47 protein-coding genes and 1 pseudogene (1 of these 48 running past the window's edge) are annotated in these 57,671 nt (G+C 56.4%); 17 read left to right on the forward strand and 31 right to left on the reverse strand.

All coding sequences use genetic code 11. The annotated features are described in order from the left end of the window. Positions 1 to 236: 236 nt before the first annotated feature. From QQL28_RS38745 to QQL28_RS38805, 13 genes are all read right to left on the reverse strand, one after another. The gene (locus QQL28_RS38745; protein ID WP_284274126.1) at positions 237 to 1,523 is read right to left on the reverse strand and encodes an NHL repeat-containing protein; all 1,287 of its coding nucleotides are present in this window, start codon (positions 1,521 to 1,523) and stop codon (positions 237 to 239) included. Positions 1,524 to 1,723: 200 nt separating this feature from the next. After that, a complete protein-coding gene (locus QQL28_RS38750) occupies positions 1,724 to 2,464 on the reverse strand; it encodes a hypothetical protein (RefSeq protein WP_284274127.1) in 741 nt (246 codons plus the stop codon). An 11-nt stretch (positions 2,465 to 2,475) separates the two neighbouring features. Beyond that, positions 2,476 to 4,890, reverse strand: a complete 2,415-nt coding sequence (locus tag QQL28_RS38755) for a polysaccharide biosynthesis tyrosine autokinase (protein WP_284274128.1) — start codon at positions 4,888 to 4,890, stop codon at positions 2,476 to 2,478. A gap of 117 nt (positions 4,891 to 5,007) precedes the next feature. Then, on the reverse strand, positions 5,008 to 5,694 hold the full coding sequence (locus QQL28_RS38760; protein ID WP_284274130.1) for a hypothetical protein: 687 nt from the start codon (positions 5,692 to 5,694) through the stop codon (positions 5,008 to 5,010). A gap of 101 nt (positions 5,695 to 5,795) precedes the next feature. Continuing rightward, entirely contained in the window at positions 5,796 to 7,259 is a 1,464-nt protein-coding gene (locus QQL28_RS38765; protein ID WP_284274132.1) for an O-antigen ligase family protein, read from the reverse strand. Next, positions 7,259 to 8,242, reverse strand: coding sequence for an NAD-dependent epimerase/dehydratase family protein (locus QQL28_RS38770; protein WP_284274134.1), 984 nt, complete (start codon positions 8,240 to 8,242; stop codon positions 7,259 to 7,261). Before QQL28_RS38770 ends, QQL28_RS38765 begins: the two co-directional genes overlap by 1 nt. A 3-nt stretch (positions 8,243 to 8,245) precedes the next feature. Continuing rightward, complete coding sequence (locus tag QQL28_RS38775) at positions 8,246 to 9,319, reverse strand: ABC transporter substrate-binding protein (RefSeq protein WP_284274136.1); 1,074 nt, start codon at positions 9,317 to 9,319, stop codon at positions 8,246 to 8,248. 109 nt (positions 9,320 to 9,428) lie between these two features. Then, a complete protein-coding gene (locus QQL28_RS38780) occupies positions 9,429 to 9,890 on the reverse strand; it encodes a hypothetical protein (protein WP_284274138.1) in 462 nt (153 codons plus the stop codon). Positions 9,891 to 9,909: 19 nt separating this feature from the next. Then, the gene (locus tag QQL28_RS38785) at positions 9,910 to 10,368 is read right to left on the reverse strand and encodes a VOC family protein (RefSeq protein ID WP_284274139.1); all 459 of its coding nucleotides are present in this window, start codon (positions 10,366 to 10,368) and stop codon (positions 9,910 to 9,912) included. Positions 10,369 to 10,377: 9 nt separating this feature from the next. Next, a complete protein-coding gene (locus QQL28_RS38790) occupies positions 10,378 to 10,623 on the reverse strand; it encodes an acyl carrier protein (RefSeq protein WP_284274142.1) in 246 nt (81 codons plus the stop codon). A gap of 39 nt (positions 10,624 to 10,662) precedes the next feature. Beyond that, complete coding sequence (locus QQL28_RS38795; RefSeq protein ID WP_284274144.1) at positions 10,663 to 11,793, reverse strand: hypothetical protein; 1,131 nt, start codon at positions 11,791 to 11,793, stop codon at positions 10,663 to 10,665. Between the two features lies 1 nt (position 11,794). Further along, the gene (locus QQL28_RS38800; protein ID WP_284274146.1) at positions 11,795 to 13,234 is read right to left on the reverse strand and encodes an MBOAT family O-acyltransferase; all 1,440 of its coding nucleotides are present in this window, start codon (positions 13,232 to 13,234) and stop codon (positions 11,795 to 11,797) included. A 45-nt stretch (positions 13,235 to 13,279) separates the two neighbouring features. Then, positions 13,280 to 15,199: an HAD-IIIC family phosphatase gene (locus tag QQL28_RS38805; protein WP_284274148.1), complete on the reverse strand. Its 1,920-nt coding sequence runs from the start codon at positions 15,197 to 15,199 to the stop codon at positions 13,280 to 13,282. A gap of 223 nt (positions 15,200 to 15,422) precedes the next feature. Here QQL28_RS38805 and QQL28_RS38810 point away from each other — a divergent pair, with 223 nt between their 5' ends. Then, entirely contained in the window at positions 15,423 to 16,478 is a 1,056-nt protein-coding gene (locus QQL28_RS38810; protein ID WP_284274150.1) for a glycosyltransferase family 2 protein, read from the forward strand. Here the strand turns inward: QQL28_RS38810 and QQL28_RS38815 are convergent. After that, positions 16,475 to 17,641 carry an acyltransferase family protein gene (locus QQL28_RS38815; RefSeq protein WP_284274152.1) on the reverse strand — a complete coding sequence of 389 codons (1,167 nt, stop codon included), beginning with the start codon at positions 17,639 to 17,641 and terminating at the stop codon, positions 16,475 to 16,477. The genes QQL28_RS38810 and QQL28_RS38815 overlap by 4 nt on opposite strands. A gap of 319 nt (positions 17,642 to 17,960) precedes the next feature. Between QQL28_RS38815 and QQL28_RS38820 the strand changes: the two genes are divergently transcribed. Continuing rightward, positions 17,961 to 19,073, forward strand: coding sequence for an acyltransferase family protein (locus QQL28_RS38820; RefSeq protein ID WP_284274154.1), 1,113 nt, complete (start codon positions 17,961 to 17,963; stop codon positions 19,071 to 19,073). On the opposite strand, the gene QQL28_RS38825 is transcribed toward QQL28_RS38820, so the two are convergent. The 4 genes from QQL28_RS38825 to QQL28_RS38840 form a co-directional block, all read right to left on the reverse strand. After that, positions 19,061 to 20,389: a hypothetical protein gene (locus QQL28_RS38825; protein ID WP_284274156.1), complete on the reverse strand. Its 1,329-nt coding sequence runs from the start codon at positions 20,387 to 20,389 to the stop codon at positions 19,061 to 19,063. The two genes, QQL28_RS38820 and QQL28_RS38825, sit on opposite strands and share 13 nt — an antisense overlap. Before the next feature lie 83 nt (positions 20,390 to 20,472). After that, the gene (locus tag QQL28_RS38830; RefSeq protein WP_284274158.1) at positions 20,473 to 21,372 is read right to left on the reverse strand and encodes a hypothetical protein; all 900 of its coding nucleotides are present in this window, start codon (positions 21,370 to 21,372) and stop codon (positions 20,473 to 20,475) included. 110 nt (positions 21,373 to 21,482) lie between these two features. Further along, on the reverse strand, positions 21,483 to 22,652 hold the full coding sequence (locus QQL28_RS38835; protein WP_284274160.1) for a glycosyltransferase: 1,170 nt from the start codon (positions 22,650 to 22,652) through the stop codon (positions 21,483 to 21,485). A 99-nt stretch (positions 22,653 to 22,751) separates the two neighbouring features. Continuing rightward, the gene (locus QQL28_RS38840) at positions 22,752 to 24,089 is read right to left on the reverse strand and encodes a glycoside hydrolase family 16 protein (RefSeq protein ID WP_284274162.1); all 1,338 of its coding nucleotides are present in this window, start codon (positions 24,087 to 24,089) and stop codon (positions 22,752 to 22,754) included. Positions 24,090 to 24,300: 211 nt separating this feature from the next. Between QQL28_RS38840 and QQL28_RS38845 the strand changes: the two genes are divergently transcribed. The 3 genes from QQL28_RS38845 to QQL28_RS38855 all read left to right on the forward strand — a co-directional run bounded on the left by QQL28_RS38845 (position 24,301) and on the right by QQL28_RS38855 (position 27,787). Next, positions 24,301 to 25,173 (forward strand): glycosyltransferase family 2 protein, encoded by an 873-nt coding sequence (locus QQL28_RS38845; RefSeq protein WP_284274164.1) that lies wholly within the window; start codon positions 24,301 to 24,303, stop codon positions 25,171 to 25,173. Positions 25,174 to 25,537: 364 nt separating this feature from the next. Then, positions 25,538 to 26,983 carry an MOP flippase family protein gene (locus QQL28_RS38850; RefSeq protein ID WP_284274165.1) on the forward strand — a complete coding sequence of 482 codons (1,446 nt, stop codon included), beginning with the start codon at positions 25,538 to 25,540 and terminating at the stop codon, positions 26,981 to 26,983. Between the two features lie 60 nt (positions 26,984 to 27,043). Beyond that, the gene (locus QQL28_RS38855) at positions 27,044 to 27,787 is read left to right on the forward strand and encodes a class I SAM-dependent methyltransferase (RefSeq protein ID WP_284274166.1); all 744 of its coding nucleotides are present in this window, start codon (positions 27,044 to 27,046) and stop codon (positions 27,785 to 27,787) included. Positions 27,788 to 27,832: 45 nt separating this feature from the next. Here the strand turns inward: QQL28_RS38855 and QQL28_RS38860 are convergent, their stop codons facing one another. Beyond that, positions 27,833 to 28,534, reverse strand: coding sequence for a class I SAM-dependent methyltransferase (locus QQL28_RS38860; RefSeq protein ID WP_284274168.1), 702 nt, complete (start codon positions 28,532 to 28,534; stop codon positions 27,833 to 27,835). 1 nt (position 28,535) lies between these two features. Further along, on the reverse strand, positions 28,536 to 29,717 hold the full coding sequence (locus tag QQL28_RS38865) for a glycosyltransferase (RefSeq protein WP_284274170.1): 1,182 nt from the start codon (positions 29,715 to 29,717) through the stop codon (positions 28,536 to 28,538). 439 nt (positions 29,718 to 30,156) lie between these two features. Between QQL28_RS38865 and QQL28_RS38870 the strand changes: the two genes are divergently transcribed. Further along, positions 30,157 to 30,798, forward strand: a complete 642-nt coding sequence (locus QQL28_RS38870) for a hypothetical protein (protein ID WP_284274171.1) — start codon at positions 30,157 to 30,159, stop codon at positions 30,796 to 30,798. Between the two features lie 68 nt (positions 30,799 to 30,866). On the opposite strand, the gene QQL28_RS38875 is transcribed toward QQL28_RS38870, so the two are convergent. After that, positions 30,867 to 31,850: an NAD-dependent epimerase/dehydratase family protein gene (locus QQL28_RS38875; protein ID WP_284274173.1), complete on the reverse strand. Its 984-nt coding sequence runs from the start codon at positions 31,848 to 31,850 to the stop codon at positions 30,867 to 30,869. After that, complete coding sequence (locus QQL28_RS38880) at positions 31,847 to 33,055, reverse strand: glycosyltransferase family 4 protein (protein WP_284274175.1); 1,209 nt, start codon at positions 33,053 to 33,055, stop codon at positions 31,847 to 31,849. The genes QQL28_RS38875 and QQL28_RS38880 overlap by 4 nt, the downstream gene beginning before the upstream one ends. 194 nt (positions 33,056 to 33,249) lie before the next feature. Between QQL28_RS38880 and QQL28_RS38885 the strand changes: the two genes are divergently transcribed. Together QQL28_RS38885 and QQL28_RS38890 are read left to right on the forward strand one after the other, a co-directional pair. After that, a complete protein-coding gene (locus QQL28_RS38885) occupies positions 33,250 to 34,689 on the forward strand; it encodes a mannose-1-phosphate guanylyltransferase/mannose-6-phosphate isomerase (protein WP_284274240.1) in 1,440 nt (479 codons plus the stop codon). Positions 34,690 to 34,750: 61 nt separating this feature from the next. Next, positions 34,751 to 35,446, forward strand: coding sequence for a glycosyltransferase family 32 protein (locus tag QQL28_RS38890; RefSeq protein ID WP_284274177.1), 696 nt, complete (start codon positions 34,751 to 34,753; stop codon positions 35,444 to 35,446). A 716-nt stretch (positions 35,447 to 36,162) separates the two neighbouring features. Here QQL28_RS38890 and QQL28_RS38895 read toward each other — a convergent pair. Beyond that, positions 36,163 to 37,161 (reverse strand): glycosyltransferase family 2 protein, encoded by a 999-nt coding sequence (locus tag QQL28_RS38895; RefSeq protein ID WP_284274179.1) that lies wholly within the window; start codon positions 37,159 to 37,161, stop codon positions 36,163 to 36,165. 137 nt (positions 37,162 to 37,298) lie between these two features. Between QQL28_RS38895 and QQL28_RS38900 the strand changes: the two are divergent. From QQL28_RS38900 to QQL28_RS38930, 7 genes and pseudogenes are all read left to right on the forward strand, one after another. After that, a pseudogene (locus tag QQL28_RS38900) lies at positions 37,299 to 38,132 on the forward strand (UDP-glucuronic acid decarboxylase family protein). After that, complete coding sequence (galE, locus tag QQL28_RS38905) at positions 38,129 to 39,112, forward strand: UDP-glucose 4-epimerase GalE (RefSeq protein ID WP_284274181.1); 984 nt, start codon at positions 38,129 to 38,131, stop codon at positions 39,110 to 39,112. The pseudogene QQL28_RS38900 and the gene galE (QQL28_RS38905) overlap by 4 nt, the downstream one beginning before the upstream one ends. 71 nt (positions 39,113 to 39,183) lie before the next feature. Continuing rightward, positions 39,184 to 40,350: a glycosyltransferase family 2 protein gene (locus tag QQL28_RS38910; protein WP_284274184.1), complete on the forward strand. Its 1,167-nt coding sequence runs from the start codon at positions 39,184 to 39,186 to the stop codon at positions 40,348 to 40,350. A gap of 250 nt (positions 40,351 to 40,600) precedes the next feature. Further along, positions 40,601 to 41,377: a methyltransferase domain-containing protein gene (locus QQL28_RS38915; RefSeq protein WP_284274186.1), complete on the forward strand. Its 777-nt coding sequence runs from the start codon at positions 40,601 to 40,603 to the stop codon at positions 41,375 to 41,377. Next, positions 41,374 to 42,345 carry a polysaccharide deacetylase family protein gene (locus QQL28_RS38920; protein ID WP_284274188.1) on the forward strand — a complete coding sequence of 324 codons (972 nt, stop codon included), beginning with the start codon at positions 41,374 to 41,376 and terminating at the stop codon, positions 42,343 to 42,345. The genes QQL28_RS38915 and QQL28_RS38920 overlap by 4 nt, the downstream gene beginning before the upstream one ends. Then, the gene (locus QQL28_RS38925; protein WP_284274191.1) at positions 42,342 to 43,187 is read left to right on the forward strand and encodes an ABC transporter permease; all 846 of its coding nucleotides are present in this window, start codon (positions 42,342 to 42,344) and stop codon (positions 43,185 to 43,187) included. Before QQL28_RS38920 ends, QQL28_RS38925 begins: the two co-directional genes overlap by 4 nt. A gap of 1 nt (position 43,188) precedes the next feature. After that, positions 43,189 to 44,424 carry an ABC transporter ATP-binding protein gene (locus QQL28_RS38930; RefSeq protein WP_284274193.1) on the forward strand — a complete coding sequence of 412 codons (1,236 nt, stop codon included), beginning with the start codon at positions 43,189 to 43,191 and terminating at the stop codon, positions 44,422 to 44,424. Positions 44,425 to 44,472: 48 nt separating this feature from the next. On the opposite strand, the gene QQL28_RS38935 is transcribed toward QQL28_RS38930, so the two are convergent. From QQL28_RS38935 to QQL28_RS38965, 7 genes are all read right to left on the reverse strand, one after another. Further along, positions 44,473 to 45,369, reverse strand: coding sequence for a glycosyltransferase (locus QQL28_RS38935; RefSeq protein ID WP_284274196.1), 897 nt, complete (start codon positions 45,367 to 45,369; stop codon positions 44,473 to 44,475). Between the two features lie 282 nt (positions 45,370 to 45,651). Beyond that, positions 45,652 to 46,590: a glycosyltransferase gene (locus QQL28_RS38940; protein WP_284274198.1), complete on the reverse strand. Its 939-nt coding sequence runs from the start codon at positions 46,588 to 46,590 to the stop codon at positions 45,652 to 45,654. Next, on the reverse strand, positions 46,590 to 47,486 hold the full coding sequence (locus tag QQL28_RS38945; protein WP_284274199.1) for a glycosyltransferase family 2 protein: 897 nt from the start codon (positions 47,484 to 47,486) through the stop codon (positions 46,590 to 46,592). Before QQL28_RS38945 ends, QQL28_RS38940 begins: the two co-directional genes overlap by 1 nt. 181 nt (positions 47,487 to 47,667) lie before the next feature. Further along, a complete protein-coding gene (locus QQL28_RS38950) occupies positions 47,668 to 48,759 on the reverse strand; it encodes an NAD-dependent epimerase/dehydratase family protein (protein ID WP_284274201.1) in 1,092 nt (363 codons plus the stop codon). A gap of 27 nt (positions 48,760 to 48,786) precedes the next feature. Beyond that, on the reverse strand, positions 48,787 to 49,842 hold the full coding sequence (locus QQL28_RS38955; protein WP_284274203.1) for a Gfo/Idh/MocA family protein: 1,056 nt from the start codon (positions 49,840 to 49,842) through the stop codon (positions 48,787 to 48,789). Next, entirely contained in the window at positions 49,839 to 50,906 is a 1,068-nt protein-coding gene (locus QQL28_RS38960) for a glycosyltransferase (RefSeq protein ID WP_488798573.1), read from the reverse strand. The genes QQL28_RS38955 and QQL28_RS38960 overlap by 4 nt, the downstream gene beginning before the upstream one ends. Then, positions 50,833 to 51,852, reverse strand: a complete 1,020-nt coding sequence (locus QQL28_RS38965) for a glycosyltransferase family 2 protein (RefSeq protein WP_284274208.1) — start codon at positions 51,850 to 51,852, stop codon at positions 50,833 to 50,835. Before QQL28_RS38965 ends, QQL28_RS38960 begins: the two co-directional genes overlap by 74 nt. Positions 51,853 to 52,101: 249 nt before the next feature. On the opposite strand from QQL28_RS38965, the gene galE (QQL28_RS38970) reads away from it, so the two are divergent. Next, positions 52,102 to 53,079: a UDP-glucose 4-epimerase GalE gene (gene galE, locus QQL28_RS38970; RefSeq protein ID WP_284274209.1), complete on the forward strand. Its 978-nt coding sequence runs from the start codon at positions 52,102 to 52,104 to the stop codon at positions 53,077 to 53,079. Between the two features lie 244 nt (positions 53,080 to 53,323). Here the strand turns inward: galE (QQL28_RS38970) and QQL28_RS38975 are convergent, their stop codons facing one another. Continuing rightward, entirely contained in the window at positions 53,324 to 54,442 is a 1,119-nt protein-coding gene (locus QQL28_RS38975; RefSeq protein WP_284274242.1) for an acyltransferase family protein, read from the reverse strand. 668 nt (positions 54,443 to 55,110) lie between these two features. On the opposite strand from QQL28_RS38975, the gene QQL28_RS38980 reads away from it, so the two are divergent. Next, positions 55,111 to 57,671, forward strand: the beginning of a protein-coding gene (locus QQL28_RS38980; protein WP_284274211.1) for an Ig-like domain-containing protein. The gene runs 2,701 nt beyond the window's last position; the window shows 2,561 of its 5,262 coding nt (coding positions 1–2,561); its start codon is at positions 55,111 to 55,113; its stop codon lies off the right edge, out of view.

The following is a 57,671-nucleotide window of genomic DNA, read 5'->3' on the forward strand; positions in this document are numbered from 1 at the left end:
GCTGCGCGGAGAATGCTCGGAACGCTGCGCGCGATCATTTCGGAACCCCGCGCGCCATCAACTCGGTACGGTGCGCGCGATGACCTCGGAATCGGCACGCGTGGGTCCCGTAGCGAACTCAGCGCTGCGGATCAATCTGCGGCAATAGAGGCGGGCGGTCCGCGTGACAACGCAGATCCCTTGTCCCCAACCCCTGGTCTAACGTTGCTTCGATTGGTACCGGACCGGGCCTTTGCTCAATGCTTGCTCGGTATCTCGGCCGCCGCCGCTTCCAGCCGACGAATGTCTAGGCGCGTAACGATCACATGCGCACGCGAGCTTCCATCGAAGCTAGCGAAATAGAATCGGCCTTCAGGATCCCATGCATCGTATCCTGTATGAGCGTTCAGGCTCTTAAGGGAAGGATCCAGGTCGGCGAAATCACACAGGGTTTTGGTGGTCGCTGTGCGCAGATCAAACGCGAACAGAGCGCCTGCCTTGCCATCTGATTGAAAACTGGTGCCGATGTAAGCTGTGTTTCCGTCAGGCGCGACATTGAACAACCAAACATAGGCTCGTTGTTGAAGGTCTAGTTGTCCAAGATACGACCAGGACGGACCATCGTCGTCGAACCTGTAAATGTGACCCTTGTCGTCCGAGAAGAAGCACCGCTTTTTGTCGTCGAGGCATTGCCCCATCTCGAGGGCCTGCGTGATCTGAAGGGGCCAATCCTTGCGCTCGCCGAAACCTGTTTCGGGGTCGTAGAAGAAAACGTGCGCGAAAACTGAGGGACTGTCCGGGGCGCTTGCCGTGAAATAGAGACGGCCCCGGCTATCTACCCACATGACCCGACCCGAATAGACGAAGTGCTGATCATAAGTCGCTGGCCTGCCCAAACGGGTTGTTCGGCCGCGGGACACGTCGTAGCGGAATATCTCGCCGGTGGGCACGCCTGCGGCATAAATCACGTTTCGCTGAGGGTCAGAGGCAAGCGTTACAACGTTGCCGTGGTCGACGGCTGTGCCGGCAGGTTCTGACGCGCTCAGATCGGCAAACCTGTTCTGCGCCGGATCATAGGCGTACCAGTGAAAGCCTCGTTCGTTGAGGTATCCGTCGTCGAGAGTTGAGCGGTTCATGGTGGCAACATAGATCTTGCCGTTGTGCCAGAGTGGGCGCGTGTGGAATTTCTGGGCGGTCTCGCCCGGCTGCCAGTTATTGGCTGCTTCCGATGCGGAACGGGCATCACCCACAAGCCGGAGCGCTCCCGTTTGCCAGTTGAGCTGATAAAGGGCCGAGTTCGTCTGGTGGTCCATCCCGCCTACGTAAATATCGCCGTTTAGTGCCGAGCCGGTCGCATGCCAGCTCTGGGTGGGCCTCAGTCCGTTGGGCGTGTCAGGCAAAGTCCAGAGCCAAACTCCGTCCAGTGCGCCTCGCCGGCCCGTGCTCTCGTTTGTTCCCGCTACGGAGGGCATTTGGCCGTAACCAGGAGAAGCGAAGCTGAATAGGACAGCCGCGAGGAGCGATACGAAAGATAGCTTGCCCATCGGAACTCCCGCTGTACCGTGCTGCCTCAAAGCGCATAGACCTTGTGCAGGTAAGCCCTTGCGATTGGCATTTGCCATCCAACGTCTGCCTGACGCGTGGACGCTTGGTAGAATCGATCAGCTCTACGGCAATCCAATGTCAGCGGCTGGTTCCGAGCACCCCCCTCGTTTTCAGCTGCGCAATGTCGAATGAACCAGCCTCAACGCCAAGGTCGAAATTCTGGGGTTTCCACGCCAGGAATCTGGACGGTTAAGCCTTCAGATCGCAAAGCGCGTTCCAGCTGCGAGCGGAAATCTAGTCGCACGGCGGAAAGACCTGCAACCAAATCGTCTCGATTTCTCCAGCCTGCCGACCTGAGTATCCTTACCGCGTCTCGAATGAGGCCCGTCCGCACAATGGAAACAAATTCTTTCCGGGCACTCTCCTGCAAGTCAGATGGAAGTACGTCATAGATTGCAAGTACGTAGGGGCTGCGAAGTGCAATCCAGCCTTCGTACGGAGCGAGCTTGTAAGACATGCGCAATTCATCGAGATGGTCGCTTATCTGGCCGCCCTGATTAATGGCGCTCCAGTATTCAATGAACCACAAGAGGCCGTCGGTCGGGACGCAGTTCAAGGCTCGCTTCACCGACGAACGGAGAGAGCTTAGGCGCTCATTGGCGAGGCGCGTGTCAAGCGAATCTACCGCCATTTCATAGAGGCGAAGGCGGATGATGGTCGCGGCCCGTATTTCGCGAGGGCTACAGATTGCCCGGTTTTCGGCGGTGGACAATGCGGCTTCAGAGACAGGATTACGCTTGAACGCCGTGCCCGAGAGAATCGCGTTAGCAATACTGTCGAGCTGCACTTCCTGCGTAGGGTTACGAAGAAAGAATGCAGCCCAGCCAGCAGAAAAGAGCGCGATCAATACGAGGGTTGACTTACCAACGGTGCTAACCATTGGCTTCCAAGCTAATCCACATACCCGTATCGTGAATAGTATCGGTTGCGGTAGTAGCCTCCGCTATGCGTATCGTAACGGCTCATGGCGGCGAGGTTCACCTTGTTGAGCACCGCGCCCATCAGGTGCTCACGAACCATTGGCGTTTCTCTTATCACTCGCTCGACGATGTCGACCTTCGATTTCGCCCATTCAATAACCAAAATGTACGAGTCGGCCAACGTACCTGTCGCGCGTACGTCGATAACCGGCGCCAATGGACTGAGGTCCAGGATGATGCGGTCATACTGCTCGCGCAGATCCTGAAAGAACTTTTGCATTTGCGCGGAGGCCAAGAGGTCGCTTGAGTTCGAGAACCGTGAGGTTACCACGCAAGGCAGGAAGTGCAGACTGGTCTGCGGATCGACCCAAAGCGCATCCTTTAGGTCGACCTTCCCGAACACGACGTCGATGAGTCCAACGTCTGCCGAACGACCAAGACGGTGGGTTAGACTTGGATTACGAATGTCGCCATCGATGAGAAGCGTGCGCAGTCCGCTCTGCGCCGTGGTTTGAGCCAAGGCCTCGCTCACCGTCGATTTCCCCTCGTTGGGAAGAGCTGAGGTGATCGCGACGACCTTGTGAGGGGAACCGTAGTTACTTAGGTCGGTCGCCAATTTGATCGAACGAAACGCTTCGGCGAACCGCGAAAATGGCGAATTGATCGCGAAGCGCCCAACGCTGTTGTCGATCGTAAGCTGCCGGTCGCCTAACCGGGGCAGCTGAGCCGGTCCCGCCTCCATGGCACGGCTCATTTGGCCGGCGGCAACGGTCGAACGAGAGTCCGGCCGCGAATTGGGCCTCCAACCGCTGGGGAATGGCAACCATCCTTTGAGGCGGCTCAGTGAGCCCTTTGGGGCCTCGTCTGCTCCGAAACTAACGATCGGGACAGAGGCGAGGCAGTTGGTCTGAAGCAGCCTTTCGACCTGGTGGACGGTCCTGAAGACGCGGTCGACCAGCTCAAGGAAGATCGCGACCAGACCCGCAAGGATGCAGCCACCGACGACGCCCGCCAAGAGAACCAAAACCGCCTTCGGCGCGGTCTTTGGCGACGACAGCTCCGCAGCCTGGGTGATAACCCTTGCCTCCGTAATCGGGAAGGATTGCTGCTGCACCGAGACCATATAGAGTTGCAGGAAATTATCGGATAGGGCGCGCGCGCTCTGGGCGTTGCTTTCTAGATCCTTGAGCACGATTTGCGCTTGGCTCGTATCATTCGATAAGGCGATTGTATCGTTAAGGCTCTTCTGGCTCGCCTCCTCGCGAGCGTTGGCGATCGCTAGGTCGCTCTTGTAGGCCTCAGCAGTCCGTCGGAGCTCGTCCAGAATGGAACGCCGGATCTCGCGCATCTGATTGCGCAGATTCACCACCGCGAGATGGGTAGGGCCGTAGCGATTGGACCAGTCCGACGCTTTAGCTGCGTAATCAAGATAGGTCTGGCGTAGCTTTGTGATGACCGGATTGGCCATAGTATCGTTGACGGTTGCCAGATCAGTCAAAATGACCTGAGAGTCGCTCTCGTCAGCATTGAGGATTGAGGTGATGCGCTGCAGCTTGGCCTGGGCTTCCGCGCGCTTTGCACGGGCCTCGGTGAGACCGCTATTGATCTCAGCGAGTTGCTGCTCAGTCAGCAGGCGACCGCCAGCGTCTACTATATTGTTCTTTGCCTTATAGTCGACCACGGAGCGCTCAGCTGTTGAGGCTTGAGCGCGGAGCTCCTTTAATCGGTCCTGCAACCAGACGGCGGCGCGGCGGGAAGCCTGGTATTTCGATTCGAGAGAATCAACAATGTAATTCTCAGCTATGGCGTTCGCGATCCGCGCTGCCAATTCGCGGGACGTCGATTGGTAGGCAATTTCGATGACGTAGCTCAAGCCGATACGTTTGATCGTAAGACCAGCTTGCACACGCCCGATGGCGCCTCGCATCAACTCGAGATCGGAAGGCTTCTCTTCTGGAAAGAAACCGGAAAAAAGCTGAGACAGGCTACTCAACAGGCCGTCGTCAGCGCGCATAAATTCCGGGGAATCCAACAGGTGCAGGTCCTTGATGACCGCTGCGGCGATCGTCTCGGACTTCAGGACTTCGACCTGACTGTCGACCATTGCGGAGTCGATGGGGTTGTCGCCCGCCCCCGGTGCCCCCTGAGTCTGAAGCCCCTGCATCTTCCGGCTGTCGATCATCAGCACGGCAGTGCCGGTGTAGCGCTTGGTGGCGGACAGCAGATAGCTGCCTGCCAGGGCTAGGCAAAGCAGCACGGTGACGATCATCACCGGATACTGCCTGCTGATCAGGCCAAAGGCGTCGGCAACGGTCTGCTGCAAAGACGGCTGTTCAACGCCCTGGATCGGCGGTGCGGAAGACGATGGAATTCTTGTCTGAAGCATCCGGCCCGTCTAACTGAACTGGTTGCGCGGCGGCTATTCAAAACACAGCGATCATCCGCACGCCGACGAATCGGATGTCCTAATCAATAACGCCTCGGCCTCAAAAGCCCGAAGGCATCAGCACGAGCCGGAGACGGTGCAGACGATGGTCGTTGTCGTGGTTGATCCGCCTGTCGAGCTCGCACTACCCACGCTTGAACTGAAATAGTTCGTAGGGTTGTTGGATACGCTATTCGAGGCGAAGGTCTGGAACGAGGAAGATCCAAAGAAGCTACCGGTCGTTGCGGAGGTCTGACCGCCGACGCCTCCGGAGGACCCGGTAGCGGCGCCTGAGAGAGCTACGCTTCGGGTGGGATCATTACCGGTAATCGCTGCATATTGCGCGTTAGCGTCAGGGGAGCCCGTCGCGCCGAGGTCGCCCTGAATCTCCAACGAAAACGTGAGATCGGTCGTTTTGCATACATTAGCGGCTTTCCCCAGACCCGTGCCAATCGCCTTTTGAAGCACCGAGCTGGAAGGTCCCTTGTTAGTCAGATCCTTCAAGATGGTGAGGATTGCGGGGAGCGCCTGAGGGTAGGAAGCAACAAAGGTCTGTACGTCAGCGGCAACTTCCTCCGGGCTGCGAGGTCCGTTTGGACCCTCCAACAAAGAAGAAGGGCTTGTCGTGAAAGCCGCCGCCTTCTGAGCGGTGTCGGGATCGCTAACACAGGCGGCGAAGCTGGCCGTGGATAGGAAAATGGCGAGGGCGCAGGCCGCCGCTGAAAGCATCAGCTTCGACGATAACAGGCGTCCGGGTGTCCTCATGGGTCCTAACCTCTTCCAACGTCTAATCCGGTGTTTTTAATAGAAAATTAGGTCAATGTACAGCGGCCGAAGTAGCGGCGGACGGCTTAGGTTAACGTAGGTTAACGTCCTTTGGCGGAGAACGATTGGGCCATTCCCATGCCCAAAATGGGGCCGATTGCGAGGGCAAAACCGGGAATCTGTAGCGGAAAATCGACCTGAGAATGGGCAATGGCCAAGACGCCGATCCAAAAGGCGCTGGTTGGCAGCATCGCATCACGGTCGCGGCCCAACATTCCTCGGCCCAGTATCGCCAACATAGCGATCCACCCGATGCCCATTATGAGCATGAATGGAAGCCCCATTTCGGCGGCCAGCTCAAGGGTGGTGTTGTGTGCCTGCTCCCAGACACCGTACGACGGAACATCGCCGCTTCGGTAGGATGGGAAAATCCATCGAAACGTACCCAAACCCGACCCAAGCCAAGGATAGCTCTTAATGATTTCAACGGTCGAGGTGTAGGTTTCCCAGCGACCCACATCGAAGAAACCTTGGAGGCCAAATCGTTGATTGACGCGCGGAGCGAAAATCGAGATAGCAACTAACACAAATGCAACGGCTCCAAACGGAGAGATCCAGAGAAGCCGCCGCCTTTGCAACCTTCTCCGGAAATGAGTTCCGATAGCTCCAGCTAAGCACAACAACGCCAGCACAGAGCCGGCACGTGATCCCGTGAGCATGGTTGCGGTGAGCATCACAAAACAGGCCAGCAAATAGAAAATCTTCCGCGGCGACGCGGCGTGCAGGCGAGATCTGATCAGTTCCCACCACAGAATGGGCGCGTCATTAGAGCGATGTCCGCTGAATCGTGTTGCGAAAAGTACCCATCCTAAGGTCATCGCTCCAAAGTAGGATGCTGCAACGTTCGGATTGATAAACGTCGCCGTCAGCGAACTTAGATAGTTATATTTCTGGTGCCATAGAAAATAGTTCGGCCAGAACACGAGCGCGACAAGCCCATAGATCGCATAAGCTAAGCCCGATCCCAGGAAGCAGATTAAGAGCATCTGTGCAGCGAGCCGGTCTCGGCCGACAAGATAGCCACACAGGATCGATAAGAAGAACGCGATCTGCGATCCGGCAGAGAAAAAGGCTTGGTTGCGGGCTACGGAAACAGAGCCGTCCAGCTGTTCTGCCAGGATAGCTGAAGCCTCATCCCAAATTACAGCTGTCAAATGTCGGGACACCGGAGTTGTCCAGCCCAATTGCTCACTTATGACCACAATCCAAGCCAGCGAAATTGCCGTGAAGCCACATAGGAAAGCGATGTCCCGAGGGCCAAGCGCTTGTAGCGCAGCGAGGAAGAGAACCACCGAAAGCAGAGATACCCAAGCGGCCACGATACGCGTATCCATGGAGCCGAAGGGAAGCGGCGCCAACGCAATCAATACGCACAAACCGGATGTGGCTAGGAGCGCAGAATAGGCCGGCCGTCCTGCGCCAGGAGCGCTTACTGCATCGCTTGTAAAGCGAACATCAACTCTAGCATTGATCAGGGTGCCTCGACCGGGATCAAGACGCTCCATCAATCGAAGTCCTTTAGCCTCGATTCCCGCTTCCATTCGGCAAGAGAGCTTTCCAAATCATACGAGAACCTAAACCCGCTGGCGACAAGACGCTTAGGCAGGATGTTGGTGGAAAACCACAGTTTTCGTACTCGATCTCGATTGATGCCGGTCTTCATACCGAACGTCTGCAGGACCTCAAATGGAAGCGCCGCCATATTCATTAGCCAAATCGGAATGACAAACTGTGGCTGGTGATAGCCAGCCACGCGCGAGAACGTCGAGCAGATCTCGCTGATCGTATATCTGTGCTCGAAGCTGAAATTGTAAATGGAAGTGCCTTCATTGCGGGCTGACATGAAGATCATCGATGTTACGAGGTCTCTCACGTAGCCGCACGATTTGATCGTATCCGTTCGACCGGGATAGATAAACGCTCGCCGTTCCATCATTCGTGACAGGCGCGTAAAGTTTCCTCGTTCGTAAGGGCCGTAAATCACGGCCGGACGAACGATGGTAAGCTTCCGGTCTGGAGCCTCCGCCTGCCAGAGCAAGTGTATCTTTTCGGCCGCGAGCTTGGAGCGTCCATAAGCGCTCACAGGGGCTGGCTTGGCCTCCTCGTCGAGCGCAGCTTCGCTTGGTCCATAGATCGAGATCGAGCTCGTGAAGACCAGGTTCTTGCTTCCTGTCTCGTTTGCAAATCGGCAAACATTCACAGCTCCCAAGACGTTCGTGTAGTAATAGTCGCCATCTGGATGACCAGGCGTTACATGAACTGCAGCCAGATTGAAGATGTCGGCTGGACTTCCGTTGGCGATATTCGGATCGATCGATTCGCGCACATCGTGAAATAGATATTCGACTCCGGCGATATTTGCCCTCGGCGGACCAATGTCCACCGAGACGACTCTCTCATACTTTCGAGAAGCCACGAGATCGGCAGCGAGGTGAGTTCCGACGAAGCCCGCGCCGCCGAAAATAATGACTTGGGTAGGATTAGACATCGGTCAGGGCTCTACTCGACTCAGGTTGGTTGCCTCATTGCGATAAGTCTCTTTCAGGATATTGTAATTGAATGCGCGGGTTAAATCGATTGGCTGCTGGATCGCGCGGCGCTGCGACAGTTGTGATTGCAGAGTTCGAATTCGTGTAGAATCCATTTCGCCAAATCTTGCCCCAAAGGGGCGCAAAAGGCTGCGTTGTGAATCCATGAGGCGAGCGACCAACGAAAACGGCAGCGGTGTACCTACAGAATTCGCTATAATCGGAATTGTCCGATCAAGGTCCGCGTACGCTGCGCTCCAACCGCCGGCGATGGCCATCAAGAATTTCTCAAGTCTGTTCGGTTGGGCAAGGGTTCGCTCCTGAGCGAAGAAGATCGGCCCTGGGGCGTGAACTCCAAAGGCTTCCGGACGAAGTATCTTATTTTCAACGTTCAGGCGCTCCAACTCAAGGCCGTCGACATCGTGACGACCAAGAAGAACATCTATCTTTCGATCCAAAAGATCCTGCAGCGGCGTATTGCTTTCCAACAAGAGGAGCTTGCTTTGGGCCAAAGAATTTCTGCTGACAAAATCGCTGAGAATCGCCGTGAATTCGGGATTGGGGTTGTATCCAATTCGTTTGCCTTCGAGGTCTAGCGGCGTCAGCAGCTTGGTCTCGGGCAGCGCATAGAATTCTGCGGGGTTCACTGCATAAAATCCTGCAAAAGCCACAATCGGGAGTCCTCCCGAGCGGGCTTTCAAGAATCCCGCAGTCGAGGCGATACCTATCGTGTTTTCGTCGGCCACGACCGCGGCTATCGCGTCATCGTCGTCTAAGCCTGCCACCAAGCGAACGCGCAGGCCTGCTTGTGCAAATAGGCCGTCGCAGGCTGCAATAATCATCCCGGCGGCTGAAACCGACAACGGCGTGCTTAGCTTGACTGTGTATTCAGCAAAACTTGCCTCGGGTTTTGGCCCCTGGCTTCGGGTTGGTTTCGGGCCGAAGAGGACATAGGCTATTGTACAGGCAACGAACAGCCCGGCGAGGAGGCGCAAACCATAGTGAGATTTTCGGGCGTTTCGCTGGGCTCTTGTCATCTCGGGCACTAATAAACTATTCTGGGTACCAATGAATTATGTCGGCGAACGCTCTCGAGGCGCTCGGGCAGGGCGTTGCTCGGACGAAAGAAAGCCAGGGCGCTTCGGATCAGAATAGCTCACGAAACTCGTAACGAAAATAGGTCGAGCCTGACGCGATCCCTAGTGTCCTTTGGAGCCTCTGATAACCTGCTAAAGGCACGATGATGCAATCGGAGCTTCCAGCATAGCAAACCTGGACTCGGATAGACTGGCCGCAGATGTTCTCGACAAGTACGATCTGGTCGATGATTTTCGGATTGATGGTCTGTGGACGAGCTGAGGGGTGCACAGAGATACAGAGCCTGCCGTCGGGGGTCTTGTGATTTCCTGCAAACGTACCATTCATCGGCAGGAACGGATTGGCAGGCCGACCGGATCCGCCGGTGCCGCCGTACATGGGGGCGGAGGATCTTCCATACCCGGAGACTTGAGCATGAACGGGTGGAATCCAAATGGGCACAATGACCATCAGGCAGCAAACAAAACGGTCGATTCGGGCGCTCTTCAGCGCGAGGGAGTCACGTGTCATTGCAATACCCAAATGCTGTCTAAGACCGATCAGGGAGCTCCTCGGTCTGCAATATCTCGATCAATCCAAAGCCCGAGACATGATGAAAGGAAACCCTTTGGCCGTCGAATAGCACCGCCGGAGTTGGTGGGCTGACCATTACGATATCGACGCCTGCGGCCTCCAGCTCACCAAGCGCGTCTTCAGCATTGGGACACGTATAGCATAAGTGGTAAATCATCGACCCCGTTTTGCTTATGAGCTTGTCAATCGGGGAGGGGCCGTCACCGGGCCAGATCACTTCGACATCGGGCATCGTTGGATGATGGCGCATCGCGAGATTGACCCGCTGGAGCGGGTCAAAGACCTGATTGCCAGCCGTATATCCAAGCAATGCCAGGTAGCGAAATGCCTCTTCAGGGGAGGCGACCGCAAGGCCCAGATGATGAAAGGCAAAGTTGCCGAAATCGAGTGCGGGGGGGCTTGCGGAATTGGACACTTCAATATCTCACGTCGTCTTCTTGCCGATCAGTTCGACGAATTCCCCGACGTTCTTCAGGTTGCCGATTTCGGATGCGGAGAACTTTATTCCAAAAGCCTTCGAGACCGCGAGAACGAGACGAATGTGGGAGAGGCTATCCCAACCGTCTACGTCATCGGCCGTCGTTTCAGGCTCGAGCCCAAGATCATCCTCATCGAAGACCTCGCGAAATACCGTTGAAAGCTTAGAGTAGATTTGCGCTTGATCCATCATCGCACCTCGTTTTCGTTCTCCGAATAGCTTTCCTGCTACTCACTGATGAGTTTCGGCCTTGAATTGATCGGAGCCGCGTAGAGAAACACGAGCCTGTTCGGGGCTTGTCCGACATACGAATGGATTCAAGACATTTGCCAGTCGATCCGACCAAACGTCCGCCAAATGCCGCTTGGCATGAACTTCGTCGGAATAATCTTGCTCTTTGCTCAGATCGCTCATCGACATCGAGACGAAACTCCGTTGCCCATCGAATTGGCGGGAGACATCCGTGAATGCTTGTTCATAACTCCGCTGAAATGGGCTTGCGTCCCGATGCCAGGCCGGAATGGGAAGGTCAATCAGCACGACCCGTTCTCCCGAACGAAGCAACGTTTCAATGGTGTTCTTGAGCACTTCGACCTGACCGAGGGAAATTTCGTTCCTCTTTCCCATGGCTTCATTCCAATAGTCGAGAGCTTTCTTCTTGTCTTGCTCTGACATCCCGGCGGCCTCGCGTTCAGCCTCGTTACGCTGAGCGGACTTGCGACCGGTCAGCAGCAGATTGACGCCTGCTCTGGCTTCGCGGGCCATCTTCTCGATCACCAGAATGGGACGAATTGCCAAAACGCCAGCATCCAACCAACTTGCTGGAAGGAGCGCGGCAGGGCCTTCCAGTGTGCGCCTATAAAATCCGTAGCGATACTTCTCAAGATCGATATCGGTTTCTCCGCGATTGCGATCAGGGTCGGCATACTTCACGTCCGAGTCGACGAACATTCCGAACCAAACGCCGATTACGAAGGTGTTCGAGGGTCGATCGGCTTGACTTTGGACCTCGTGCACCATGTCTATGATCTGTTTCGCTTCCGAGATGTTGGCGCCGCCAACGGCGAGATTGCTCACCTTCGCGCAGGCCAATTTTGACTGAATAGTCTTTTGTATGAAGCCAACTCCCGTGTTTGATGCGCCTACCAGAATAGCCTTTTCAGCCGGGCTATTAAGAACGCTCCGTCCCAGGAACACGTATTTGGGAACGGTCATGTAGAGTGTCTGCTCGGCATTCTGAAAATCGCGCTGCCCCTCGCTTGCTGAGTCAGGGAACATGAGGAAAGAAAGCGCGCCGAGCGTAGCGTAAAGAAAGGCAAATGACACAAAGGTCAGCGCGGCCTGTCGTAGGATGTGTTTCAAGTCAGAAGGCCTTGTAGACGAAATCGGGAGATTTGTGCAGCAGTGTCGTGATCACGACGATTGCCATCATCTTGCTCGCCAGGGAAAGGTTCCGGCCAATCAGGCTGTCACGGATCGACAATAGGAAAGTCGGCGTAGTCAGGTGCGGGACGATGCGGTCGGTGACGAACCAGAACAGCGCGAATGCGCCGCCGATGGCAAGGAACGGGCCCAGTATCCCGGTCAATCCAAGCCTTCCGATCAAGCGGTCGAAGTCCGACAGCTCAGGTACCCATAGGCAGGTCAACGCCAGCACGAAATAGGCGATGGTTATGCCGCGAGAAAAATAGATATAGGCGGTCCGGTCGGTTAGCGCCCGGTAGCGCTTCTTGCCGAGGCGCCCGGTCCAAGCAACCTGCCAGAGTTTGTTCACGCTCGCGCCTGCGCCCATCAAGAGTCCGTAGATCACAAATACCGCGGTGGTACCGTGCCAAACTCCCATGACGAGGAAGGTCACAAAGAACGCGAGCACGCCCAAATAGGCCGTTAATGCGGGCGCTGGAAACCACGACATCAGGAGCATGACAAGCGGATTGAAGAGATAGAACTTGAACCACTGCGACAATGTCATGTGCCAGCGTTGCCAAAACTCCAGGAAGGTGCGGGCGGAGAACGGCCGGTCGAAGTTTTCCGGCAGCTCCTGCCCCAGCAGAATCCCGCTGCCGATGACGATGTCCATGTAGCCGGAGAAATTGTAATAGAGATAAACGGTGTAGAGCGAGGCGGCTGCAGCATAGAGCCCGTAAAGCTTCAGCACGGGCAAATCGGCTGCCTGGAGGAGCTGGGGCTTCAGGAACGAAAAGCCGTATTCGGCCGTGGCCGCAACGATGACAAACTTCACGTAGCCCGTGATGATCCGCGCGAAGGCGTCGTAAACCTTGGCTGAATCGAGGTCGAATGCCGCCACGCCATCAGTGGCCCGAAAGTCCTGATAGCGCTGGATCGGGCCTGAGACGAAGCAGAGAAAGTTGCAGGTGTATCGGAAGAAGGCGAGCGGGCCGATTCTTTCGCTGAGGTCACCCGAGCGCACATCCACCATCATGTGCAATATCCGGAACAGGATGTAGGACAGACCGATCATCAGATAGGGAAACGGAAGATGACCCAGGTCTTCGAAGAAAGAGAAGCGCTTCAGAAAGACGTAACAAACCAGCACGCTCAAGACGCCCAGCCCCAAGGCGACCGCTGCTTTCCAGACTTCAAGAACCCTTACGCAGACATAGCCCAGGAGAAGAAACCCCAGCAGGGGCAGCGCTTGGATGATGTCAGTCAGATAGCTGCCGATGAAGAAGGCATTGGCCAGTCCGAGTACCGTTCGCCGGTAAGGAACGGACGCACTGATGTTGTAGGCAACGACTACGGCTGCGAGAAACGCAAAGAAAAGAGGGGATGTGAGACTCATTGCTTGGGGGCCCGAACTGCGTTGCCTCTTCCGGTACGCACCGGATCAGGCAAGCTCCAGATGTGGGTAATCGCGCTCGACCGTCATCGGCAGTTCGCCAAGTTCAACATCGACCCCCAATTGCCATCGTGTGCTTCCGTCGGTCTCCTCGCTGATCAGAGTGAAGCCGAGCTTGTTATAGTGCTCGCGCACCATCTCGTTTCGTTCGGTCGGAATGAAGACACCCTCCAGATTCGATATTCCTGCGGCGCGCGCAAGGAGCAGGATCTCCGCAAGCACCGTCTTTTCCACACCCCGCCCAAGCACCCGACAGCTCATGAGCCATGTATCGATGGTCCACCATTGCGGTCGGGAGGGTCGACAAACGACCACGCATATAATTCCGTTGTCGCCAAACTTGTCCAGGAGCCGCGCGTGCAACGTCATCACGCCGGGGTCGAGTTCGGCTTGCTCGACCTGGGTTTCGGTGTAGCGGTTGGTGGTCAGATTAAATTGGTTGCTCTTGTTGATCAACTGGGTGACGCGCGACCGCGTTGTACGGTCGAAGCTTCCGAAGATGATCCGCATTTCGAGCGACCGTAGATAGGACTGAAGATCGGAAGTTTGGCCTTGCAAACTGAGGCGCCGCGCGTTGGCCTGATACATGCCGGCGCGGCAGCGATCTTCTTCTGAGAAGCTGATTGCCTCGAAATAGCCGCCTGCAGCAAGCGTACGCGAGTAGCCCGCGGGATCGCTGTCGAGTTCAGGGACGGCGACCTCGGGTATCTCTCGCCGGACCAGACCTCGCTCAACGGGATTGTCATCGAGAAAGACCATCGATTCGAGGCCGAGGGCGAGTTCCTTTGCGATCGCGCGGATGTTTGTTGCCTTGTCATCCCAATTCGCCTGAAAGACTGCGATATGATCCTCCTTCAGCAACATGTCCGGGTGTTCCCTGAAGGGCCGCCGCGCCACCTCGTCGTTGTTTTTCGAGCTCACTGCAAGCACGATACCGCGAGCCCGAAGGGCGAGCGCCAATTGCTGAACCGACAGGAATGCCTCGCCCGTAGCATCGCCCTGGGCGATCTGAATTCCCTCGAGCCCGTCGTCGCCGATCACGCCACCCCAGACCGTGTTATCAAGATCGAGAATGAGGCACCGGCGACTCTTTCCTCGCATGGCGCCGATGATCCGGCAGACGTGCTCAGCATATAGCGGCACGAACGTGTCCGAAAAAGGAAGCTTCGCAAGGTTCCATTGAGCTGGTGAGTGCCAGTCGGCAAGCCCGACTGTTTCGGCGATGCCGGCAACGTCGAGAAGAAGATCGCTGGATTGAAGGACGCTCTGGGAGATCCGCCCGTTGAGTTGGTCGACGATGTTCCTGGCGGTTCCTGTCAGCGCGCGATCGAAGGATCCGAACAGTCCTTCCGGAGGAGCCGCTATGGTCTGCAGGATGCACACGGCGCCACTGTTCTGGGAGATGGCGGAACGGATCGAACCCAGGAGGTCGATTGCAGCGTTAACGGACTGAACGGCAGCCTGCTCATCGCCGGGAGTGGGCTGAAGTGCGAGGCCGCGATGGTCGAGGGCAACAAGGACGGCGTCTGGTCGCGCCCTGTTGAGCGCGGAGTCCGGATGCAACGCGTCTTGCAGAAACTGATCGTAGGCGCCCGTGATACATTCGAGCGAGAAGCCATGGCGTGCTGCCGTTGCGGTCAGGACAGGGACTATGAGGTCGAGAGTGCCATTTCCGATCAAGCCCAGCCGGAAGGGAGCCAGCGGCTGCAGGGAGTGTCCCTGCTTGCGGGCTGAAATGATGGTCCGTCCCAACCGCGAGAGCTGCTGCTCGTTGAGGGCGTGGGTCGCGAGAAACCGGATCCGCTTTCCAAGATCGAGGTCGGACGTCGCGAGACCCTTGCAGTGGGAGGAGAAATCTTCAGGTGGTCTTGGAAGCCAAGACAGTTCTCGATACTGTTCTACGGACACGCTCGATTCCAGCTTGTTTTTACCAGCGAATTCAATGAATTTGCCGTACCCTACGTGGAAAATCCAGCCGATATTCTATGCACGATGTTCGAAAATAATTCGACAGTTTCATGGCTTGGCCTTGTCATCTGCAGGTGGCAGGATGGACTTACATGGGAAATGTGCTGAAAGCAGTCCGATTCGGACAACGAGTTCGGATTAACGTTACGGTCGTGAGGGTCAGTTGTCGCCTGAGTTAACCCTGTCCGTCGTCATTCCCAACTACAATTATGCGAGATTTGTGGGGGCGGCGATCAAGAGCGCGCTCGATATCCGTTGGCCACGGGTCGAGGTTGTCGTTGTCGATGATGGGTCGACCGACGATTCACTTGAAGTCATCGAGTCGTTTGCGGATAAGATCACCATCGTCAGGCAGCCGAACGCTGGTCAGATGCAATCTTCCGTGAACGGCTTCCACAAGTCGACCGGCGAACTGATCATCTTCCTGGACTCGGACGATGCGCTGCATCCCGACGTAATGAATGAAATAGCTGCGGTTTGGACCGAAAAGGCCAGCAAATTCCAATTCCAGATGAGGGCGATCAATGCGGAAGGCGTGCCGACAGGCAGCATCCAGCCCCAGTATTTCATTACGCCGACTCCGCAGCAAATTCGGGAGTGGGTCACCACGGCGGGTGTTTATCCGACACCGCCTGGTTCCGGAAATGCCTACCCGCGTGGCGTTGTCGAGAAGATATTCGGCTTCAAGTCTGATTTCGTTGATAGGGCGCCTGACAGCTATCTGGTTACGGCGGCGCCGGTATATGGCGATATCGTGACGATTCCCAAGCCGCTGGTCGATTACCGTGTGCACGGCGACAATCACGGGGCGTTTCTTGAGCTGGAGGATAGCCGTTTCGCGCGGGAGGTGGATGTCACGATAAGGCGGTTCAATTTCTTCCGCGAAGTCGCTTGCAGCGCCGGACTGTCGGTCGAACCTGAAGCGCTGAACAGAAATATGCTGTTTCTATGCCTGCGCACGGCGTCATACGCATTGCGACCCGACATTCACCCAATGCCGAATGACAAGGCACGAGCCATCTTCTTGGACTGCCTTCGGTCTCTTTCCTTCCCGCAGGGATTCTCCTATTCCCAGCGAAGCTCATTGTTCCTTTGGGCCGCGTGCATGTTGTTCGGTCCGAGCCGGCTGGCGCGGGCGCTCGCCAGCTGGCGCTATGCGCCGATCAGCCGACCCAGGTGGATGAAGGCCATCCTGAACATGCTGAGGGTTATTCGCTAGCTTTCTCGCTGCAACGTTCGGGCGCGGTTGCTCCAGCCGAAGATCAATTCGCGTCCCCATATTCGCGAGGGCGTTTCGATGAGACGAAAAGTGATGTCGCTGATCACGACAATGCTGATCAGAGATCCAGCCAAAATGAAATCGCCCGTCCATCGATCCGTCTGAAACACGGGAACATGCATCGTCGAATCGAACAAAGACGGGATGCCAAAAATGCGCTTTAGAACGATGGCTTCTATGTACAAAAACACATAGTGCACCAGGTAGACAGAGTATGAGATCTTACCGAGATATTGCACGCCCGGCGTCATAAGCACCCTCGCCAAAACGCCGGTGTCGGATTGGAAAAGTAGGACCCAGCCGACAAATACGGGCACAATGGCAACAATCTTGGTGTCCGATATCGTTCCGGCGATCAAGAAAAACGCGATCAAAAGAACTATCTGCCCAGAGCTGATCGAGCTTTGAGACAGCTTCGGAAATCGACTGTCTTGCGTGGTCTGAAATATACACGCGCCGATAAAGAAGCCGGCCAGGCATCGAACGATGCCAAGGTCATACGTCGAATTCAAATCGCCGTGCGTGAACGCAACGAAGCAAAAGCCCCCCAGTCCTGCGAGAGATAGCAGGAGCACGAGGATCTTGCTTCGGAAGAGGCCCCCTGCTGCAGCAAGAGCAAAAACCAGATAGGCCACGAATTCGCAACTGATGCTCCAACTAGGTGCATTCCAGGTCAGATAGTTAAAAATACCGAGCCCCTGAACAAGCCCCAAGTTTGCGAAGAATGCCCCCCAAGAATCTGGTCCGGTAAACGCCGCTCGATCGCTGGCGGTGATCATTCCTGAACTCTGCGAATAGAGCTTCAGGAACTCCAATCCAAGTAGGACTAGAAGCGTCGCCAAATGCATTGGATAGACGCGGAAGAAACGTAAACCGATAAAACGCATCGTATCGGGAATCGAATTGATACGGCGCGAATAACTCGAGCTGATCACGAAGCCTGACAAGATGAAAAAAAGGTCGACTGCCAAATAGCCGTTTCGAAAAAACAAATTGTGCGTGAAATGATTTGAGACCTGGAGGTGGTAGAAAACGACGAGTATGGCCGCGATCCCCCGCAAACCGTCGAGGGCGACATAGCGTCGTGTTTGGCTAGCCGGCATCACCTGATTATCGTGCCCAACAGTATGATTTTATATCTAAGGTCTAGACCAGACTAGCTTGGGATAGCAATGCGGCGATGTTTCGTCGGAGGATTCCCTGATCGAAGCTCATCCTGATTAATTTTTGATCATCCCCCAAATGGCGACAGATATGTCTAGCCGTTGGTATTGGGAGTGACAAACGCCGAGAGGCGACCGAACCAGCGATTGAGGCCGGAAAGTTCGAGGTTGTAGACGCTATTAGTTGATTGTGGCCTACTTTCAACATTGTATCTGCGCAGATAAGATCCCACGACCTTTCCGCAAATGTCGGCTGCGTATGTCAAAAAGACAATTCCCAAACATCGATATCCTGCGTTTCTTTGCTGCTTGCCTTGTGATGTTTTATCATTTGGCGGTCTCATCCTGGGCGGCTGCCGGCGTTCAATCAGCTAACATACTAGGTGGGCGAGCGTCGTTCCCCGAATTGCTGCCCTATTTTTGGAGCGGCTTTGTTGGGGTAGAGATATTCTTCGTTATATCGGGTTTCGTAATCAGCTTTTCCGCCGAACGCTCGGAGGCATTTTCTTTTGCCCGAAGTCGAGTATTTCGATTGTATCCAGCGGCCTGGATCTGCTCCACGATTTCACTCGTTGCGCTGATATACGCAAACATCGCGCCCCCGGAATCCTATCTCAAACCCTATTTCCACTCCCTCCTGTTGTCGCCCAAATATCCTTGGATCGACAGTGTGTATTGGACGCTTGGGATTGAGATCAGTTTCTATGCGCTGATCTTCCTTGTCCTTGCGGTCGGTTTTTGGGAATTCAAAACGACCATCGCCTATGTTCTCGGATCGGTAAGCGCAGCGTATTGGATTTGCGGATATCTCGTCATGCCGCAGTTCCTGGCCAGTCACCTTTGGTCCCGTCCTCTTGAACTTTCGCTCGTCCCGTACGGATGTTACTTCGCACTGGGCATGATGCTGTTTTTTCACGCGGCGAGAGGTTTGACGTCGAGGGAAAAGATCTTTTGTGGGGTGTTGGCGATTGGAGCGACGATCGAGATCATGTTCAAGGCCGAACACGCAAATCGGGTATTTCATTCGGCTCAATCGAATTGGGTGCCCGTTGCCATATTCGTGATCTTCGTTGCGCTCGCCGCTTCAGCTTTGACATGGCAGCCTGAACGAAAGCTTGCGACTTGCTTGCGACAACTCGGACTCGCAACCTATCCCTTATATCTCCTTCACGACAATGCAGGCACCGTATTGATGTCGTGGCTCTTGGACAACCTTACGGGGTATCGATTTCTTGCGCTCGCCGTCACTATGGTGGCTTGCATCGCGACGGCATTGCTGATTGCGCTGGTCCTTGAGCCGCCTATCAGAGGCTTTTTGGCGGCGCTCTGGCGACCACGGAAATCGCGGGGGGCAGTCATTCAGGATGGTTGAAGAGGTGTGCCCGCGGAGCCCGCAGCGGCGGGTGTAGTTCGTCTGGAGCTACGGTCGTTCTGCCCAAAGCTTCGCGGTGAAGACGGTACCAAAGTCAAAAGCCAAATCATCAGAGCTGAGCTTGGTTTGAGAACCAACGGGAAGATAACCCAGCTAAAGAAGTAAAAGTGACTTATGTCGACCCGCAGAGCGCTCGAGTAGAGTCTCGTGATCACGATCGCGGAGACCAAGATCAAGCCCGCCAAACCATACTCGTAGGTGAGCTTCGCCCAAGTTGGATCGCTTACCTCGTAGCCAAATCTGTTGAGGTTAACGTCTCGAATAAAGCTTCCCGCGCCGTTACCCAGCCAAATCGTCCATACATCTCGATCAAAGCTTATCCTGATCATCTCCCAGGGAGCGACAAATCTGGCGTAACCACTCGTATTCTGCGTATTGAGTTCAGAGAGACGACTGAACCAGCGATCCAGGCCGGGAATCTGGAGGTTGGCGAGGGTGTAAAGAAGCAGGAGTGCACCTAGCGCAGAAATCACAAAGACAGGAATTCGGCTGATAGACCTCGGCAGCAGCAAACCAAGAGCCAACACTGTTAGCCCAGAGCCTGAGAACGAGACTACAAGCCCCATAGAAAGCAGAGCAAGAACGGTTGGCCTTATGCCTTGGCGGTATTCGATGAGCAGGGCCAAAGCCATGACGGTGGATAGCTCCGCCGCCTCGCGCAGGAAGAAGCCGTTCGCCTTTGTGATTCCGCCTTCTTCACGAAGAAAGGTGAAAGTTCCCGCCCCGCGGATCTCTTTTGGGAGAACGAAATAAATGTTCGTGAAAATGTCCAGCTTGGCTACGTTGACGACGACAAACTGAACAACCGCGATAACTGCAATAACGGTTGCCGCCGTCACGTACGCCTTCAGAATGTAGTCTTGAATGGATCTGAGATCTGCCGTCCGACGTAGACGGAACACGAAGGGCGTGTAAGCGACAACCACCAGGAGCAAAGAGCTGAGAGAAGTCTCTGAGGCCGAGAAAGGCCTTCGCAAAATCGCTAGCGCGACGGTGCAGGTCAGCAAGTACAGCGTGGGAACGCTGAGCGCCGCGTTCCCGGAAGCCACAAGGTAGAACGTAAAAAATGTATAGCAGAGGAGGTCAGAGGCAACGGGAAACTCGCCGATATTGTAAGCTATCTGATTGAAAAACAAAATTGAGGCAATTGAGGACCAGACGGCGAACTTTCCAGTTGGGGTAAGCTCAACATCCGAGCCAAATTGCGCGCTCGGCGATGTATCGGACCCAATTGCGGGGGATGTTGGAGGATTCATGTGCGGTCCAATCGATGAGCAGCGTACGGCCAACCGCACCGACGTTCAACCCAGCGGGCGGTCACTGTGGCGCCCCCTTGTAGTTAACCATGGCCGCTCATCTCCCGCAGAAGCGGCATGTATTGCGAGTGGAGACGCTTCAGCGTCCGACGTGTGCTGGGAACCAATTGCTTCAAGATCGAACCGATGCTCAGGGCCTCGCCTGAGAACCGCTGGTTCCATCCGTGAACCAGTGCGCGCACGACTGACTCTGGATAGACTCCCTTGAATTGCTTCGCGATCGGCTTTGAGCTCAGTATGTCGTGCAGATAGGAGCCTTCCGGCGGAAGAAGCTCCTTGTAGTAACCCATCTTGTCCCAGATGTTGTTATAGAGATGGATCGAGAATGCGTCCCGGCAAAGTTCTTGGCACTCATCTCGGTACTCTGGCAGGAGGAATTTGTAGAACTCATCGTAGTGAAGCGGCATGAACAGGCTTGCAGGCTTGAACGATGAGCTTTGTTTTTTGAACGTCCTGGAATTGAAGGCCTGAAGGGTGCCGAATGGGACGTCCTGGTCCAGCACGCTTTCGCTGGCAGCGACTATTCGTCCCAATTCCCTTGACGAGGGATTGAGGTTGAGGATTGCGTTGCAGATGTTCGTTCCGTTCTCCGCGATGAGGAAGTTTTCACTGCTTTCAACCTCAAATGATTTCAGCATCATGACGTCCGAGTCGATCCAGCAGAGATGTTTTTTCAGGAACATCTTGTATCGGAAATAGTCGGAGAATTGTGCGATGTTGCGCCGGCCATCGGTAATGAAGCGATCGATGTAGGATTCATCCACGATCTCGTTGGCATCGCCCTGGACTATGCCGGAGGGCAGGCCGTCGAACGGCTTGTACGAATAGAGCACAACGCTGTGGCCAAACTCGGCAAACGAAAGGAGCGAGGCCTTTTCGTACGGAGAGAGCGGGCCGAGCCAAAAGGATCCAAAGGTGCTCATATCCTGGTTTCCTGGGGAGGGATGCCGGTTAACGACGGACGAGCCATGCGCGTGACGGCATCGGCCGTCCGTCAGGCTCAGATTTGGGTGTCGCCGTCAAGACGGCACATCTAGAGAAGTGCCCGGTGCATGCGCGCTGCGGAGCTTTCCAGGCCGAATCTGTCGGAAAACATTGCGAAAAGTCTGTCCTGGCTCTGATTCAGCAGATCCAGATTGTCAATATTCTCGACTATTTTTTTGCCTAGTCCTGTCACGCCTTCTGCCAGAAACATGGCGGACTGCTCCTCTTCGGTAGTGCCGGCAATGGCGTTTTTCAGGCCGAAGATGGGCAATCTTGCAAATGCATAGTCCAGCATCTTCAATTTGAAGCCCCCACCGAAGAGCTCAGGCACGAGCCCGGCCCGGCACCGGCTGGCGATCTCGGAGACGTCCGGCAGGCGCCCATGAAACACCAGGTGCGGTTTCAACGACACATACCGGTCGCGAAGCGGCTCGGGGACGCTGCCGACAACATTGAGCGATATTCCGTTGAGCTTGAATTGCGACAGGAGGCTGTCGATCAGGATATCGAGGTTTCTCTGCTTGGCGACCCAATCGAAGGATCCAAGAAGGAGCAGGGCTCGCGGCGTATCCGATGTCAGGGAGCGCGGGGGAGTAGCCTGACCAAAGAAGACCGGCGGGAGCACGTATGTCCTTTTGACCGAGCGGCCGAAGTAGGATGCGTCCTCGTCGGTGATGCAAATCACCGCGTCGGCGATTTGCAGAATCTTGTCTTCCTGGTTTCGGTATTTTCTTGCGTCGTATCCCATGAGCAGGCGACGCGCCGGACTGTCAAAATTCCGGGCAATCTCGCGTCGAATGAGTCCTTCGGCGTTGTGCGCGACATAACAGATTGTCGCGGACTGCCGACGGCTCAAGATGATGTCGAGGAATCCCGAAGAGTATGCATGGTCGATCACAATCCAGTCCCAGGGCCGGTCTAGCAGCTCGAGTAACTTCGCTCTGAGATCGGGAGTTGCCAGAAAGTATGCGTCCTTCGGTAGTGCCGAGATCAGGCTGAGCGCTGCGGAGACTTGTGAGGGGGGCGTGTCCACACAGTTGATCTGTGGCAGACCGAGAAAGGGCTTTTCGATGGCCCGCTCGCTTCTCCTCGATCCGACGACCGTAACCTCGGCCTCATTCGTCAGAGCAAGCGATTTGATGAGTCCAGCAGAGTAGAGGGCGTCGCCGCTGAAGAGCGGGGTTGGCAGGCGGCCGGAGATCCACAAGATCCGTTTCAAGCGTTCAAGCTCCCACCCCAGTCGAACGAGCCACGCTCGTTACCTGCCGAGGACATTTCACCCGACCGCTCGGGCCGCAGCTATCGCAAGATTGAAATTTCAACGCTGTACGTCCACGCGCAGGAGCTGGCAGCTCCGAGCCTTGACGGGTTGCGGCATGTCGGTCGAGCAGGTGGCCGGCGCGGGCTGTGTCTGCTTGGCGCCTTTCGCGTCAACCGACTCGGCAATGAGGGTTGCGTCGAGCCGGAAGCGGCCGGGCCGCTGCAGGGCCGGCAGCGATACGTCGACGGCAGCCGTGCCATCGGGTCGTTTGGTGATCGATGCAAGATCAAGCCTCTGGCTTGCAGACGTCACTACTGCGCCCGTCGCTTCATCCATGAGGGACACGCGTAGCGTTCGCTCCGACGGATACTGCTCTGGAAACTTGATCGGCACAGTCAGGTCCAGCCGATTGCCGGTCATCGGCAGTGCCACGGCGCCAGAGTTTGCGCGGGCGTCCCCGACGTGGTCCATCCTCAGGAACGCCGGCTTGGGCATGTCATTTGGAGCGTCGGCGTAGCCGAACTCTTGCGGATCCGGCGTCATTTCGCTTGGCCCGCACTGCCGCTTGCCCTTGTCGGACGAGGTGAATTGACACACGCGAATGTAGTCCACCCTGAATTTCTGAGGGAAAGCGCTCTCGTCAATGCCGTGGCGGCCAGCCCAGCCGCCACCGACCGCGAAATTGAAATCGATGTGAGCGGGTGGGCCCAGCTGGCCGTCTCTCCGAAGCCACTGATACGTTTTTGTGTAGATTCGACGGCCATCCCAGAACAAGGTGACCCGATCCGGTTGCCAGGCCATGCCGGCAACATGCCAACCTTCGTTGAGGTTCTCCTTGCCCATCATTTCGGCAAATTTCGTCTGAAACGAAGGGTCCGTGAACACGTAATCGCCACGTCCTGCAGCATTGGAGTGCAGCATGTTCGGCTTATCTTCCACGCCGTTTATGACGTACTCAAAAATGTCGATTTCTGGAGGGTGCCAAGTTCGTCCGTCCTGATCGTAGTCGGCTTCAAGCCAGAATGCAGGCCAGATGCCCTTGCCGGACGGGAGAAACACACGGGCTTCATAGTAACCATAGTAGAAGGTCCGATGGCTGCGGATCAGCCCCGAGTCGAACAAGTTTGCTCCCGGCTTCTTTTCGGCGGTCAGATCCAAAACGCCATCGGAGAGCGTGATTTGGCTATCGCGGTAGCGCTGGATCTCGTCATTGAAGTGGTCCAGTGTTTCATTGCTGTAGATGAAACGTGTGGCCCATTTGTTCCGATCCAGCTGATTGCCATTAAATTCGTCTGAGAAAACCAGCTCCCATCCACCGGATTTCGCGGGTGCTACAGGCAAGATTGTCAGGATTACTGTTGCGGCAGAGAGAAAATTTACCAAGCGCTGGTGCATGCTCGACGGCCCTCGTTTGTAAACTGTATCTCAAACTGGTAGTGAAAGAACAATCGATTTCTCGTAAGCTGAAACCGTGATTGGAGCCTGTTCGGACTGTGGATCTGCTCGGGCCGAAATGTGAACGCCGCCGTTACTCCGGCTTCAACTTTGCGACTTGGTACCGGTCGCCGATCGCTGACATTCACTCTCCACCGCGAGGTGTATCTCTGTGAACCTGAACGATTCAATGACGGTTTCGGTCGTGATACCGGCCTATAACCGCGCCGACAGGCTGGAAGGAGCTATTCGAAGTGCGCTCGCTCAGAACCCGAGGCCTCTCGAGATTATCATCGTAGATGATGGCTCTACCGATTTGCCGGACACGACTTGGCTCACGGACATCGATCCATGCATTCGCATTATCCGCCACGAACGCAATCGCGGAGGCAATGTAGCTCGCAATACGGGGATTGATGCAGCCCGCGGCGACCTGGTCGCCTTTCTTGATGCCGATGATCGATGGTTTCCCAACAAACTGGCGATACAGCTGTCTCAGATTGGAGCTCGAACTTCCGGAAACTACTTTGTTTGCGCAAATGCATTGTTTGACGGAGGAGGTTGGGACGGTAGACCGACAAACGGTCGTCCGCCTCACGAGGGAGAGGATATCAGCAGGTACTTCCTGGTTCACTGCTACGGATTTCTGTCTTCGACTCTGCTGATGCCAACTCAGCTTGCGAAAGCTGTGCGGTTTGATGAGAGACTGAAGAAGCACCAAGATCAGGATTTTGGACTCCGTCTCGTAAGGGGGGGCGCTGAATTTCTTTATTGGCACGAACCTCTGGCCGCGTGGTGGAGCGAGGAAGATCCCACGCGGGTCACACGACTGAAGTCGGTCGAGCCAACACTGACGTGGCTTCGGATCGCGGGTAATTTGATGGCTTCGGATGCGGCGGCCGCCCTCTATTTTCGGGAGGCGTTTCGACGGCACTTGAAGGGCGAACCCCTGTCGGCTCTTGCGCTCGCACTAAAGTTTGGCCTCAGAGATCGCCACTCCATGTCCTGGATATTGAAGCGAATACCGAAACTGGTGCGTAGCTAGCGCCTCTCCAACTGCTCCACGCAAAGCCCAGCAGAAACGCGGGTGCTTGTTTGAAGTAGACCCCGTGGACGGCTTCCGGGTCGCATCCGATCTGTCACACGCGCTTCATATCGCGGCGGCCAGTGCCTAGGGCGGCCGGGTTTTCAGGAGCCGACCGACGCTGGAGTCTGCGTGGCAATGGCAACAATCGCTGCCGCTTGCGCCCGCGGCCAATCCTCGTAGATGTTGCGGCACAGGAACGGCGCGCATCACAGGCGCCTAGTGCGCGTAGCAGGTATTCTCGCGTCTGGGGTATTCGCGTCGATGAAGGGGCGTGGTACTGAGGCCCGCTCTTCGTAATCAGTCTCTCCCATAGTTAGGCGCGATGTCCAGAAAGCAAGGTTCTGCACTTTCCAATGTTCAGTGGAGCGCGGTGTCCCAGATCGGGCGCGCCGGGATTCAGCTAATCGGCGTCACGGTTCTGGCTCGACTGTTGCCGACGTCGGACTTTGGCTTGTTGGCCATGGCAACGATCGTCACCAACTTCGCGACAATCTTTCGCGACATGGGAATGTCGGCTGCCATCATTCAGAGAGAGCAGTTGACCGACAAGCTTCTGGGCACCGTCTTTTGGTGCAACATGATTTTCGGTTCCGCAGTAGGCGGCATCATTGCGGCGACATCGCCTCTTGTAGCGGCGGTTTTTCACGACCCTGCAGTGCAGCCGCTGTTGGTTATCTTGTCCCTGGCTTTCCCGATAGGAGCTTCGGGCGCGCCACACCTGGCGCTGCTCGAGCGGAGCAGTCGTTTCAAGTCCGTTGCGATCATTGAAGTGTCTTCGTCGACTTGCGGAGCTGTTGTGGCGATAGCGGCCGCCATTTTCGGGGTCGGCGCGATCAGCCTCGTGATTCAGACGCTGATAGGAACGATCCTTTCCACGGTGCTGTTTTGGCTGGTTTCGGGATGGAGGCCACGCGCGCAATGGAGCAAGGCGGAGATTGTTGACGTTCTTGGCTTCAGCGGCAATCTCGTCGCCTTCAACGTCATCAACTATTTCTCGCGTAATGCCGATGGAATTCTGATCGGTAGATACCTCGGACCGGTGCAGCTTGGGTACTACACCATTGCGTACCGGATCATGCTGTTCCCGCTCCAAAACCTGACGTTCGTCCTGACACGAGCCTTCCTGCCGATCTTCAGCGGGCACCAGCAAAATACTGCGTTGATCGGTCGGCAGTATCTTAGATTGTTGCAGTTCATTTTCGTTATCACCGCTCCGCTCATGTTGGGGCTTTGGTCCGTCCGCGAGCCGTTCGTCGTCGTCGTGTTGGGTGAGAAGTGGCGGGCTGCATCCGATATCGTCGCCTGGCTGGCGCCGACGGGCCTCTTGCAGTCCATCGTGTCGACGACCGGTACAGTGTTGATTGCGACTGGAAAGACGCGATTGATGCGAAATCTCGGGTTCGTATGTTCGCTCGTCTTCGTGACAAGCTTCGTATTGGGACTGTCGCAGGGTGCCACAGGTGTCGCCAGGGCGTATTTCTTTGCCAATCTTCTGACGTCTGTGATTTACCTTCACTACACCGTGATCCAGGTCAATCTGCGACTCTCTGACGTCGCGGTCAGCCTGTGTCGGCCTTTGCTGGCAGCGATTGTGATGGTGGCCCTGATCATCTGGATTGAGAACTTCATTTTGCCAGGATCATGGCATCAGATCGTGCAGCTTGCGTCGCTTGTTGTGGTCGGCACAGCGATCTACGCTGCCACCATGATTCTAGCTGCTCGCGATATCGTTGTGGATATGAGGGCCGCGGTACTCAAGAAGGCCTGAGTACTCGTTAAGGGAGCGTATCGAACTGAGGGCGCATCTCTGAACGACGCAGGTGACGAATTGCGTGATGCCGAGAATTGGAAAGAGACCAAGTACGTTCTACGAGGCGGGCAACTCTTAAGTTCCGAGAACCCTGCTGAAGTTAGCGTTGGCTCGAGACTCATAGCCAATCTTGTCGCAACAAGGTATTTTGACGCTTTGGGGTTGCACGCTTCCGGGCGATTGCTCGATCTGGGCTGTGGCAAAGTTCCACTTTATGGAACGTACAGGAGCCGGGTCAACGAAGTTACGTGCGTGGACTGGGGTAACAGCCTGCACGACACACCGCACCTAGACAAGGAGGCAGATCTCACAAAACCTATCGATCTTCCCGACCAATCGTTCGACACAATAGTACTATCGGACGTTCTTGAGCATATTCCGGCGCCACTCAATCTCTGTCGGGAGATATTTCGACTGTTGGCGCCAAACGGCAAACTGATCATGAACGTGCCCTTCTACTATCCGCTGCATGAAATTCCGCATGACTTCTATCGATATACCGAATTTGCCTTGCGCCATTTTATGGCGGATTCTGGCATGCAGATTCTTTGTCTGGAGCCGATTGGGGGTGCGGTGGAGATCCTATTCGATATTACTTCCAAGAATATCATGAGGCTGCCGCTTGGCGGGATCCCCGCTGCTCGAAGCGTGCAAGCCGTCGCTTGGTGGTTCACAAGGACTCGACTGGGTGAAAAATTGGCTAAGAAAACCTCTAGCCAATTTCCGCTAGGCTATTTCATGGTTGCCCAGCGGCCAAGTTGATTGGCGCATTTGCCGTTGGTCGGTCAGCTCCGGCTTATCGGCTCTCTAGCTCTGCAATCTCTCGTAGAAATAAAAATCGGCCCACGACGTATGGTCAGGATTGCCCGAGTCTTCCGGGAACGGATTGTTTACCTTCTTAATTAATTTCCATGTCGGGGCGTTGGCCGCAATCCATTCAGTAAAGACACGGTGGCGCACATGGTCGGCGGGAGCCAATTTGACGATATTGCTGCTGTAGATGCAGATGTACTTCTCGGCCGCTGCCACGAGGCAGTTCATATATGCGTCATACGCCGTATCCTCAACAAGGTGATAAATCACATCAAGGGACATGGCCAGTTCCGCGCGAGCCTTGCTGGCATCACCTGTTGAGGCCAACAAAAATTGCTTTGAAGGATCGTCCTTAAATTTGGTCTTGCATAGTTCGATAGCACTCGCTGAAACATCCACTCCTGTATAAGTTGGATAGCGAGCGAGTTCCAGTTGCGCCCCGTCACCCGAGCCGAACTCAATAATGGTTCGTACTCCGCGGCCTTCCACAAACTTGTTGATCGTTTCGGCTTTAAATTGTGCAAGCCGGCCGTACGAACCCGCTCCAGAATTGCCGCCGCGCGCGTAGCGCTGTTCCCAATATTCCGAAGATGAGAACCTGTTTGGGACGATAGCGCGGTAAAGCTGTTTTGCCATCGGGCCTAAAACCGGCAACCGACCGATTCTTTTTCGCAGTGTTTCGAGGCTGTGTGTCACGTTAGGTCCTTCGATCGGCGAGTTCGTCAGAAGAGATCGCATCATACAACAACTCGAGTTGGCCAGTGCAACGGGCCAAATCGAAATGCGATGCCACATAGCTAGGACCGTTGTCGGCCATTTGACGGAGCATCTCCTCATTATTCAGAATATTGATCAAGATCCGGGTTAGTCCCTCGATATCTCGTTCGGCGAACGAAAATCCCGTGATGTGTTCACTGATTCCTTCGGTTGCTCCACCGAGGGCTGACGTCACGACAGGAACCCCCGATGCCTGGGCCTCAAGTATCACGAGCCCGAACCCTTCTGCATCGCCATTTCTAGCTGTAATGCTCGGCAGACACAGAACGCGCGACGCGTCTAGCTCGCGCTTAACGTAGGCACTCGATTGCGCTCCGCGGAATGTCGCGCGGACCTTTTTCCGAGTAGCCAAGCTCTCCAGATCATGTCGCAGAGGGCCGTCGCCAATCACCGTCAGTTGCGCTGCTGTCACTACCTGCTGGACGTGGGACATTGCCTCGATGAGAATGGCACAGCCCTTTTTCTCGACCAGACGGCCCACGAATACTACGCTCAAGGGCCGCTGCGAAATAGGGACATTGCCAGTTCGGAACGTTCGGGTGTTGATCCCAATGTAGCTAACGGCAATTTTCTTGGCAGGGATGCCGTATTCGATCGCGCGTCGCCGCAGCGCCTGGGAAACGGCAGCGAAGCTAACCGCAGGTTGTTGGGCGAGGTTGAGCACGCGTCGCGGGTATAGGCGCATGCGAGTCCCTCCGTGCCCGGCTTCCCACCACTCGCGATGAGTGTTGATGTCGTAACCATGGAGCGACACGAGCATTGGAACTCTAAGTGCGCGTGCTATGGGCCATGCGTCGAGCGCGTCCATCCCGAAATGCGCGTGCACGAGAAGTGGATTCTCGGCTTTGAGTTCGCTGATAGCTCTAGTTGGAACGAGGCCGAGGGCTCTTCTGAACTTCCACGACAATCTGGTTGGCAAACTCGAGTTTTGTGGACCGACGATGCGGATATCAAGATCATCTAAGGGGAGTTGCTCGAGGATTCGGCGCCCGACCAGCACGGGCCGCCACTGCCGGAGGGCTAGCATCTGCTCCTTGATGAAGGTTTCGGAAATGGGCAGGAGTTCGTTGCGATAGACAAGGACGGTCTTTTGCGATGACATGTCGAGTCAACCTGCTTGAGTCCGGCCGAAGCGCCGAGAGTTGACGTCTCGCAATTTGACGCGTCGGCCGACCGAAATCGGCCCTCTCGACAGTGGTGTCTCGTCACATGGCCTGTGATCAGTTCATTGCGGCTGTGAGAACTCGCGAGTCTGCAATATGTTCCGCGTGGCTTTCCCCCTGTCGTCCTGCAGAAGGCTGGTAGAACGCATTCGCGCGGCACCAAATCCAAGAGCGTCAGATCGTGCAGCCTGCGTTGCTTGTCGTGGTCGACACAGCGATCTATGCTGCGATGGTCGCGGCTGCTGGCGATATCATTGCGGATATGAGGGCCGCAGTACTCAAGAAGGTCCAAGTTTTTTGGGTGGGGGAGCTATGGCACTGAGAGCGCGTATCAAAGAGATCATTCGCAGGCTCGACGCGGGAGCCCGCGGGTCCAGCATGGAAACTGTCTATCAGCGCATCTTTGAGCGCGATCTTTCATCGATCAGCGTGGATGGCGTCAGGTTCTATCCCGTTGGTTCCGCCGCAAACTATGGCCTCTTGTACGTTCTCTTGAGAGCAGCGCTCGACTATCCGATCAAGGACGTGCTTGAACTTGGGGCGGGCCAGACGTCTATTTTGTTCGATCTGCTGGTCAGGAAGGGCGTACTGAAATCTCGCGTGAGGACGCTAGAGCACGAACAGGGATGGGCCTATCGGATTTCTCAGTTGGTGTCTCACGATGTTGTCAGAACGCATCTCGTTCTGAAGCAAGTCCAAGGCATGCAGACCACTGGTTATGATTTCTCGCCGTTGACGAAGAGCAGCGTTGAACTTCTCGTGATCGACGGTCCTCCTGCCGCCGCCGTGGAGAATCGGTTTTCCCGTCTTGCCGCCGTCCAGCTCATCGACTGGATCAATCCGTCCAGGTTCATCATCGTTGTTGACGACGCTGAGCGGGAGGGCGAGATACTACTGGCAGGCGCAATACAGGCCAGTTTGGCGGCAAAGAAAATCTCGTTTCAGGTTGGAAGCGTTGTGTCCAACAAGACGCAGATCATTATTGCGGGTGGCGATTATTTGGGCGCTGCCTACTACTGAGGATCCGGCGCCCTGTCACAGCACGAAGGGATGCTGGACCGAGCCCAGGCGCTCGGTCCAGCATCAGCTTAGGCCGCCGCCTTCTTGGTGTTCCGGTGCACCTGTCGCTCGATCCATTCGTAGGTCTTCTCGAGGCCGGACCGCAGTGTCGCGGAAGGCTTCCAGCCGAGCTTCTGCCCGATCAGCCGGTTGTCCGAATTGCGGCCGCGCACGCCGAGCGGGCCCGGGATATGGTTCTTGTGAAGTCTCTTGCCGGCGATGTCGGCCACGATGTCGACGAGTTGGTTGATGGTGACCATTTCTTCCGAGCCGACGTTGACGGGGCCCTCGAAATCCGACCGCGTGAGGCGGATCGTGCCTTCCAGGCACTCCTCGATGTAGAGGAAAGAGCGGGTCTGGGTGCCGTCGCCCCAGATCTCGATATCACCGCCACTGGTTGCCTGCGCGACCTTGCGGCAAACGGCGGCCGGCGCCTTCTCCTTGCCGCCGTCCCAGGTGCCCTCGGGTCCGAAGATGTTGTGATAGCGTGCGACGCGGTTGCGCATGCTGTGATTGCGGTTGTAGGCGAGGTAGAGGCGCTCCGAGAACAGCTTCTCCCAACCATACTCACTGTCGGGGTTCGCCGGATAGGCGGAATCCTCGGCGCAGTTCGGATTGTTGGGATCCATCTGGTTGTGCTCAGGATACATGCAGGCCGAAGAAGAATAGAACATGCCACGCACATTCCGTTTCTGGCAGGCATCAAGCATGTTCAGGTTGATCGTGGCCGAGTTGTGCATCACGTCGGCGTCGTGCTCGCCGGTGAAAATGTAGCCAGCGCCGCCCATGTCGGCGGCAAGCTGATACACCTCGTCAAACCTGCGGTCGGTGATCTGGCGGCAGAAGTACTGATCCCGGAGATCACCGACCGCGAAATCATCCGCCTCAGTCTCCGCGAAGGGAGGGAACTTGAGGTCGACGCCGCGGACCCAGAAGCCTTCGCGCTTCAGCCTTTTGACCAGGTGTCCGCCGATGAAACCGCCTGCACCGCAAACCAAGGCAGTCTTAGTCATGAATTTCCCTTTCGCGCACGGATAGCATGTTGGAATACTGTTTCAAAACGGTCCGCGACCCGCTTGATGTCGTAATTGTTTAAAGCAAAATTCCTACCACTTTCGGCTGCGCCCAATCGTAACGCATCCTCTTCCATTAGCCGAAGCGCGGAGTTCAAGAACCCAGCCCTGTCAGTGGGGGCGACAACTAGGCCCGCGCCAATTCGGCCCACCACCTGCGACGCGAGGTTTTCCGCTGGCGCGGCGAGCAGTACCGGGCGTTGTGCGCAGAAATATGACTGCACCTTGGAAGGAACCGAGAACATTCCGGCGTCCGGCTCGATTGTTGCGACTGTGACATCCGATGTTGCAAGCACCTTAGGAAGATCGGAGAAGGGTTGCAGCGGTAGGAGAATTAGGTTGTCAATTCCTTGTTCCTGCTTGGCGTGCTCAAGATTCGCGACCCCGACCCCTTGGCTCACGACGACAACGTTGGCGCGTCCCTTCACCTCCTTGGCGAGGTCGATGAGCAGTTGAGGATTATGCTTCAGCGCGAGTGTGCCGGAATAGAGGAAGTTGAACGTGTGAGCGATTTTGTGATGGCGCGCCCATTCATTGTCCTTCGGCAGAGGCGAGATCTCGTTCAGCGCGCCCCAGTTCTCGATCGTGAAGATCTTGGCCTTGTCCTTGACCCACTTTTTCGCGACGTCAGCAAAAGAATCGGTGATTACGACGATCGCGTCGGAATTTGCAAACTGACCGCGCTCGAGAAATGTGTAATAGGCGCCAATCGCAGCACCTACGGTACCCATCTTCTTTCGCAGCAGCTTCGAGACAGCGATGCTGTAAAAATCCTGAACCCAGAACACAAAGGCCGCACCGCTTTTGCGGGACGTCTTGACGATTGTGGACTGAGCTTCCGTCGGCGTGTTCCCCGAGATAACGAGATCCGGTTTTAATGCGGGAATCAGCTCTGCGACCGCTTTTCCGTAGGCGACATCGTCGAACCGGCGTCGTACGAATGACGCTTTATCATAGGGGCGTGAGAGGGGCACTCCTTTGAAGGACAGGTTGACCGGATCGGAGGAGGAGCGCTCAAGGCGGCCCTTGGGGCCAGGATCGCCCTGGAAATAGGCATGGGTGACCTGATGTCCTCGCGCAGCGAGCTCGCGGCTCAGATCAACCTGAAACGGGTGGCCAGCATAGTCGTGAACCAAAATATTCAAGATAGCACCTGGCCCACGCCCAAATTTTTACCGGATCCGTTTGCCGATGACATGCCCTAATCCATGTGTACTGTCCATTGTTCTGTACCTTAACCGTTAACGGCATGACAGACTTATGTGATTTGCACATTTGGAATAGTACTTGCTAGCAGATCTTGTGAGCGTCAGATGACAGGGGACCGTTTGTGACTGATTTGTGTTCGGGTGATCTCGCCTACTCCAATGGACAGCGCATTATCCCCCTGATCATGTGCGGCGGTGCCGGCACGCGGTTGTGGCCCGCTTCGCGCGAGGTGCGCCCCAAGCAGTTCTTGCCGCTGTTCGGCGCGCGCTCGACCTTCCAGGACACGCTGTTGCGCGTCTCCGATGGCGCGCTGTTCGATCGTCCGATCGTCATCACCAATCAAGCCTATCGTTTCATGGTGCTGGAGCAGCTCGCCGAGATCGGCATCGAGGCCGATGTGCTGTTGGAGCCGATGCGGCGTGACTCAGGCCCCGCGATTGCGGCCGGCGCTGCCTTCGCGCAGGGCCGCGACAACGCGGCGATCGTGCTGGCGCTCGCCGCCGATCACGTCGTGCGCGACAAGGCCGCGTTCGTCGCGGCCTGCCGGCAGGGGCTGGTAGCCGCGGGCGAGGGGCGCATCGTCACCTTCGGCGTCAAGCCGGAACGGCCGGCGACCGAATATGGCTACATCAACCCCGGTGACGCGGTCGCGGGCGAGGTGCGCGCGGTCACGAAATTCGTCGAGAAGCCGGACGCGATGAAGGCGGCCGACTACGTCAACTCCGGCTATCTCTGGAACAGCGGCAACTTCATGTTCCCGGCCGCCGTATTGCTCGACGAATATCGCAAGGTCGATCCGGCAAGCGTGCAGGCGGTCTCCGAGGCCGTCGCGAGCGCCGGCCACGATCTCGGCTTCGTCACGCTGGAGCCGAAGGCGTTCGCGTCCGCCAAGGCGATCTCGATCGACTATGCGGTGATGGAAAAGACCGCGCGCGCCGCGGTCGTCCCGGTGTCCTGCGGCTGGTCCGATGTCGGCTCCTGGCTTGCGGTATGGGAGCTCTCGGAGAAGGACGCGCAAGGCAATGCCGCGCACGGCACCGCCGTGTTCGAGGACTCGCGCAATTGCAAAGTCACGACCGACCAGGCGCTGGTCGCGCTCGAAGGCGTCGACGATCTCGTCGTGGTGGCGACCGCCGACGCCGTGCTGGTGTCACGCCAGAAGGACGCCAACGGCCTGAAGCGCATCGTGACCAAGCTGAAGACGGTGGCCCCGAAGGTCACCGAGGAGCACCTCAAGGTGCATCGCCCGTGGGGCAGCTATCAGTCGGTCGACAATGGCGCGCGCCACCAGGTCAAGCGCATCGTGGTGAAGCCGGGCGGGCGGCTGTCGCTGCAGAAGCATCACCATCGCGCCGAGCACTGGATCGTGGTCCGCGGCGCGGCCCAGGTGACCGTGAACGAGGCCGTGAAAACCGTGCACGAGAACGAGTCGGTCTACATCCCGATGGGCGCAGTGCACCGGCTGGAGAACCCCGGTAAAATCATGCTGGAGCTGATCGAGGTCCAGACCGGCAGCTATCTCGGCGAGGACGATATCATCCGGATTGAAGACGACTATCAAAGAGCATGACTGTCCACGCGACGAGCGCCTCTTAGCAGTTGCGGATACGCAAACCTAGGTCTGATTATCGATGCCATCTTCCGAACGCATTCCTCGTCGCATCCACTATATTTGGCTCAGCGATGACGAGCTCCCAGAACTCAACAGACGTTGTATCGAGAGTTGGCGGCGCCACATGCCAGACTATGAGATTGTCCGGTGGAACATGGAAAGAGTGTCGTCCTTTGATGCGAAATTTGTGCGTGAGGCGCTCTCGGCTCGAGCTTGGGCGTTTGCATCGGACTACATCCGACTAAAGGCGCTCGCGTTAGAGGGAGGAGTCTATCTGGACTCTGACGTTGAGGTCTTCAAGCCCTTTGATCGCTTCCTCAAGCATCGTGCGTTCTCGTCAATCGAGCACTGGCCCGAGATCAAGGAAATCGCAGTTGAGGGCGCTATTCTGGGCGCTGAACAAAACCACCCTTGGGTCAAAGCTTGCATCGAACGTTACGATACTCGTTCCTTTATCAAGCCAGACGGTACGCAGGACCGCACGATCGTAAGCAGAATTTTGGCCCAAGTAGCAGCTGATGGCTTTGGCTTTCAGTATCGGGTGGAAGAGCAACATTTGAGGGACGATTTTCATCTCTATCCACCCGTAGTTCTTACCCATCGAGCAGGCCCCTTCTCCACGGAAGAAACTTTTGCGATACATCATTGTGTCGGTGCTTGGCGTCCGCCCAAGCCGCTTTGGAAACGCATGGTTCGCAAGCTCGTCCCAAAATAGATGAAGACCGATCTCCGACCCGAAGACTAGTCCATTCTGGAGTTTGCGCTGTCCAGTGGAGAGGCTTTATTGTTGGATGAAAGGCGGGTCGATCGGTCCCTTTCAACTTGGGTCGAGGTCCTTGGAGAGGAATTTCCTCTATCGTTCTTGAACGAACAAGCCTTCGGTGTGCGGCGATGCCAAGCTTCCATTTATCTCGTTGAACTTTGTCAGGGGGGGCTATGTCGTCCAAGTTTTGTTGGGGCTTACTCATCGCATGGATTTCGATGTCGGGGTCTTCCGCAGCTGATCCGGTGATGATCATTGATTTCTCTTGGCAAGGCACAAAGGGGTGCGTCACCCTTTTTCCGAACCCTGAGATTCGAATTCGCAATGTTCCCGCCGACGCGAAGCTATTGTTACTGACATTGACGCAAGGGGTGAGGGAAATGGGCGGCGAGGAAGTGCCGATGCCTGCGAATGGAATTGTGCCTGCGGGGAGCATTCGAACATTCGGCCCTTGCCGGCCCGATGTGTACCGATGGACAGCAGTGGCAAAGTCCGCGACGGGGAGATTCTTGGCCGAGGCCCGTCAGGCTCGCTTCTATCCAACCGATGAGCTTGCGCCAGAAAGGCCGTAACGGCGCCCACCGGGCTGCGACCGGCGCATCCGGACGATCGGGAGCGCACGCCGGGCCGAGGCCGGCGCAAGCCATATTCAAAGTGCTGCTAACCAGTTAGTCGGCAACGTGGCAGCTTCTGCGCATGGGCAGAAACCTGTTGTTCGCGGACGAATTGTCCCGTCGCATCCATCTTAGCGAGCGCCGAGTCAAGCCTCCGAGTAGCCACGCCAGGGTGGCAATGCCCGTCGTCAGCCGCCCCCGTGATTGACTGGTTAGCAATTCGATCGCATCCCGAATTTGGCCGCGATCGATCGCACGCAGTGCGAGCGATCGTGCGAGTATCGTCCGGCCGCGCGCAAACTGAAGGGCCAGCGCCGGGTGTGCAGCGACGAATTCGGCTTCTACCAGCCGCCTCGATTGCATCATTTGTTTGAAGTCGTCTGACATGGAGCCGGGCGAGATACGATATCCGACCAGATATTCGGGCACCATCGCTATTGCGTATCGCTCTGCAATCTGCAGATAGAGTTTCCAGTCTTCGCAGCCTTGTCCGCCACGAGAACGGAGCGACTCGTCGAAACTTCCTGCGGCAATCAGTGCTTCCCGTCTGATGAGCGCGTTGCTGCCACTGATGACAACGTTGCCCAGACACATCTGCGCAAAGATGCTTCCTTCCAGCCGCATCGGCGGGGCTGAGCCGGTGATGGTGCCGTGGTCATCAATCCAGCAACACCACGCATACACCAGCGCAGTTTCTGGTCTGCTCTGTTCGAAGCGCTCAAGCTGCCGTTCGAGCTTCGTCGGATACCAGAGATCATCTGCATCAAGTGTGGCGACGAACTCACCCTGTGCTTCGGCAATTCCGCGGTTGCGAGCCGACGCCACTCCACCATTGTCCTTGTAAACGTAGCGAACTCTCGGATCACCCTGGACGAGGAGCGCGGCAACTCCCTTAGTCTGGTCGGTGGAGCCATCATCGACGATAATGACTTCGAGATTGCGGTAAGTCTGATTCAACGCGCTGCTAACCGTCTCACGAATAGTGCTTGCGGCGTTAAAAGCCGGCACAACTACCGAAATCAATTGACTGGAAAAGCGATGATGAGAACGCACAACTAATCTTAATGCTGAATCTCGATTAAACTGTATTGGTCGGCTAAATTGCCTAGAATTTTATCCGTAAGCTCATTGGATTGCGAGACTTGAAGGTCTACAAGGTAAATTACGCGTAGTTTCAGAGGGTTACGCCATTGGCGCTTCAGAAAAAGAGAATTTTAGTTACCGGTGGCGCGGGATTTTTGGGTTCCCATTTGTGCGAGAAGTTACTTGGGCTGCTGAAGTGCCCTCGCTTTGAACTTATGCGGCACGACATAACCTTCCCGCTGTATGTCGAGGTTGAAGATATGCAATCTGGCGTGCCCGGCCAGCCCCATCCACTATCAATACGATCCGGGACAGACGACGAAAACAGCGTGCACGGGTCAATCAACATGCTGGGGCTAGCAAAGAGAGTTAAGGCGAAAATTCTGCAGGCCTCAACCTCGGAGGTTTACGGACATCCTGAGGTGCATTCGCTGGAGGAGAGCTATTGGGGCAGGGTGAATCCCATTGGTCCGCGTTCCTGCTACGACGAGGGTAAGCGTTGTGCCGAGACGCTGTTCCTCGATTATCGGCGGCAACACAATCTCTCGATCAAGGTCGCGCGTATCTTCAACACTTACGGTCCGCGAATGCAAGCCCACGACGGCCGGGTCGTTTCGAATTTCATCGTACAGGCTCTTACGGGCCGGCCAATTTCGATCTTTGGCGATGGCAAGCAGACCCGCTCCTTCTGCTATGTCGGAAATCCGGTCGAGTTCACAATAATGGAACTGGCCGAGACCATCATCGAGCCGATTGGGTCGAAGTCCTCGATCGAGTTCAAACCGCTTCCAATGGACGATCCAAGACAGCGACAGCCCGGCATCGGCCGGGCGCGCGATACGCTTGGCTGGTCGCCATCTGTTCAGCCACGCGAAGGTCTTAGCAAGACGATCGTGTATTTCGACAATCTGCTGCGCAAGCAATGCGATGGGGCCGCATGACAAGAACCGTTCTCGTTACGGGTGGTGCCGGTTATGTCGGGTCGCATTGCTGCAAGGCGTTTGCCAATGCCGGATGGAGGGTCATCGTTCTCGACAATCTCTCACGTGGATGGCGAGATGCCGTGCGCTGGGGGCCGCTGATCGAATGCGACATTCGGGATGAGGCGCGGGTACGCGGCGCGCTTGAGATGTACAAGCCGGACCTGGTCGCGCATTTTGCTGCTTTAGCCTACGTGGGCGAATCCGTGGCTGATCCTGCACGGTACTACGCAAACAATACGGCCGGCACGCTGGCTCTGCTTGAGGCGATGCGCGCGATGGGGTGCCTTCGTCTTCTGTTTTCCAGCACGTGCGCGGGTTATGGAATTCCGGACCATCCGACAATCGATGAGGCGCACCCGCAGAGGCCGATCAATCCTTACGGCTGGTCCAAGATGATTGTCGAACGCATGTTGGAGGATTACGGCAAGGCCTATGGTATTGCGTCCGTCTCATTGCGGTACTTCAATGCCGCAGGATGCGACCCGGACGGCGAAATCGGCGAACGCCACGAGCCGGAAACGCATGCCATTCCTCTTGTGATCGAGGCTGCTTTGGACCCGGATCGGCCTTTCACGCTTTTCGGAACAGATTTCGCGACGCCTGACGGGAGCGCGATCAGGGACTATGTTCATGTTAACGACCTCGCGCGGGCCCACCTGCTCGCGGGCGAGATGCTTCTCGATCGCGCGGGCACGCACGTCTTCAATCTCGGTACTGGGGTTGGGACCAGCGTGTTCGAATTGATTGGAGCGGTAAAGCGTGCCGCGGGAAGAGATCCTGTCGTTCGGCTTGGTCCGCGACGTGAGGGGGATCCGCCAGTGCTTGTCGCGTCCTACGCCAAGGCTGAGCGGGAGCTCGGCTGGAAGCCGCAATGTTCGCAGATTGATTTCATCATCGAAACAGCGCTGAGATGGCGAGAGCGCGCCGCCCTTGCGTGAACACGGCTGGTTTGCGCTGAACGTGTTAGCTGAGCGTGTCGCTCGAAATGCCGTAAACAGGGCGGATCCTGATGAACCTCGTATCCATCGTAATACCCGCCTACAACGCGGAGCGCTTTATCGCACGCACCCTCGCGTCGGCGCAGGCTCAGACATATGAGAAGCTGAAAATCATTGTCGTTGACGATGGTTCGACAGACAACACCCGATCCGTCGTGGAGGCAATTGCGGCCACCGACAAGCGCTTGGAGTTGATCAGCACGCCTAATCGCGGCGTGGCTCGCGCGCGAAATCTTGGGATAGAAAACGCGCGGGGACCCTATGTAGCATTCTTGGACGCCGACGACCTCTGGCACCCCACGAAGATAGCCCGGCAGGTCGAGGCACTGGATACTCATCGTTCTGATCCGAGCTGGGGTGGCGTTTATTCCTTTCGCCGCACCATAAACGAGGAGGACCAAGTAGTCGGCACGGGTCCGATCTTAGCCGACTGTCGTGGCTATGTCCTGGCGCGAGATCTCGTGCTCAAGTTCATAGGAAACGGAAGCAGTCTGTTGGTCCATCGCGATGCCGCGATGGCAGTTGATGGATTCGACCCTTCATATGCTGACAAGGGCATCGGTGGGTGTGAGGATCTCGATTTCGAGCTCCGGCTCGCAGCGCGCTATCGAATCGAAACTGTAAGATCGTTTCTCGTTGGCTACCGCATGTATCAAGGAAATATGTCGAGTGATGGATCGCGCATGGCTAAAGCCATGATCGAGACCATTGCAAGACACGTGAAAAGCAATCCTTCGATCGCTCCACGCGTGCAGCGCTGGGCATTGGGGGGCAGCTACAGGTACGCATTTCAGGTTTTGTTGCGTGAAAGGCGATTGCTTCCCGCAGCAGCGACCTACACGAAGTTGCTTCTGAACGATCCGGCAGTGGCGATGATCACTGTGATGGAGGTATTGCGAGGGGGGATCAGTAAGCGGTTGGGGCTTGGTCGACCTGCTGGCTCGCCTCAAGCCTTCTTGGCCATGGATCCGGAGGCGGGTAAAGACGATCCCGTCGACACGCTGACGCGCATGAAACAGAAGCGGCTAGCAGATGAAGATCGGATTCTCGGAGAGGAGAAGTTTTCGTCTGTTCTGTTGCATGGAACTGCCGCAGACGAGGTGTTCCGTCCTTCGGAGCGGGCATCCCAGGCTTCGGTAACCGGAGTTCGGCAGCATCACACGGAGAGGGCTAGATGATCGCAAGTGTCCCCCTCCAAGCCCCGACCGGCTCTCGCCGCGGCTGTCGGCATGGCTACCTACACGCCAAGGACCTAGCTTATGAGCCGGTGCTTCGCGAACTCAATGTCCGCTACAAGGGGTCGGCTCTCGGCATTGTCTGGTCGCTGCTGAGTCCATTGAGCCCGGTCCATTGTCATGACGTTCCTGTTTCACTCCGTCGTTAATCGGGTATGACCGGGTCTGGAAGATCGATATTGGATGCTCGACTATGACCGCCCTGTCCCCGCTTCGTCGCATCGCAAGATTTGGCCGTCGACAATTGCGGCGTCTGATAGCGAAGGCGCCTGCGCCAATAGGCCGACGGCTGTCGCGCCGCTTCTGGAAGCCTCGGCCAGGCACGATCGATTTCGGTGATTTTGGTGAAACCGCGCCCGTCAGCTCCGATTTCGGCTTCGATAGGGGAGGTCCGATCGATCGCTATTTCATCGAGGGCTTTCTAACCCGTCATGCCTCCAGGATTCGCGGCAGAGTCCTTGAAATCGGCGACAACGAGTACACGCTCCAGTTCGGAGGCAACCGGGTTGAGAAAAGCGATGTTCTCCATGTCTACGCCGCCAACCCCGTCGTCACCATTATTGGTGACATCTCGATCCCAGGGACTTTGCCCGAGCGTGCGTTCGATTGCATCGTCCTCACGCAAACCCTGCATTTGATCTTCGACATGCCGGCGGCATTGGCGGAGCTTGCGAGGGCGCTCAAGCCGGGCGGGACGCTTCTTGTGACCGTGCCGGGAATATCTCCGATCGATCGGGGCCCATGGGGATTTACCTGGTTCTGGTCGTTGACGGAGATCGCATTGCGGCAATTGCTGGCATCCGTGTTCGAGGAAAAGGATATTGAGGTCGAGACGTTCGGGAATGTTTTCGCGGCGGTCTGCTTTCTCCAGGGATTGGCGGCCTCGGAAGTACCATACGCCAAGCTAGACGTGCTCGACAGGTCGTTTCCAGTGATCGTGGCTGCTGCAGCAAGAAGGCGGCTAGAATGACGGTGAAGCCACTGCGAAGCCTGAAGCGATCGATAGGGCGGCGGATTTTTGGCGCCGATCCGATCATACTGATGTATCACCGTGTTGCGGATATCCCCGTCGACCCTTGGGGGCTTGCGGTGCATCCGGTGCGGTTTGAAGAGCAGATGGCGTGTCTCAAGAAGCTTCGACGTGTTGTCCATCTTCACGAATTGCTCGACCTGGAACGGAGCCGCGCCCGATCGGACAAGCCGCTTGCGGCAATCACCTTCGACGATGGCTATCATGATGTTTATTCGAACGCGCGACCGGTATTGCAGCGGCTCGATTGCCCAATGACGCTGTTCGTGACGACCGGGATCATCGGCACGGACAGGGAGTTCTGGTGGGACGCCGTCGCACGGGTCTTCCTCGAAACCGCCCACTTGCCGGAGAACCTCACACTGAACATCGCGGGCCACGAGTGCCGCTGGGCGGTGCCGCCGTTCTCGGAGCGCGAGGCGCGTGAACGGGTTTTTCGGGAGGTTTGGACCCAATTGCGGGTCCGGCCGCATGAGGATCAAACGAATCTTCTGGCGGAGATCGGCAAGTGGTCGTCATGCGATCTTGCAGCCCGGACCATGTATCGTGTCATGACGGCGCAGGAGGTCCGGATTATTTCCGACGACCTGATCACAATCGGGGCTCACACGCTGACACATCCGACCTTGCCCGCGCATGATGCGGAGATTCAGTTCAAGGAGATAGTGGAAAGCCGGCGTGCCTGCGAGGAACTCACGGGCACGACAGTGCGTACCTTTGCCTACCCATTCGGCGATCATAGTGATGCGACTGTACAAGCGGTTCGAGCGGCCCGCTTCGATTTCGCCTGCACGGTGGACGCTCGCGCTGTCGGGCGTAACGTCGAACCGCTCAAACTACCGCGGATCTACGTGGGAGATTGGACGGGCGACGAATTTCAGAAGAGAATTGAGGATCCTTCGCTATGACCGCAAAGCGGATCACTATCATCAGGCGTCGAAGCGGCTGGTTCGACCTCGACTTGCGACCCGCCTGGGAGCGCCGCGAGCTTCTGCTGCTATTTGCCCAGCGGGACGTTGTGGTGCGTCACAAGCAGACCTTGCTTGGCCCCGGATGGCTGGCTCTCCAGCCGCTCGTCTGGGCGGTAGTCTTCACCGTCACCATCAGCGGCGTGGCCGGGGTATCGACCGCGAATCAACCAGCGCCGTTATTCTATCTTTCGGGGCTGATTGTGTGGTCCTATTTCTCGCAGGTTATATTCGCCACCAGCCAAGTCTTCATCGAGAACGAGGACCTCTTCAGCAAGGTTTACTTTCCCCGCATCATTGTCCCCTTGTCGTCGCTGATTTCGACTGCAGTAACGCTTTTGATTCAGTTCTCCGTTGTCGTTGTGTTCGTTGTTGCGTTTCAATGGATGGGAAGGACGGATGGGCTCTCATGGCGTATTGTCGCGTTTGCATTGGTAGTGCTGCATCTTGCGGCCTTCTCGCTGGCGGTCGGACTCATTCTTGGAGCGTCAACAGCAAAGTACCGCGATTTGAGGTTCATGACGCCGTTCCTGGTCCAGGTCTCGATGTTCATTACGCCGGTTCTCTATCCCTTCACCGCCATTCCAGAGCAGTACAGAGTGGCGGCAAGCCTTGCCAATCCCTTAGCCGCAATCGTCGAAGAGAGCCGCTGGTGCCTGCTCGGCGAGTCCATGCTCACGCCGGGCCAACTCGTTGCGTCGCTTCTTACGACGTCCATCGCTCTGGCATGCGGTGTGCTCCTCTATCAGCGCGTCGAGCGCACGGTCATGGATACGATCTGAGATGCAAGACAAGGTAGCCATCGAGGCGCGCGGCCTCTCTAAGAAGTATCGGCGCGGGGCCATCGGCATGAGCTCCATGCGCGAGGAAATCTCGCTGTTTCTTGCTCGCCGACGCGATCAGCGGCAGGGACAATCGAACAGTGAGTTCTACGCGCTGAAGGACATCACATTTTCGGTTCCGGCCGGAAGTGTTTGCGGAATTATCGGCCGCAATGGTTCGGGCAAAACTACCCTTCTCAAGGTGCTGACGTCGATTACCGAGCCGGAGGAGGGGGAGGCGAGACTCAAGGGACGCGTTGGGAGTCTGCTTGAGATAGGCGCTGGCTTCCATCCCGAGCTGGATGGGATCGAGAACATCTATTTGAACGGTGCGATTCTCGGAATGAGCAAGTCCGAGATTACATCGAAGCTGGATCGTATCATCCAGTTCGCTGACATCGGCGCCGTCCTGGAGACGCCCGTCAAGCGCTATTCCTCCGGCATGTATGTCCGCCTGGCCTTCGCGATCGCCGCACATCTCGACCCCGATATCCTGTTGGTGGATGAAGTCCTGGCGGTTGGGGACGCCGATTTCCAGCGCAAATCGCTCGCCAAGATGAAGGATGCCGCAGGAGAAGGCCGAACCGTACTGTTCGTGAGCCACAACATGGCCATGGTCCGCCAGCTCTGTGACATGGCCGTGTGTCTCGCAGACGGGCGTCTGAAGCAGATCGGCGCATCCTCTTCAGTTATCGACACCTATCTGCTGGACTCGACCCCACGATCGGTTCACGGTGAACGGACCGGGACGGAGGAGCTCTGGGGAGAGCTCCGTATTCTTGAACCATCGTCCGGGACGCCGTGCGGACATCTCAAATTCGGCGGAGACTACGATTTCGTGCTTCGGCTGGGTGCCAAGGAGCCATTCAAGCGGGCCGTCGCGCAGGTCAGCGTTTTCGATCAGGAGGGAGCACTGATCTCGTCCTTCGAAAGCCTCGCGGAAGGTGTCGACCAGTTCGACATCAGGCAACAGGTCGAAGTCGTGTTCAACGTACGTTCGCTGGGCCTGTTGCCAGGGACCTATGTTGCAGGTTATTCGCTCTATACTTGGGGAGAGGACCAGGCAAGACTCTCCGATGAAGCCAGTCTGAGCTTCGAGGTCGTTGCAGCGACTGTCAACGATGCGTATTGGCCCTACTTAAGGGAGCATGGGATTGTACGGCTGTCTCATTCGGCCGAATTGCGTGTTATCGACTAGCCCGCTCCTGCTCGTTGGAGTCACGACGCTCTTCCCCTTCGCGGTCCATTATGATCGTAGATGATCTCTAACTTTGGATCTGACCTTCGATGTTATCATCTCAAGCGTGGCCGCGGGAGACATCGCCAGTGCCCGCAGCGACATTCGGACAGATTTAGCAGGCTCAGTTCGGAAAAGCTGGAAAGCGTCCTCACTCAATACGCGTGCATAGTAGTCCCTCCAGAATCGAGTTCCGTCGCGCACAGCAAGCCGGACGTCCCTCGAAATGTCGCCTGTGAGTTGACGATCCAAGACACTTAGTGCGGCTGCAAGCATCATTGGCCGGTTCCTGGACATGTTGGCATCGTGCATTCGATACTCAGCGATAACCTCATCGTGCGAAACGAGTTGGCTTGTCTTGGCCAAGCGCACAAACAGCTCATAATCTTCGCAAGCCCGCATAGCCTCGTTAAATCCAGTAGCGGCCGCGAGTCTATCGCGTCGATAGATAACGGTTGCGTGCATGCCAATAAAATTGCCTATCCTGAGAAACTGAAGATAGGGATCATCGAGCCTCGCGACGTAGTTTCTGCCGGAGATGGTCTTGCCAGCCAGATTGATGTAGCGGTAGGCACCATAGGCCAGAACTGCCTCCGGATGCCTCTCCAGCATCCGCTCGCCCATTTCGATGGCTTCTGGCAGCAAACGATCGTCGGCGTCCAAGAAAGTGACGTAGTCCGATGCGGTAGCGGCGAGGCCGGCGTTGCGAGCGGCTGACAAACCGCGATTACCTTGCGTGATGAGTCGTACTTTTGGATGTCGTTCCACGACTGAAGCAGGGTCGTCAACCGATCCATCATCAACCACAATGATTTCATCTGGAGGCCGGCTTTGGTGAAGACAGCTCTGGATGGACTCTTCAAGAAAGCGAGCTTGATTATAAGTTGTTATGATGACCGCGATCATTATGCGAGCTATCCTATCCGTCGGATTCGTTGCGGAAGGCGCGATAATCTGCCGCGAGCTTCAAGCGGAGAATCTCACGACGGATAGCGCAATTATTGGTTAGATGTCGCTATCACTTTACTACATTGCAGATCCGGCCGAGAGGGTGACTGCCGCGCAGAGCATCGGTAATATTAACGTAGGAAGTTCGAATGGGTACTAAGTTCCGGACAGCTGAAGACGACCGGATGTGCGTCCATTTGAGGTGCCGAATGGCAAGCAGTACTGGGCGGCTAGTCCCACTTAACGAGAACGGATTAGCCTAAGAGCTCTTGCCAGGATGCGTCTTGGTCTTAGCCTTTGAGCCAGCTGGCGGCCGCACTCGGCCGCCAGCTCAATTCTGTCCTGCAGGGTTGCCGGCAAACGCGGTGCCAGGCTGCGTGCAAACGCGAAACGTATCGACCTATCCAGCCGGGGAGTCATCAGGTTTGAGTCAACGATGTAGATGTTAACCCATTCAAGAAAATTAATGCGCGCGGAGTGAGGCTTCATGCGGTCATAATCACCGGATGCTGTCGCGCGGGCCGAGGTGGAATCGGCATGCTGTCGATACCGGCTGGTCGGAGTGTCTGCCACGAACGCTGGATAGCGGAGCAACAGTTTTACCAAAAGAGTTTGATCTTCGTAGAGTCGAAACGACTCATCGAATCCTCCGACGGACTGCAAAGCTTCGCGACGGACCATGATGGCGCAAATGCAAGGGACTTGGGAGCGTTGACGAAGGATGACCTTGTCCAGCAGTTTTGGTGGCATGTGCAAACGGCCGGATTCGCTCGGCATCTGCTCCGTCCAGTTTTGAGAGGGGTCGTCGGGAAACCACCATAAGGTCGGTCCGTACGTCAACATTGCCTGAGGGTTTGCCTTAAACGCTTCGAGGTCCTTTTCAAACTTTTTCGGTTCGAACAGGTCATCGCCATCAAGGAATGTTATGAACCTGCCAGATCCAATTCGTAATCCGGTGTTGCGGGCTGCCGCCGCGCCACGACCATTCGACCGAACGAGACGGATTCTCGGATCTTCTGCCGCGGCCGCGGCCGCGATCTCGACACTTTGGTCGGAGGACCCGTCATCCACGAGTATCATCTCCCAATCGATGAACGTTTGCGCGCGCACGCTTTCGATCGCCGCAGATAGATATCGCTCGAGGTTGAGAAAGGGAGTGATGACGGAAATGACCGGCATTAGCTAGGTATCAACCTGCGTAAGATGGCTCTCGGTTTACGAAAGACGGCTTTCAAGTGCTCCGATGCCAGCAGCCAAAGTTGCTTACGAATGAGTGACTGAACCAGTTTGGATACCCTTGGATCTGCGGTTGTGTTCCCAAGGTATCGTTTGAGCCAGATTAGGAAGCGAAAGCGTGCCCGCGCATCTCTATCTGCGGCGGCGGATACGGCGCCCGCACTTGAGCTATGCTGGCGATACTTGAACAATACCTCCCCAGACACAAAAAAGGAGGCAATCAAAAGGGCCTTGGCAAAGAACACAGCGTCTTCGAACATGCCCCCGAAGGCGGGCTCAAACCCGCCGGCCTCCTCCACCAGGGTTCGTCTCAAAAGAGAGCCACTTGTAGTCGGGCTCTGGTAGATGTTGAGCAATTGCGAAAGGAGCAGCGCCGGCGGATGATGAATCTGATCTGGCGTCACGCCAAGCTCGTAAGAGAAGTCCGGTTCGTTCGTATTCCCGCCCTCCCACGAATGCCAAATGAGCGCTCTTCCATAGGTTGCGCCCACACAAGGCTGTGCATCGAGGATCGCGACCTGGGCAGCCAGTTTGTTAGGGAGCCACACGTCGTCGGCATCCAGAAACGCGACATATTCGCCACGCGCGTGCGAAAGTCCCAGGTTGCGCGTCGCGCTCATTCCATGATTTTGCTCATCGGCATGGCGCAACCAACGAACAAGACCGGGGAAGGTTTGCGCAAATCTCTGCGCGATTTCACGACTTGAATCTGTTGAACCGTCGTCGACGACGAGAAGCTCCCAATCGGTGAAACTTTGCGCCAGCACGCTTTTGATTGCTTCGCCGAGGAATTTCTCTCCGTTATAGACGATAATAATGCAGCTGACTTTGGGCGACATAGATTTCAATAGCCATAACTGCGGACCACGCGTTTGGGCTCGCCAGCCTTGCTAGTAGCTCAGACTAGGTCGGCATGTCCGCACTGGAAACCACCAAAGAGTGCATCGGATTCGAATCCGTTCGATTTTGCGAGCGAGATCAGGCCGACATATAGTTGTCAACCGATGCATTCCGACCTGCTCAGGCGTGCCTCGACCTGCCGTCAATCGGGTAACCAGCAAAACCAAGCCATTCGACCGATCGCCGGCAGCCCTCATCGAAGGTTATAGGCGGGCAATAACCCAATTCGCGTTCGGCGCGCGCGTATGGTGGCCGGTATGACGAGGTATGCAACAATGCGCGCTCCAGCGTAACGGGGTAAGAGGCTGGGTTTTCCGTATTGAGAGGCCAACGCATCTCACGAATGGCCGCCTTCACAGCCGCTCTTGCCGGGCGCGGAACGATCCAGCGCAGGCTTTGATATGAATTCATTGCCCCCACTCTCTGCGCCAAGGAGGGACGCTCATCCACCGCGTCAGCCATCTTTGGGGTTGGTAAACCGTCCAGATCGTAACCCAGCGCCTCGCAGATTGGAAGATAAAGGTCTCGCCACGTGACTGCCTCCGCGTCTCCCAAAAGGAACGCCTTACCGTCAACGTTTGGCGCAACCAGCGCCAGTTTGATCGCGTGAACGAGATTGTCCACGTAGATCGAGTTGCACACGCCCCACCCGCCTTCCGTAAGGTATGCCGTGCCGTTCAGAATCTCGTCTGCGACGCCACCAGTCCATTGCGACCGCGGGCCAAAGACAATCCCGGGCCGCAATATCACGACTTCGACTCGACCGATCTCTCGGAGCCGTCCGAGCTGTTGCTCTGCGACGACCTTTGCGCTGTTGTAAGCGAGTGGCTGCCTTTTGGAGAGCGGCGTCGTCTCGTCTACGCCAGTTGCCGGCGACTGCCCGTGAACAGAGGCAGAGCTGAGATAAATCAGCCGTCGCACGTTGGATCTCATGGCCGCGCGGTAGACAGGCTCTATGGAGCGGACGATTGTCTTTGGGTCTCCTGCTATTGCCATGATGACATTGTCACAGCCTTCAAATGCAGCAGTCAAAGAGTTTGTATCGAGAGCATTCGCGATCTGAACCGGAAGATCAAAACGTCGTGGAAGCGCAGCTCGCGAGGGTCGCTGAACGACGGGGCATACATCCACGTCACCGTCGCGTTGAAAAATCTCAACGGTTCGATTGCCGATAAATCCGCTTGCACCCAAAACCGCGATCCGTCGCATCATTCCGCATCCAAGTTCGCGCGCTTGCGGCTAGAGCATCCAGCCGGCAGACATTGGAGCCCGTGTTGCATAACATCCTTCAATGAGTTTCAAAGTGGTGAGGGCGTCAGATCCGGAAACAATTTCTGCGTGCCCAGTTAATGCAGCAATCGTTGCCTCGAGCTGAGAATCGAAGGCGAACTCAAAATCCGGGCAGACGGAGCCGAGGGTAGGTTCAGCGCCCCGGTTGACTGGATGGTGAAGAAGCACTTCAGCAGCCGAATTAGCCCCATGAAGGCCGAACGAAAAGTTTCTGGCGTCATTTGCGATCCAAGTGAGCCAACCGTTGGTCGCCCGAACAAAATAACGATTGGGGCGTGCCCAATCGCGGCTGAGCCGGATATCCGCCTCGAAGTCGCGGAACCTTAAAGTAATCCGGCAATTGGCCTCAACGCCTCCCATGGAGTCGTCTTCGTAGACGGCGGAAAGCGGCTCGCCGAACCACCATCGGAGGAGGTCAAGAACATGTGTGCCGATGTCCAGCAGTACTCCCCCGCCGCTCTGGCTCCGGGTGAAATAGTCTGGAGATGCGACGGGCCAATCGAAGGGACCTCCCTCAAAAACATCGATGAAGGTCACGTCGCCCAAGACCTTCGAGTTGAGTAATTCCCGTATCGACCGGGTAGCTGCGAACCGACGACGCATCAGCCCAACCGACAGTAAACGGTTGCATTTCGCTGCGGCTTCGACCATGCGTTCACCGTCCTTGACATTCGTCGCGAGCGGCTTCTCACAATGCACCGCGATGCCGGATTCCAACGCGTCTATCGCCTGCCGCGCGTGAAATTCCGGCGGCGAGGCGAGAATGATCAGTTGGGTCGATTTACAAAGTAGGTCTTCGTAGGACGATACCGTTCTGGGCCCAGAGAGATTTTTTGCAAAGATGGCGGCGGCTTTCGGATCTGGGTCAAAGACCCCCTCAACATGGAGACGACCAGCTGCCTCGAGTCGTCGCAAAGCCGGTGCATAGTACAGGCGAGAAACTGCGCCGCAGCCTGCCACGGCCACTCGCACGGGCGATGAATACCTGGCTTGCGCGGTTGTCATTTCTTGGTCCCCATGCCGAGTCTCTTCGATAAGAGACGACAGAAGCGCAGCACGATCCTTGGGGAGCAGCTCAGCCGCAGTGCGCACTTGAGATGGGCATCTACCGCTTCAACATCGCCTCGTAACAACAATTCTTCTGCCGTCGTCAAAGCAACGCCGGCATAAACATTCCGAGCGCGAAGTGCTGCATGGCGTAATCGCTTCGGCAGGTAATCACGGAATATCGCGATGGCCTGGCGCGAATACTCCAACTCCTGTGCCAACCTTCTGTGGCGCCCTGTATTAGAGTCATCATGCATCCGATAGCTCGCCAGCACCTCCGGCTCGTACCAGACGTTGTACCGAGCGGCAATCCTGACCCACATTTCCCAGTCTTCGCTGCACGTGAGCCGTTCATCGAAGCCACCAAGCTGCTCGTATACCGCACGACGCACGGCTATGGACGGCGTGGCGATCCGTTGCTCTTCGGCAAGACGAGCCAGTCCATCTTCGAGGCAGCCTGCCTCCACTCGTTCCAGCGCCGAAGACGACTTGAAACGACCTTCAGGATCGACAAAAGCATGACGGCAAAAAGCCGCTCCCACGCTTTGATCGGTGTTAAACCCTCGCTCAAGAGCTGCGTAGAATCCTGGCGACACGAAATCGTCCCCATGAAGAAGGTGTATCAGGTCGCCTCTAGCTCTATTCAGGCAAGCGGCGAAATTTCGAATATGCCCGACGTTGGTACGTTGGCGATAGAACGTTACGCGCCCTTTTCCGATGCGCCTAACCATCTCGGCCGGATCGTCCATTGTTGAGGCATCGTCAATCACCTCGATCTGCATCTGCGCGATGCCCGGGTCCTGGTCCAGAACACTTCGCAATGCTTGTTCGAGGAAACGCCCGCAATTGAATGTTGGAATCATGACCGACCATGTCGGCCGCGGACCGCCGTCTATTATCGGAAGGACGCGCGATCGAAAGATGGTCGCAGGAGCAAGCAAGCTAGCGCTAATGTAGTCCTCCTTTGGCAAGGCGAATGGCGAGCCGGCATACGTCGACCAACGATACGGAACGTCCGACACCGCCTCCTCGCACGCTTCGCCAAAGGCAGTCCCACGCCAAGCGCGACTGTCCGTTTCCTGCGTACACAGTTGCCCACTCGAAAAAATACCGCGAGCAACCTTCCTGAGCGAAAGTCCGTCGTGAGGTGCCCCCAGTCTTTCCCATTCTGTGATAGAACCTTGAAATTCGATCCATTTTTTTACGGCTCGGAAGAGCGGAAAATTCGCTACTCGGATGCTGCCGATAAGCTCCGACAATTTCGTCTGCGAAAGCGATCGGTCCGTGCTCTGCGCAAAGGATGTAGAGCGACCAATCGGTGATGGGGAACAATGCGTCGTACCAGCTGCCCAACCCTTCGAGGCACGCGCGGCGAAGCATGCCGGTGCAGGTTGCAAATGGGTTGCCTTCCCAGATCTCGTTCAACGTAAACACCTTCGGTAAATCAGATCTTGTCCAGCGGCGCCTGGCGGGACACGTATCGTCGATAAGGGCGTTGTGAAAAACGGCGGAATAGTGCGGGTTGGCATCGAGAAAGTTTGCTTGCTGCTCGAGCTTATTGTTCGCCATCCAATAATCGTCACCGTCCAAGATACAAACGTAACGCCCCGCCGCACTCCTTAGCGCTCTGGCAACAACTTCATTTGAACGAATGTTTTGCTCTGAAAGCATTAGGCGAATGCGTTTGTCACGTCTTGCATAGTCTTGCACGATATCGCGCGTCCGGTCCGTCGACTTATCCTCGCTGATAATCACCTCGAGAAGGCGATCTGTCGACTGCGCCAGTACACTCTCGATTGCCTGTGCGATGAAGTCTTCGTGGTTGTAGGTAACAACGATGACGCTAATGTCGGCCGCACGCGCTTGCCCAGAGGTGTCTTCTAAATCTGCTGCGTTGTAATTGATGTTAGCCATATTGTTTAGCAGCAGAACACCAGGCTTGTGAAAGTTTAGCGTCGGTGGGCTCAAACCTCCAGCTCCTTGCGTTCCGTAGTCCGCGCGCTCGCAAGTGACGCCGGTCCGTTGGTTGGCCCAGTATGGGCCCCAAGATAGGCGAGGCGAACCCGAGAATTCAAGCCTCGTCTAAGTTGCAATACGTCAAGGGCCGATAAGGTCGCTGATTAACGCTAACCCTACCGTTAACGGAGCGGATGGGCCATGGTATGCAAGTGCTTGTCCATTGTGGGCTCGAGCGGTGCGCCGAGGGAGAGCAACGTTATGCCAATTCTAGTGACCGGCGGGGCAGGCTACATCGGCAGCCATACGGTTCTGGACCTGGTTGACGCCGACGAGGCGGTTATTGTGCTCGACGACCTCTCCAGCGGCTTCGAGGCCGCTGTGCCTCCAAATGCCCGGCTGGTTGTTGGAGACGTCGGTGACGTGATGCTCGTGTCCCGCCTCATTGCGGAGCACAACATCGATGCAATTATCCACTTCGCTGGCTCGATCGTCGTTTCCGAGTCGGTCGGGGACCCGCTTCACTACTATCTGAACAACACCAGCAAGACACGGAGCTTGATCGAGGCTGCCGTGGCAGGCGGTGTGTCGCATTTCATATTTTCCTCGACCGCGGCGGTCTATGGGTCCGAAGGGTCGCTGCCCGTTAGAGAAGGTGATCCCGTTCGGCCGCAGTCGCCTTACGGTCGATCCAAGCTGATCTCGGAGTGGATGCTGGAAGACGTTTGCAGAGTGCATCCACTCAGATATGCCATCTTGCGATATTTCAACGTAGCGGGAGCCGATCCGCAGAGAGGCATCGGGCAGGCGACGCGAGGCGCCAGTCACCTGATCAAGGTCGCAAGCGAGGCGGCTCTCGGCAAAAGACAGTTTGTCGAGGTATTCGGTACCGACTATCCAACCTATGACGGGACCTGCATTCGAGATTACATCCACGTCAAGGATCTCGCGGTTGCTCATCGGCTTGCTCTTGCGCGGCTTCGGAACGGGGGTTCAAGTCTCACGGCAAATTGCGGTTATGGTCGTGGCTATTCGGTCATGGATGTGCTGCGTACCGTCGAACAGATAGCTGGATCGAAGCTCGACATCCGCACGACGGCGCGGCGCGCCGGAGATCCTGCCGCGGTTGTGGCCGACTCAAGCCTGGCGAGATCCGAGCTTGGATGGACTCCAATCTTCGGTACCATCGATGCAATTGTCAGGAGTGCCCTCGAATGGGAGCGATTTCGATCATATTGATTGATAACGGGCAGATATAGTCGTTTCCCACGGCAGTCAGCGGCTCAGAAGCCTCGCAGCGGAATGCGACTATACAATTGGACTGAGCACCAGCAATTGCATCGCGACTCCAAAGGATGATCTGCTTGACGTGTCGCGAATAGAGGTGAGAGGCGATTGTACCGGTGAGTCGTTTATCGTGTCACTGGGTATGCCGATGACGGGCGCCGTTCGTGCATGCTTGGTCAATGCAATTCTATCTTGCCTATACCTGGCCGTGAGGGCTTGCGCCAGGTTCGACTCGCAGGCGTAGTTTCCAGCGGTCTAAAGCCGATTGGCCCAAACGCGTCACCGGCCGTTCCAGAACATGCCAGGAGATTGAAGCAAGAATAATCGTGAGGCCGACTGAGGTCAGCTTAGACAGCCAGTGAGGCAAAAAGTCAGTAAGGCCGTGTGTTTCGAGATAATACGGCACGAAGCCATGAAGCACATAAATTCCATAGCTAATCGCGCCAATATACTGAAGGGCCGAATTGTTGAGGATATTGCCGGCCATGCCATGAAAACCGGTAGAGGCGCGTGCAATGACCCAGGCAAATATCATGGCGGCGGCGGTGTCCTCGGGCGCTGCTTGCGCAAAGAAAGTCTGGCTGTCGGGCGGCATTAGAGCAAGGATCAACCAAATGCACGTGCCTGCCAGGCCGGCCAACCAAAGGACTTCTGTTCTCTTCTTGTAGAGTGCAAGCAATGCGCCCATTGCTAACGAATCAAAGTACGCTGGAGGCAAGACCCATGCTCCAAAGTCGCCGAGCCCCTCCGCGCGCCAGATCAAGCGAAATGCCGGTGCCGCCGCGATGAAAACTATCAACAGTGCTGGTAGCAGACGGCGCGGCGTAAAGTAGATGACGAACGGCCAAAACAAATAGAACTGCTCTTCAACGGCCAAGCTCCATAGGGGGCTGACAGGACCAGGCCACGCGTCGACCTTGATGACGTAGAGATTGGTGAGATACGTCACGTGCCACAAAAAACCATCACGGACCGCATTGATCCCCAAGACTGCGCAGACGGTTAAGGTGACTAGCAGAAGCGGATAGAGTCGAAATGCTCTGCGTGAGATGAAGCTGACGTATATTGGTCTGAAGGATGAAGCAGTCTCGCTTTCCCGTATCAGAATTGACGTGATGAGAAAGCCGCTAAGCACGAAAAAGCATTGAACGCCAAGCCTGCCCCAGTAAATTCCGAAGAGCCAGTACTTTTCGGTTAGATGATGCGTGTAGATTACAGCCAATATGCAAATTGCGCGCAAGCTGTGAAGCTGCGGCATGAACGCCAGCGAGCGCGAGCCGGTAGCTCTCGTGTTGGGTGGGTTATTCGGCCCCATGGCCACGAACTAATCGTCTGGAATCACTTTTTGCGCGGAAGGGCGCCATTCGGATGTGTCCTCAAAGTGCAATGCTACTGAAACTGAAACTCAAAATATGATGCTTCGTGACATCGCACGATACAAGGGTGCTTTTCAATCTTGAGTTAGATAGCCAAAACGCAACTGAATTTGCGAACATAAACAAAGTCCGCTAGCTCAAGGATTTTTCACGGCCCAGCGATACAAGCGGGGGCTTGCCGAGGGTAACAGAGAGCCAGATCGCCTCCTCCAACCGACACGGTTGCCCTCTGACCGTCAGGAGGCCATGGTCGCAACCGCATCGCGCATTGCCCGGGTCGCCTTTGCCCCGTTCGCCGCAGTCCCGTTGACTGCGCCACGGCCGCTGAGCTCGGCGCTTACTAAACTGAGGTAAGCCGCGGCCGGAAGATTAAGATACTACTTTTCCCTCACCGGATGCGCCGCAAGCGCTTGCGAGTTCCTTTGGCCGGAACGACGATTGACTTCACCGGGCAGTATACATGCACCCCGGGAAAGTACGGGATTTCTGTGAAAGGGGATGCTCCGTGCGCGGTCTATTTTAGGCCCTCCTTAAGCGAGCCACACAGGATTGCCCCATACCTCAAATTGTCCGCATACGGCTAAGTTGCCATTGAGGCCCGTCTTCGATGGTCGTCGTGCAACAAGAGCACGCGACCATCATGACCTATGCTTTAACGATCAATGGAACTTCCGGCGCCGATATCCTGTTTGGCGGTACCGGTAACGATATCCTAACGGGAGGCGCCGGCAGCGACCTCTTCGTGATTTCGAAGGGTTATGGCTCCGACACCATCAGCGACTTTCAGACGGGCGTCGGCGGCGACACGTTGCGCGTGCAAAACTACGGTTTTGCAACGTTTGAAAGCTTCATGTCCGCTGCAAAGCAGACCGGCACGGATGTTATCGTCACGCTCTCGTCGAGCGAGACGCTCACGTTGCAGAATGTTGCGCTCTCGTCGCTCACAGCGGCAAACGTTGTCCTCGACAATCCGCTGCCGGTCAGCGCATCGCCGAATACGGCGTGGACCACTGTTGGTGCTGGGGGGACGCTGACTGGCGGCGCGACCAACGACTCGCTGCAGGCGATGGGCGATGGCGTTACGCTGATCGGCGGCGCAGGCGACGACTCGTACTTCATGTACAATCACGAAACGAAGGTGGTCGAGCTCGCCGGTCAGGGCATCGACACCATCTACGATGGTATGATCGACGGCTACAGTCTCGTCAACGCGCCGAATGTCGAGAATCTGAGGCTGGGGGGGAGCTACAACGCGCCTGCAACCGGCAACGATCTCGATAACATCATCGTCGGCAACGCCGGCAACAACATGATCGATGGCGGCAAGGGCAATGATGTCCTCACCGGCGGAGCCGGCAGTGACACATTTGTCATCCGGACCGGAAACGGCAACGACATCGTCACCGATTTTCAAACCGGGCCCGGCGGGGACATCCTCCAGATCAATGGCACGAACTTTAAGACAATCGCCGATGTCACGGCCGCCATGCAGCAGGTCGGTACGGATGTCGTGCTGTCGCTCGGCAACGGCGAGAAGATAACACTCGAAAATGTGCAGGTTCAGAACTTTACGGCTGCCAACGTCAATATCGTTACAGCGCCGACCGGATTGATTCAGACCTTCGGCGACGACTTCAGCTCGCTCTCTGCCGGCCAGGATCCGCATCTGACGTGGAAAACGAGCTACGCCTGGAGCGGAACGGCAAGTTACACGCTTTCCGGTGAGCAGGAGGTCTACGTTGACCCGAGCTTTACCGGCCTGCCTGGAACCAAGGCGTCGAGCCCACTGGGCCTCAATCCGTTCTCCATACAGGACGGTCATCTCGTTATCACAGCGGCGCCCATTCCATCGAGCGATGCTGCCTATATTGGCAACCATCAATTCTCGTCGGGCGTGATCACGACCGAGAACAGCTTCGTTCAGACCTACGGTTACTTCGAGATGAAGGCCACGTTGCCCGACACCAAGGGCGCCTGGCCGGCCTTCTGGATGCTGCCGATCAATACGCACGGCCTGGGCACGGAGCTCGATACGCTTGAAGCGCTGGGCAAGGACCCCGACCAATCTCATTACGGTTTCGTTTCATCGAGCACGTCAAATCAGGGTTATTGGGCGAATACCCCCGACCTCACAGCCGGCGATCACACCTTTGGTGTGGAGTGGACGCCCTACACGCTGACCTATTTTGTCGACGGTGTGGAGGTCGGACAGGTTGCAACCCCCTCCGACATGAACACCGCGATGTACATGATCGCCAATCTGGCGATGGGCGGAAGCTGGGCCGGCAATGCGGATCCGAGCGCAACGGCGCAGATGAGCATCGACTACATCAAGGCCTATCAGCTGCCAGAGTACACACTCGCGAATTACACGCTGCTGACCAGCGGGGCCGCAACGACGACCATCGCGGGCACTGCGGATGCGGACACCTTGACCGGAACGTCAGGCAACGACCTGCTCGGTGGCGCGGGCGGCGCCGATACGATGACCGGCGGTCTCGGCGACGATACCTATATTGTCGCGGATCCGGGCGCCAAGGTCGTCGAGGGCTACGGCGGCGGCGTCGATACGGTCATGTCTTCCGTCTCGTACACACTGTCTGACTATGTCGAGAACCTGACGCTGACCGGATCAGCCGCGATCAACGGCACCGGCAATTCCGAGGCGAACATCATCATCGGCAACGATGCGGCCAATATCATCACCGGCGGACTTGGCAACGACATTCTGACCGGCGGCGCGGGCGCCGACACATTCGTCATCAACTCGGGCGATGGTTCGGACATCATCACCGACTTCACGCCGGGATCGGCCGCGGGACATGATATCGTTCAACTGAACGGCTTCGCGTTCACGTCCGATAGCGACATCAAGGCGGCGATGACGCAGGTCGGAGACGACGTGTATCTCGCGCTGACGAGCCAGGACACGCTGGTTTTTCGCAATACGACGATTTCGGCCTTCACCAGCGACGACTTCCAGCTGCCGTCGGCTTTGCCGGTGGGCGGCACCATCACATCCTGGATCAGCGGCTCGACGAGCAGCCATATCGTCTACGGCACTGCCGCAAATGATCAGATCACGGCAGTGAACGCCGATGACACGTTAGTGGGGTGGACGGGCGACGATACTTACGTCATCGGCAATCCAAACCAGAAGATCATCGA

It is taken from the genome of Bradyrhizobium iriomotense, assembly GCF_030160715.1.
Taxonomy (GTDB): Bacteria; Pseudomonadota; Alphaproteobacteria; order Rhizobiales; family Xanthobacteraceae; genus Bradyrhizobium; species Bradyrhizobium iriomotense.

Bases quoted from the DNA above. Each gene is read 5' to 3' on its own strand.
- QQL28_RS38820 (WP_284274154.1), top strand. From the start codon at position 17,961: ATGTCAAAAAGACAATTCCCAAACATCGATATCCTGCGTTTCTTTGCT.
- QQL28_RS38780 (WP_284274138.1), bottom strand. From the start codon at position 9,890: ATGACACGTGACTCCCTCGCGCTGAAGAGCGCCCGAATCGACCGTTTT.
- QQL28_RS38750 (WP_284274127.1), bottom strand. From the start codon at position 2,464: ATGGTTAGCACCGTTGGTAAGTCAACCCTCGTATTGATCGCGCTCTTT.
- galE (WP_284274209.1), top strand. From the start codon at position 52,102: ATGCCAATTCTAGTGACCGGCGGGGCAGGCTACATCGGCAGCCATACG.
- QQL28_RS38950 (WP_284274201.1), bottom strand. From the start codon at position 48,759: ATGATGCGACGGATCGCGGTTTTGGGTGCAAGCGGATTTATCGGCAAT.
- QQL28_RS38920 (WP_284274188.1), top strand. From the start codon at position 41,374: ATGACGGTGAAGCCACTGCGAAGCCTGAAGCGATCGATAGGGCGGCGG.
- QQL28_RS38930 (WP_284274193.1), top strand. From the start codon at position 43,189: ATGCAAGACAAGGTAGCCATCGAGGCGCGCGGCCTCTCTAAGAAGTAT.
- QQL28_RS38935 (WP_284274196.1), bottom strand. From the start codon at position 45,369: ATGATCGCGGTCATCATAACAACTTATAATCAAGCTCGCTTTCTTGAA.
- QQL28_RS38945 (WP_284274199.1), bottom strand. From the start codon at position 47,486: ATGTCGCCCAAAGTCAGCTGCATTATTATCGTCTATAACGGAGAGAAA.
- QQL28_RS38915 (WP_284274186.1), top strand. From the start codon at position 40,601: ATGACCGCCCTGTCCCCGCTTCGTCGCATCGCAAGATTTGGCCGTCGA.
- QQL28_RS38825 (WP_284274156.1), bottom strand. From the start codon at position 20,389: ATGAATCCTCCAACATCCCCCGCAATTGGGTCCGATACATCGCCGAGC.
- QQL28_RS38770 (WP_284274134.1), bottom strand. From the start codon at position 8,242: ATGTCTAATCCTACCCAAGTCATTATTTTCGGCGGCGCGGGCTTCGTC.
- QQL28_RS38850 (WP_284274165.1), top strand. From the start codon at position 25,538: ATGTCCAGAAAGCAAGGTTCTGCACTTTCCAATGTTCAGTGGAGCGCG.
- QQL28_RS38790 (WP_284274142.1), bottom strand. From the start codon at position 10,623: ATGATGGATCAAGCGCAAATCTACTCTAAGCTTTCAACGGTATTTCGC.
- QQL28_RS38940 (WP_284274198.1), bottom strand. From the start codon at position 46,590: ATGCCGGTCATTTCCGTCATCACTCCCTTTCTCAACCTCGAGCGATAT.
- QQL28_RS38910 (WP_284274184.1), top strand. From the start codon at position 39,184: ATGAACCTCGTATCCATCGTAATACCCGCCTACAACGCGGAGCGCTTT.
- QQL28_RS38755 (WP_284274128.1), bottom strand. From the start codon at position 4,890: ATGCTTCAGACAAGAATTCCATCGTCTTCCGCACCGCCGATCCAGGGC.
- QQL28_RS38890 (WP_284274177.1), top strand. From the start codon at position 34,751: ATGCCATCTTCCGAACGCATTCCTCGTCGCATCCACTATATTTGGCTC.
- QQL28_RS38875 (WP_284274173.1), bottom strand. From the start codon at position 31,850: ATGACTAAGACTGCCTTGGTTTGCGGTGCAGGCGGTTTCATCGGCGGA.
- QQL28_RS38975 (WP_284274242.1), bottom strand. From the start codon at position 54,442: ATGGGGCCGAATAACCCACCCAACACGAGAGCTACCGGCTCGCGCTCG.
- QQL28_RS38745 (WP_284274126.1), bottom strand. From the start codon at position 1,523: ATGGGCAAGCTATCTTTCGTATCGCTCCTCGCGGCTGTCCTATTCAGC.
- QQL28_RS38925 (WP_284274191.1), top strand. From the start codon at position 42,342: ATGACCGCAAAGCGGATCACTATCATCAGGCGTCGAAGCGGCTGGTTC.
- QQL28_RS38865 (WP_284274170.1), bottom strand. From the start codon at position 29,717: ATGTCATCGCAAAAGACCGTCCTTGTCTATCGCAACGAACTCCTGCCC.
- galE (WP_284274181.1), top strand. From the start codon at position 38,129: ATGACAAGAACCGTTCTCGTTACGGGTGGTGCCGGTTATGTCGGGTCG.
- QQL28_RS38815 (WP_284274152.1), bottom strand. From the start codon at position 17,641: ATGCCGGCTAGCCAAACACGACGCTATGTCGCCCTCGACGGTTTGCGG.
- QQL28_RS38830 (WP_284274158.1), bottom strand. From the start codon at position 21,372: ATGAGCACCTTTGGATCCTTTTGGCTCGGCCCGCTCTCTCCGTACGAA.
- QQL28_RS38760 (WP_284274130.1), bottom strand. From the start codon at position 5,694: ATGAGGACACCCGGACGCCTGTTATCGTCGAAGCTGATGCTTTCAGCG.
- QQL28_RS38800 (WP_284274146.1), bottom strand. From the start codon at position 13,234: ATGAGTCTCACATCCCCTCTTTTCTTTGCGTTTCTCGCAGCCGTAGTC.
- QQL28_RS38840 (WP_284274162.1), bottom strand. From the start codon at position 24,089: ATGCACCAGCGCTTGGTAAATTTTCTCTCTGCCGCAACAGTAATCCTG.
- QQL28_RS38775 (WP_284274136.1), bottom strand. From the start codon at position 9,319: ATGACAAGAGCCCAGCGAAACGCCCGAAAATCTCACTATGGTTTGCGC.
- QQL28_RS38870 (WP_284274171.1), top strand. From the start codon at position 30,157: ATGGAAACTGTCTATCAGCGCATCTTTGAGCGCGATCTTTCATCGATC.
- QQL28_RS38765 (WP_284274132.1), bottom strand. From the start codon at position 7,259: ATGGAGCGTCTTGATCCCGGTCGAGGCACCCTGATCAATGCTAGAGTT.
- QQL28_RS38955 (WP_284274203.1), bottom strand. From the start codon at position 49,842: ATGACAACCGCGCAAGCCAGGTATTCATCGCCCGTGCGAGTGGCCGTG.